Annotated in this window: 55 protein-coding genes, 1 rRNA gene and 1 pseudogene (1 of these 57 cut by a window edge); 37 read left to right on the top strand and 20 right to left on the bottom strand. The window is 69.0% G+C overall.

What is annotated here, in order from left to right; all coding sequences use genetic code 11:
• Positions 1 to 49: the 5' end (the start) of a cold-shock protein gene (locus tag WBA97_RS26220; protein ID WP_184816361.1), read on the bottom strand. The gene continues 155 nt to the left of window position 1, outside the view; 49 of the gene's 204 nt are visible here — the first part of the coding sequence; the start codon lies at positions 47 to 49; the stop codon falls past the left edge of the window.
• 154 nt (positions 50 to 203) lie between these two features.
• A complete protein-coding gene (locus tag WBA97_RS26215) occupies positions 204 to 1,085 on the bottom strand; it encodes a hypothetical protein (protein WP_424233584.1) in 882 nt (293 codons plus the stop codon).
• A 295-nt stretch (positions 1,086 to 1,380) separates the two neighbouring features.
• Here WBA97_RS26215 and WBA97_RS26210 point away from each other — a divergent pair, with 295 nt between their 5' ends.
• The 4 genes from WBA97_RS26210 to WBA97_RS26195 are packed head-to-tail and all read left to right on the top strand — an operon-like array spanning position 1,381 to position 9,543.
• On the top strand, positions 1,381 to 2,994 hold the full coding sequence (locus tag WBA97_RS26210; RefSeq protein WP_424233583.1) for a TIGR02677 family protein: 1,614 nt from the start codon (positions 1,381 to 1,383) through the stop codon (positions 2,992 to 2,994).
• Positions 2,991 to 4,217, top strand: coding sequence for a TIGR02678 family protein (locus WBA97_RS26205; protein WP_424233582.1), 1,227 nt, complete (start codon positions 2,991 to 2,993; stop codon positions 4,215 to 4,217). Before WBA97_RS26210 ends, WBA97_RS26205 begins: the two co-directional genes overlap by 4 nt.
• On the top strand, positions 4,214 to 8,299 hold the full coding sequence (locus WBA97_RS26200) for a TIGR02680 family protein (RefSeq protein WP_424233581.1): 4,086 nt from the start codon (positions 4,214 to 4,216) through the stop codon (positions 8,297 to 8,299). The genes WBA97_RS26205 and WBA97_RS26200 overlap by 4 nt, the downstream gene beginning before the upstream one ends.
• Positions 8,296 to 9,543, top strand: a complete 1,248-nt coding sequence (locus tag WBA97_RS26195) for a TIGR02679 family protein (RefSeq protein WP_424233580.1) — start codon at positions 8,296 to 8,298, stop codon at positions 9,541 to 9,543. The genes WBA97_RS26200 and WBA97_RS26195 overlap by 4 nt, the downstream gene beginning before the upstream one ends.
• A 58-nt stretch (positions 9,544 to 9,601) precedes the next feature.
• Here the strand turns inward: WBA97_RS26195 and WBA97_RS26190 are convergent, their stop codons facing one another.
• On the bottom strand, positions 9,602 to 10,666 hold the full coding sequence (locus WBA97_RS26190) for a beta family protein (RefSeq protein WP_424233579.1): 1,065 nt from the start codon (positions 10,664 to 10,666) through the stop codon (positions 9,602 to 9,604).
• 286 nt (positions 10,667 to 10,952) lie between these two features.
• On the opposite strand from WBA97_RS26190, the gene WBA97_RS26185 reads away from it, so the two are divergent.
• Positions 10,953 to 12,809, top strand: coding sequence for a plasmid pRiA4b ORF-3 family protein (locus WBA97_RS26185; RefSeq protein WP_424233578.1), 1,857 nt, complete (start codon positions 10,953 to 10,955; stop codon positions 12,807 to 12,809).
• A gap of 125 nt (positions 12,810 to 12,934) precedes the next feature.
• The gene (locus tag WBA97_RS26180; protein WP_424233577.1) at positions 12,935 to 13,591 is read left to right on the top strand and encodes a Uma2 family endonuclease; all 657 of its coding nucleotides are present in this window, start codon (positions 12,935 to 12,937) and stop codon (positions 13,589 to 13,591) included.
• Here WBA97_RS26180 and WBA97_RS26175 read toward each other — a convergent pair.
• From WBA97_RS26175 to WBA97_RS26165, 3 genes and pseudogenes are all read right to left on the bottom strand, one after another.
• A complete protein-coding gene (locus WBA97_RS26175) occupies positions 13,559 to 13,819 on the bottom strand; it encodes a hypothetical protein (protein ID WP_424233576.1) in 261 nt (86 codons plus the stop codon). The genes WBA97_RS26180 and WBA97_RS26175 overlap by 33 nt on opposite strands.
• 144 nt (positions 13,820 to 13,963) lie before the next feature.
• A pseudogene (locus tag WBA97_RS26170) lies at positions 13,964 to 14,155 on the bottom strand (MBL fold metallo-hydrolase); the annotation flags it as partial.
• A 37-nt stretch (positions 14,156 to 14,192) separates the two neighbouring features.
• Positions 14,193 to 15,443, bottom strand: a complete 1,251-nt coding sequence (locus tag WBA97_RS26165; protein WP_424233575.1) for an ATP-binding protein — start codon at positions 15,441 to 15,443, stop codon at positions 14,193 to 14,195.
• A 167-nt stretch (positions 15,444 to 15,610) separates the two neighbouring features.
• On the opposite strand from WBA97_RS26165, the gene WBA97_RS26160 reads away from it, so the two are divergent.
• Positions 15,611 to 15,832: a hypothetical protein gene (locus WBA97_RS26160; RefSeq protein ID WP_424233574.1), complete on the top strand. Its 222-nt coding sequence runs from the start codon at positions 15,611 to 15,613 to the stop codon at positions 15,830 to 15,832.
• Positions 15,796 to 16,029, top strand: coding sequence for a hypothetical protein (locus WBA97_RS26155; protein WP_424233573.1), 234 nt, complete (start codon positions 15,796 to 15,798; stop codon positions 16,027 to 16,029). Before WBA97_RS26160 ends, WBA97_RS26155 begins: the two co-directional genes overlap by 37 nt.
• Before the next feature lie 136 nt (positions 16,030 to 16,165).
• Here WBA97_RS26155 and WBA97_RS26150 read toward each other — a convergent pair whose 3' ends face one another.
• Complete coding sequence (locus WBA97_RS26150) at positions 16,166 to 16,546, bottom strand: hypothetical protein (RefSeq protein WP_424233572.1); 381 nt, start codon at positions 16,544 to 16,546, stop codon at positions 16,166 to 16,168.
• 22 nt (positions 16,547 to 16,568) lie between these two features.
• On the opposite strand from WBA97_RS26150, the gene mobC reads away from it, so the two are divergent.
• Positions 16,569 to 16,970, top strand: coding sequence for a plasmid mobilization relaxosome protein MobC (gene mobC, locus WBA97_RS26145; protein ID WP_424233571.1), 402 nt, complete (start codon positions 16,569 to 16,571; stop codon positions 16,968 to 16,970).
• On the top strand, positions 16,967 to 17,203 hold the full coding sequence (locus WBA97_RS26140; protein ID WP_424233570.1) for a hypothetical protein: 237 nt from the start codon (positions 16,967 to 16,969) through the stop codon (positions 17,201 to 17,203). The genes mobC and WBA97_RS26140 overlap by 4 nt, the downstream gene beginning before the upstream one ends.
• Before the next feature lie 326 nt (positions 17,204 to 17,529).
• Here WBA97_RS26140 and WBA97_RS26135 read toward each other — a convergent pair whose 3' ends face one another.
• The 6 genes from WBA97_RS26135 to WBA97_RS26110 form a co-directional block, all read right to left on the bottom strand.
• A complete protein-coding gene (locus tag WBA97_RS26135; protein WP_424233569.1) occupies positions 17,530 to 18,471 on the bottom strand; it encodes a hypothetical protein in 942 nt (313 codons plus the stop codon).
• A 77-nt stretch (positions 18,472 to 18,548) separates the two neighbouring features.
• On the bottom strand, positions 18,549 to 19,397 hold the full coding sequence (locus tag WBA97_RS26130) for a hypothetical protein (protein WP_424233568.1): 849 nt from the start codon (positions 19,395 to 19,397) through the stop codon (positions 18,549 to 18,551).
• Entirely contained in the window at positions 19,394 to 20,281 is an 888-nt protein-coding gene (locus tag WBA97_RS26125) for a GNAT family N-acetyltransferase (protein WP_424233567.1), read from the bottom strand. Before WBA97_RS26125 ends, WBA97_RS26130 begins: the two co-directional genes overlap by 4 nt.
• Before the next feature lie 65 nt (positions 20,282 to 20,346).
• Positions 20,347 to 20,484 carry a hypothetical protein gene (locus tag WBA97_RS26120; RefSeq protein WP_424233566.1) on the bottom strand — a complete coding sequence of 46 codons (138 nt, stop codon included), beginning with the start codon at positions 20,482 to 20,484 and terminating at the stop codon, positions 20,347 to 20,349.
• Between the two features lie 25 nt (positions 20,485 to 20,509).
• Positions 20,510 to 21,613, bottom strand: a complete 1,104-nt coding sequence (locus WBA97_RS26115; RefSeq protein WP_424233565.1) for a radical SAM protein — start codon at positions 21,611 to 21,613, stop codon at positions 20,510 to 20,512.
• Positions 21,614 to 21,676: 63 nt separating this feature from the next.
• Entirely contained in the window at positions 21,677 to 22,021 is a 345-nt protein-coding gene (locus WBA97_RS26110; protein WP_424233564.1) for a hypothetical protein, read from the bottom strand.
• A gap of 853 nt (positions 22,022 to 22,874) precedes the next feature.
• On the opposite strand from WBA97_RS26110, the gene WBA97_RS26105 reads away from it, so the two are divergent.
• Positions 22,875 to 24,122, top strand: coding sequence for an XRE family transcriptional regulator (locus tag WBA97_RS26105; RefSeq protein ID WP_424233563.1), 1,248 nt, complete (start codon positions 22,875 to 22,877; stop codon positions 24,120 to 24,122).
• On the top strand, positions 24,119 to 25,021 hold the full coding sequence (locus WBA97_RS26100) for a phosphotransferase family protein (protein WP_424233562.1): 903 nt from the start codon (positions 24,119 to 24,121) through the stop codon (positions 25,019 to 25,021). The genes WBA97_RS26105 and WBA97_RS26100 overlap by 4 nt, the downstream gene beginning before the upstream one ends.
• A gap of 34 nt (positions 25,022 to 25,055) precedes the next feature.
• Here WBA97_RS26100 and WBA97_RS26095 read toward each other — a convergent pair whose 3' ends face one another.
• The gene (locus WBA97_RS26095) at positions 25,056 to 26,417 is read right to left on the bottom strand and encodes a CBS domain-containing protein (protein ID WP_424233561.1); all 1,362 of its coding nucleotides are present in this window, start codon (positions 26,415 to 26,417) and stop codon (positions 25,056 to 25,058) included.
• The gene (locus WBA97_RS26090; RefSeq protein WP_424233560.1) at positions 26,396 to 27,073 is read right to left on the bottom strand and encodes an MBL fold metallo-hydrolase; all 678 of its coding nucleotides are present in this window, start codon (positions 27,071 to 27,073) and stop codon (positions 26,396 to 26,398) included. The genes WBA97_RS26095 and WBA97_RS26090 overlap by 22 nt, the downstream gene beginning before the upstream one ends.
• A gap of 47 nt (positions 27,074 to 27,120) precedes the next feature.
• Between WBA97_RS26090 and WBA97_RS26085 the strand changes: the two genes are divergently transcribed.
• Complete coding sequence (locus WBA97_RS26085) at positions 27,121 to 27,663, top strand: DUF1349 domain-containing protein (protein ID WP_424233559.1); 543 nt, start codon at positions 27,121 to 27,123, stop codon at positions 27,661 to 27,663.
• A 171-nt stretch (positions 27,664 to 27,834) separates the two neighbouring features.
• Here WBA97_RS26085 and WBA97_RS26080 read toward each other — a convergent pair whose 3' ends face one another.
• On the bottom strand, positions 27,835 to 28,629 hold the full coding sequence (locus WBA97_RS26080) for a maleylpyruvate isomerase N-terminal domain-containing protein (RefSeq protein ID WP_424233558.1): 795 nt from the start codon (positions 28,627 to 28,629) through the stop codon (positions 27,835 to 27,837).
• 187 nt (positions 28,630 to 28,816) lie between these two features.
• On the opposite strand from WBA97_RS26080, the gene uvrA reads away from it, so the two are divergent.
• The gene (gene uvrA / locus WBA97_RS26075) at positions 28,817 to 31,669 is read left to right on the top strand and encodes an excinuclease ABC subunit UvrA (RefSeq protein ID WP_424233557.1); all 2,853 of its coding nucleotides are present in this window, start codon (positions 28,817 to 28,819) and stop codon (positions 31,667 to 31,669) included.
• Here uvrA and WBA97_RS26070 read toward each other — a convergent pair whose 3' ends face one another.
• On the bottom strand, positions 31,670 to 32,545 hold the full coding sequence (locus WBA97_RS26070) for an oxidoreductase (protein ID WP_424233556.1): 876 nt from the start codon (positions 32,543 to 32,545) through the stop codon (positions 31,670 to 31,672). It lies immediately after the preceding gene.
• 195 nt (positions 32,546 to 32,740) lie between these two features.
• Here WBA97_RS26070 and WBA97_RS26065 point away from each other — a divergent pair, with 195 nt between their 5' ends.
• On the top strand, positions 32,741 to 33,187 hold the full coding sequence (locus tag WBA97_RS26065) for an SRPBCC family protein (protein ID WP_424233555.1): 447 nt from the start codon (positions 32,741 to 32,743) through the stop codon (positions 33,185 to 33,187).
• A 27-nt stretch (positions 33,188 to 33,214) separates the two neighbouring features.
• Here the strand turns inward: WBA97_RS26065 and WBA97_RS26060 are convergent, their stop codons facing one another.
• Positions 33,215 to 33,793 carry a TetR/AcrR family transcriptional regulator gene (locus WBA97_RS26060; RefSeq protein WP_424233554.1) on the bottom strand — a complete coding sequence of 193 codons (579 nt, stop codon included), beginning with the start codon at positions 33,791 to 33,793 and terminating at the stop codon, positions 33,215 to 33,217.
• Between the two features lie 44 nt (positions 33,794 to 33,837).
• On the opposite strand from WBA97_RS26060, the gene WBA97_RS26055 reads away from it, so the two are divergent.
• The 8 genes from WBA97_RS26055 to pheT all read left to right on the top strand — a co-directional run bounded on the left by WBA97_RS26055 (position 33,838) and on the right by pheT (position 41,294).
• Entirely contained in the window at positions 33,838 to 34,299 is a 462-nt protein-coding gene (locus tag WBA97_RS26055; protein ID WP_424233553.1) for a pyridoxamine 5'-phosphate oxidase family protein, read from the top strand.
• A 49-nt stretch (positions 34,300 to 34,348) separates the two neighbouring features.
• Positions 34,349 to 35,014, top strand: a complete 666-nt coding sequence (locus WBA97_RS26050) for a hypothetical protein (RefSeq protein ID WP_424233552.1) — start codon at positions 34,349 to 34,351, stop codon at positions 35,012 to 35,014.
• A gap of 289 nt (positions 35,015 to 35,303) precedes the next feature.
• On the top strand, positions 35,304 to 35,858 hold the full coding sequence (gene infC, locus WBA97_RS26045) for a translation initiation factor IF-3 (protein ID WP_424233588.1): 555 nt from the start codon (positions 35,304 to 35,306) through the stop codon (positions 35,856 to 35,858).
• Positions 35,859 to 35,934: 76 nt separating this feature from the next.
• A complete protein-coding gene (gene rpmI / locus WBA97_RS26040; protein ID WP_424233551.1) occupies positions 35,935 to 36,129 on the top strand; it encodes a 50S ribosomal protein L35 in 195 nt (64 codons plus the stop codon).
• Between the two features lie 71 nt (positions 36,130 to 36,200).
• Entirely contained in the window at positions 36,201 to 36,578 is a 378-nt protein-coding gene (gene rplT, locus WBA97_RS26035; RefSeq protein ID WP_424233550.1) for a 50S ribosomal protein L20, read from the top strand.
• On the top strand, positions 36,575 to 37,402 hold the full coding sequence (locus WBA97_RS26030) for a TrmH family RNA methyltransferase (protein ID WP_424233587.1): 828 nt from the start codon (positions 36,575 to 36,577) through the stop codon (positions 37,400 to 37,402). Before rplT ends, WBA97_RS26030 begins: the two co-directional genes overlap by 4 nt.
• Before the next feature lie 266 nt (positions 37,403 to 37,668).
• Entirely contained in the window at positions 37,669 to 38,736 is a 1,068-nt protein-coding gene (pheS, locus tag WBA97_RS26025; protein ID WP_424233549.1) for a phenylalanine--tRNA ligase subunit alpha, read from the top strand.
• 47 nt (positions 38,737 to 38,783) lie between these two features.
• Complete coding sequence (pheT, locus tag WBA97_RS26020) at positions 38,784 to 41,294, top strand: phenylalanine--tRNA ligase subunit beta (protein ID WP_424233548.1); 2,511 nt, start codon at positions 38,784 to 38,786, stop codon at positions 41,292 to 41,294.
• A gap of 13 nt (positions 41,295 to 41,307) precedes the next feature.
• Here pheT and WBA97_RS26015 read toward each other — a convergent pair whose 3' ends face one another.
• Both WBA97_RS26015 and WBA97_RS26010 read right to left on the bottom strand, forming a co-directional pair.
• On the bottom strand, positions 41,308 to 42,096 hold the full coding sequence (locus WBA97_RS26015) for an aminoglycoside N(3)-acetyltransferase (RefSeq protein WP_424233547.1): 789 nt from the start codon (positions 42,094 to 42,096) through the stop codon (positions 41,308 to 41,310).
• Positions 42,097 to 42,116: 20 nt separating this feature from the next.
• A complete protein-coding gene (locus tag WBA97_RS26010; RefSeq protein ID WP_424233546.1) occupies positions 42,117 to 42,803 on the bottom strand; it encodes a DNA alkylation repair protein in 687 nt (228 codons plus the stop codon).
• A gap of 135 nt (positions 42,804 to 42,938) precedes the next feature.
• Here WBA97_RS26010 and WBA97_RS26005 point away from each other — a divergent pair, with 135 nt between their 5' ends.
• The 14 genes from WBA97_RS26005 to WBA97_RS25940 form a co-directional block, all read left to right on the top strand.
• Complete coding sequence (locus WBA97_RS26005) at positions 42,939 to 44,537, top strand: alpha/beta hydrolase (protein WP_424233545.1); 1,599 nt, start codon at positions 42,939 to 42,941, stop codon at positions 44,535 to 44,537.
• A gap of 203 nt (positions 44,538 to 44,740) precedes the next feature.
• A complete protein-coding gene (argC, locus tag WBA97_RS26000; protein WP_424233544.1) occupies positions 44,741 to 45,766 on the top strand; it encodes an N-acetyl-gamma-glutamyl-phosphate reductase in 1,026 nt (341 codons plus the stop codon).
• Positions 45,763 to 46,920, top strand: coding sequence for a bifunctional glutamate N-acetyltransferase/amino-acid acetyltransferase ArgJ (gene argJ, locus WBA97_RS25995; RefSeq protein ID WP_424233543.1), 1,158 nt, complete (start codon positions 45,763 to 45,765; stop codon positions 46,918 to 46,920). Before argC ends, argJ begins: the two co-directional genes overlap by 4 nt.
• Positions 46,917 to 47,804 carry an acetylglutamate kinase gene (gene argB, locus WBA97_RS25990; protein ID WP_424233542.1) on the top strand — a complete coding sequence of 296 codons (888 nt, stop codon included), beginning with the start codon at positions 46,917 to 46,919 and terminating at the stop codon, positions 47,802 to 47,804. The genes argJ and argB overlap by 4 nt, the downstream gene beginning before the upstream one ends.
• Before the next feature lie 44 nt (positions 47,805 to 47,848).
• Positions 47,849 to 48,991: an acetylornithine transaminase gene (locus tag WBA97_RS25985; protein ID WP_424233586.1), complete on the top strand. Its 1,143-nt coding sequence runs from the start codon at positions 47,849 to 47,851 to the stop codon at positions 48,989 to 48,991.
• A 1-nt stretch (position 48,992) separates the two neighbouring features.
• Positions 48,993 to 49,910 (top strand): ornithine carbamoyltransferase, encoded by a 918-nt coding sequence (gene argF / locus WBA97_RS25980; protein WP_424233541.1) that lies wholly within the window; start codon positions 48,993 to 48,995, stop codon positions 49,908 to 49,910.
• A gap of 130 nt (positions 49,911 to 50,040) precedes the next feature.
• Complete coding sequence (locus WBA97_RS25975) at positions 50,041 to 50,556, top strand: arginine repressor (protein WP_424233540.1); 516 nt, start codon at positions 50,041 to 50,043, stop codon at positions 50,554 to 50,556.
• A complete protein-coding gene (locus WBA97_RS25970; RefSeq protein WP_424233539.1) occupies positions 50,549 to 51,745 on the top strand; it encodes an argininosuccinate synthase in 1,197 nt (398 codons plus the stop codon). The genes WBA97_RS25975 and WBA97_RS25970 overlap by 8 nt, the downstream gene beginning before the upstream one ends.
• Complete coding sequence (argH, locus tag WBA97_RS25965; protein WP_424233538.1) at positions 51,738 to 53,147, top strand: argininosuccinate lyase; 1,410 nt, start codon at positions 51,738 to 51,740, stop codon at positions 53,145 to 53,147. The genes WBA97_RS25970 and argH overlap by 8 nt, the downstream gene beginning before the upstream one ends.
• A 36-nt stretch (positions 53,148 to 53,183) precedes the next feature.
• Entirely contained in the window at positions 53,184 to 53,753 is a 570-nt protein-coding gene (locus WBA97_RS25960) for a winged helix-turn-helix domain-containing protein (protein WP_424233537.1), read from the top strand.
• On the top strand, positions 53,750 to 54,991 hold the full coding sequence (locus tag WBA97_RS25955) for an MFS transporter (RefSeq protein ID WP_424233536.1): 1,242 nt from the start codon (positions 53,750 to 53,752) through the stop codon (positions 54,989 to 54,991). The genes WBA97_RS25960 and WBA97_RS25955 overlap by 4 nt, the downstream gene beginning before the upstream one ends.
• 10 nt (positions 54,992 to 55,001) lie before the next feature.
• A complete protein-coding gene (locus WBA97_RS25950; RefSeq protein ID WP_424233535.1) occupies positions 55,002 to 55,634 on the top strand; it encodes a DNA-3-methyladenine glycosylase in 633 nt (210 codons plus the stop codon).
• 118 nt (positions 55,635 to 55,752) lie between these two features.
• Positions 55,753 to 57,027: a tyrosine--tRNA ligase gene (tyrS, locus tag WBA97_RS25945; protein ID WP_424233585.1), complete on the top strand. Its 1,275-nt coding sequence runs from the start codon at positions 55,753 to 55,755 to the stop codon at positions 57,025 to 57,027.
• Between the two features lie 372 nt (positions 57,028 to 57,399).
• Positions 57,400 to 57,475: ribosomal RNA gene (locus tag WBA97_RS25940) — 16S ribosomal RNA — on the top strand; the annotation flags it as partial.

Raw genomic sequence — 57,475 nt, 5'->3', positions numbered from 1 at the left:
AGCCGAAGCCCTTTTCGGAGTTGAACCACTTCACGGTGCCCTGAGCCATGTTACTTCCTCAACTGTGTGGCGATATCGTACGCCGCTGCTTGCGGCGGGGGGTTCGACCACGCGAAGAGGTGCGAACGCCCGCAACAATGTTTCGCGAGCGCGCAATGACACGAACACAAAACCAACGACCGGTGTAACACTACACGACTTGCTCAGATCACGCTGTCCGCGCGTAGTCCCGACAGCGCGGCCACGGTGGCGTACCCCCGCCACTCGAGCTCCGCGGCCGGGGAGTAGCTGTCGAAGTCGACGCGCCACCCACCGTCATCCTGCTGTCCGTCGGCGAGTCGGCGCAGGTCAGCGGCGACAACGTCGGCGTCGAACAGCCGGCGGCTCGGCCGGCCGGGCAACGGCGCGAAGTCGAGCGGCCGCATCGTCTCCCCGTCCTTCCCGCCCGCGACCGGCACCAGACCGTCCGCCGGGATGAACCGCCGGAGCTTCTCGAACAGCGGCCCGGCCTCGTCGTGCGAAGCGGACACCTCGTCAAGGAAACCGACCGCGAACCGGAGCTCGATGGCGTGCGGCGCGTCGTCGAGCGCGGCGATGGCGTCGAAGCAGTACCGGGTGGCCGCCGCCAGCCACGGATGCGCGGCGACCCGCTCGTCCCTGGCCGCCGCCCGCCACGCCACCCCGGCGACGAAGGCCGTGCTCTGCAGCGACGAGCTCTCCGGGTCGGCCCGCACCCAGAACGGCGCACACCCGGCCGTGTCGGCGACCGGCACCGCGAACGGCACGCCCCCGTCGGGCAGGGACACCCGTCCGAGCCAGTCACACACCTCGACGGCCCGGTCGGACGGCCCGGCCTCGGCGAACACCTCGAGCGCGTGCAGCGCCCCGCCGGGCTGACTCTCAGTAGCCCGCAGATCGGGCTCGAGCCCCCACCCGTACCCGCCGTCGGCGTTCCGGTACCCGTCAACGGCGGCGAGCACCGCCCCGGCATCCCCCTGCCCGAACAGGTACTCGAACCGGCGCCGGTCCAGCACGCGGGCGTGGGTGGCCATGAAGGAAGCGGCAGCAGCGAGATCAACAGTCACGTCATCGATTGTCGCCAACGCGCAACCCGACGTCTTGAAGGTTTCGGACGCTCCGTGAGCCAGATCTATGGTCATCCAGACGGTCGTCTCGTGGTCATCTGGACGGTATCCGCGTGGTCGTTTGGACGGGTCGTTGCTGGTTTTTCTGGACATCTCGAAAGGGCTGTCTCATCGGCGTCGGCGACGAGTGCTGCGGCACGCCGGCCACCAGCGCGCTCGCCAGTCATCGAGCTTGAGGCGTTGATGGACCCTGACCGGTGCGGGGACGGTCGGTGCGGTTCGCCACAATGGAGTAGTGACCACGCAGCAGCGCCGCGAGGACGCCACCGTCGAGACCGTGCCCCGGCAGCCGTTCGCGCACCTCAGCGCGCCGAACGCACCCCTTTACCGTGACGCGCTGATGACGTTCGCGCGAGCGAGGGACCGGTTCATCGTGCACATGCGGCCGGAGGACGTCATCGCCGATCTCGGCCGTCCCGGCGAGACCGACGAGGTGGTCGCCGCACTCGACAAGCTCGTCGAGTGGGGGAACCTCCGTGCCGACCCGGACACCAGCCGGGTGACGAGCGTCGAGGACTTCCACCGCGCCAGGTACCTCTACCAGCTCACCGCGGCCGGGCAGGCGGCGGAGCAGGCCATCGCGGTCTACGAGGAGGCCATCGGGCGCCGCGGCTCGTTGCAGTCGGTCGCACTGGCCGACATCGCCGCGCAACTGCGTTCGCTGGCGGACATGGCCGACCGGCAGGCCGATCCGGATCCCGCCAAGGTGCATCTGCTGCTGCTCGGGTTGGCGGAGCGGTTCGCCGGCCTCGCCGACAACGCCCAGGCGTTCATGGCTTCGCTGCGCCGGGTGATCGACTTCGCGGATGGCGACGTCGACGCGTTCGTCGCCTACAAGCAGCGGCTCATCGACTACATCAACCGGTTCATCGCCGATCTGGCCAACCGGGGTGCGGAGATCGCCACGGTGCTCTCGCGCATCGAGTCGGCCGGCGTCGAACGGCTGCTGCTCGTGGCGGCCCGTCGCGAGGCCGCCGACGCGGTGCCCGACCTGCCAGAGGACGGACCGGGCAACGACGAGCCCGCCGAGGTGTACGACGCGGCTGTCACCGAATCGCTCAACTCCTGGCGCAACAGGTGGCGCGGCCTGCGCGACTGGTTCGTCTCGGCCGATTCGCGCCACCCGTCGCAGGCGCGGTTGCTGCGCGGCGCGGCGGTCACCGCCATCACGCAGCTCATCGACACGGTTGCCGCGTTCAACGAGCGCCGGTCCGGCCGCTCGGACCGGTCGGCGGACTTCCGCACACTGGCCAGGTGGTTCGCAGAGGCTCCCGACGACGTGGCAGCACACGCACTGTGGCGGGCGGCGTTCGGCCTCACCCCGTCGCGGCACATGACCGTCACCGCGGACACCGTCGCCGAGTGGGAGCAGGAGCGGCCCCTGCCGAACACCCCGTGGCGGGAGGCGGCGCCGGTGCGGATCAGTCCGCAGCTGCGCAAGACCGGCTCCTACGAACGGCGAGGTCGGCCCAACCGGGTGGCCGACCGCGCCGGGCAGCGGCAGCTGCTGGCCGCACAGGCCGCCCGCGAGGCCGCCGAGACCGGCGCTGCCCGCGCACGGCTCTGCACCGACGGCCCTGCCCTGCTCTCCGAGCTGGGAGTGCTGGACACCCGGGCTTTCCGGTTGTTCCTCGGCCTGCTCGGGGACGCGCTGTCCGCCCGGCTGCCCGGTGACACGGAGGTGCGCACCACGACCGGCGACGGCACCATGGAGATTCGCCTGTCACTGGTATCCGACGGCGGCATCGTGGTGATTCCGACCGAGGACGGTGAGCTGCGTGGCCCACAACACGTCGTCGACATCGTCGACCTGACCGCCACCCGCCGTCGCGCCGGTGCGGTGGCATGACCACCGCTGTCACCGACGAGAACCTCGCACAGCGATGCGCGGCGTTGCGTGCTCTCCTGGCGAAACCGCTGCTCACGGCGGGGGCGGACGACGAGGTGCTGCGGCTGGTTCGCCGGCACGCGACCGACCTGCGTGACTGGCTGGCCGCCGAGACCGGTTGGCGGCTGGTGGTGGACGCGGAATCCGCGCGGCTGTTCAAGACGACCGGGCACGAGGACGGCACGCATCCGGCGCGGGAGGGCAGGGGCCGGCCGGCATTCGGTCGCCGCCGTTACGTGCTGGCCTGCCTCGCGATGGCGGTGCTGGAGCGTGCCGACGCACAGATCACCCTCGGTCGGCTGGCGGAGGGTGTGCTGGTCGCGGCGGCAGAGCCGGAACTGGCCGACGCCGGCGTCGTGTTCACCCTCAACCGCCGTGACCAGCGATCGGACCTGGTCGCCGTCGTCCGGCTGCTCCTCGGTCTCGGGGTGCTGGAGCGGGTCGCCGGGGACGAGGACGCCTACCTGACCGCCACCGGCGACGTGCTCTACGACGTGCGTCGCCGGGTGCTCGCCGCGCTGCTCACCGGTGCGCGCGGCCCGTCCACGATCGAGGCGGCCGGGCACGCCGCGCGACTGGCCGAGCTGACCAGCGAGCCGGTGCCCGACACCGACGACCTGCGCAACCGGGCGCTCCGGCACCGGCTGACCAGACGCCTGCTCGACGACCCGGTGGTCTACTACGACGAGCTGACCGAGGACGAGCGCGGCTACCTGGTCAGCCAGCGGCATGCGATCACCCGGCGAATCGAGCAGGCCACCGGCCTGGTCGCGGAGATGCGGGCCGAGGGCGTCGCGATGGTCGACCCGGACGACGAGCTGACCGACGTGCGCATGCCCGAGCAGCGCACCGACGGCCATGTGACACTGCTGGTCGCCGAGTACCTGGCCCGCCGCGCGCACGACGGCGAGCCGGTCACGCTGCCCCGGCTGCGGACCTATGTCCGGGCGAAGGCCGCCGAGCACGAAACCTACTGGCGGCGCGGTGTCACCGAGCCGGGCGCCGACGCGGAGTTGCTCGCCATCGCGCTGGACAAGCTGCGTGCTCTGCGACTCGTGGCCGACGTGCCAGGTGAGCCGCCGATGGTGATCGCCCGCCCGGCGATCGCTCGTTATGCCGTGCAGGCACCGACCATCCGCACCGGACCGGCGAACCGTTCGACAAGGAAGGCGAACCGCACGTGAGCCCGACTCCCCATCGCGAGCGCTGGCAACCGTTGCGTGCCGGGCTGGTCGACCTCTTCTACTACGACGTCGAGGAGTTCCACTTCCACGACGGGCGGCTGCTCCTGCGCGGCAACAACGGCACCGGGAAGTCGAAGGTGCTCGCGCTGACACTGCCGTTCCTGCTGGACGGCGAGCTCGCCGCGCACCGGGTCGAGCCGGACGGCGACCGCAACAAGCGGATGGAGTGGAACCTGCTGCTTGGCGGGAAGCACCCCCATCCGGAGCGGCTGGGCTACGCGTGGCTGGAGTTCGGCCGGTTACTGGCCGACGGCACGGCCGAGTACCGCACGATCGGCGCCGGTCTCAAGGCCGTCGCGGGGCGCGGCATCGCCCGGCACTGGTTCTTCGTCACGAGCCAGCGCGTCGGCGGTGACCTGTCCCTGGTCAGTCCGACGCGGGTCGCCCTGACCAGGGAGAAGCTGCGGGACGCCGTGGACGGGCACGGCACGGTGTACGACACCGCGTCGGACTACCGCAGGGCGGTGGACGAGGGCCTGTTCGGGTTGGGCACGCACCGGTACGAGGCGCTGGTCAACCTGCTGATCCAGCTGCGCCAGCCACAGCTGTCGAAGAAGCCGGACGAGAAGCTGCTGTCTCGCGCGCTGACCGAGGCGCTGCCGCCGCTCGACCCCGCGCTGGTGACCACGGTCGCCGAGGCGTTCCGGGGTCTGGACGAGGAACGGGAGGCACTGCGTGGGCTGGCCGAGGCCAGGACCGCGGCGGAGGCGTTCCTCACCCACTACCGCCGCTACGCGGGCATCGCGGCCAAGCGGTGCGCCACTCCCGTGCGGCAGGCGCACAGCCGCTACGAGCAACTCGGCCGCGAGCTCGGCGAGGCCGAGGCCGCGCACGCGGCGGCGGCCGAGGCTCTCATGGCTGCCGAGCAACGGCTCGAAGAACTGGCCGCGACCGAGAACACCCTGGAAGCGCGGCGGTCCGCGCTCCAGCAGAGCCCGGAGATGCGGGACGCCGAGGCGTTGAAGACGGCCGGTCAGGACGCCGAGCGGCTGGATCGGTTCGCCACGACCCGCGAAGCCGATCGGGAGACCGCGACCGCCACCGCCATGCGAAGGTCGGAGCAACTTGCCAGGGCCAGGACGGACGCCGAAGCCGACGAGGCGTCCTTCCGCATCGCGCGAGAGGCGGCGCGGCACTCCGCCGACGCGGCTCTGCTGGCCGAGGGACACGAAGCGGTGCTCGCCGAACTGGCCGCCGACGCGCCGCCGTTCACGAACGCAGGTCGGTCGGGCGACGCGTTGATCGACCGGCAGTCCGTCGCGCTGTCCCGGCTGGAGGTTCTGCTTGGCGAGGTGCGTGCCGCCGAGGCGGCCCTGCGTGCCGCCCGCGACGAGGTGGACCGGGTCACCGGCGAGCAGCAGGCCGCGGCCGACCGGATCTCCTCGTCAGACGAGGTGGTGGCCGAACGAGCCGAGGCGCTGGTCGCCGCCTACAACCGGTACCTCGCCGAGGCCGTGCACTTCCGGGTGGACGGGACCGAGGACGTGCTCGCCGCGCTGGAGGCGTGGACCGAGACGCCGATCGGACCGAACCCGGCCGAGTCGGCGGTGGACGACGCGGTCCGGCGGGCCACCGCCGACCTGAGCAGGCGGCAGGCCGACGTGGACACCCGACGGGCCATGGCGGAGGCCGAGCGGGTCGTCGTCGCCGAGGAGATCGACCGGTTGACCGAAGGCGGTCACGATGTTCCGCCCGCGCCGCATACCCGCGACGGGAGCGGCCGGACCGGGCGGCCCGGCGCGCCGCTGTGGAAGGTGGTGGATTTCGCCGAGGGCGTGCCAGAAGATCATCGGGCCGGCGTCGAGGCGGCCCTGGAAGCCGCCGGCATCCTCGACGCGTGGGTCACACCCGACGGCGAACTGCGTGACGTGCATGACGACGTCGTTGTCCTGCCAGGCCCTCCGGCGCCCGCCGGAGGTTTGACCACTGTGCTGGTCCCGGCCGTCGACCGGGACGACCCGCACGCGGCCGCGCTCACCGACGTCGCGGTCGGCTCCGTGCTGGCGACGATCGGGCTCGGCCCCGGGGCGCCCACCTGGGTCGGTGTGGACGGCCGGTTCGCCAACGGGCCCCTCACCGGTTCCTGGCACAAACCCGCCGCAGGCTACATCGGTGAGGGAGCGCGAGAGACCGCGCGCCGGGCGAGGCTCGCCGAACTCGAGGCCGAACTGGCCGGCCTCCAGCGCCGGCTCGACGAGCTGGCCGAGCTTGCCGCCGATCTGGCGGAGCAGGCCGACGCACTCGTGGCCGAGCAGCGGGCGCGGCCGTCCGACGCCGACCTCTTGCAGGCACACGTCAAGCTCGCGGCCGAGCACGAGACCAAACGCCGTGTCGACGTGCAACTGGCCGAGGCAGCGGAGATCGCGGCGCGGCGACAGGTCGCGGAGCGAACCGCACGGGACGGGATGACCGAGTTCGCCGGTGATGTCGGGCTGCCACCGGACGACCGGGTGCTGGCCGCGGTGCGTGCCGCGCTCGGGGACTACCGGGTGGCGCTGGCCGGCTTGTGGCCGGCGGCGCGGGCGGCTGACCGGGCACGGAGCGCCGTCGCGCAGGCCGAACAGGAACATGGTGGCGCGGCGGCAGCACTCGAACAGAGCATCGTCGCGGCCGACCGGGCGCGCGGCGAGGCGGACACCGCGGCCGAACGCCACCGGGTGCTGGTCGAGACGGCCGGTGCCGGGGTCGACGAGCTGTACCGCAAGCTGGAGGCGGTCGCGACCGAGATGGCGGTGCGCGACGAGCACGAGCGGGAGGCTCGCCGAACCGCTGACCGGGCGCGGGACGAGCGCGGAAAGGCCGACGGCCGCCAGGAGACCCTGCGGGCATCGATCGACACCGCGGCTGGGGAACGGGACCACGCCATCGCCGCGTTGCGTGCCTTCGTGGCGACCGGGTTGCTGCACGCCGTGCTGCCCGAGCTACCGACGCCGGACGCCGCCGAGGAATGGGCGCCGACCCCGGCCGTCGGGGTGGCCAGGGCCGTCAACGCGGCGCTGGAGACCGTCGACGACGCCGACCGGCCGTGGGAACTGGTGCAGCAGCGCGTCTCGGCCGAACACAAGCTGCTCACGGACGCGCTGTCCCGGCACGGGCACTCGGTCGGCATGACCGTCCGCGACGGCATCATCGTGGTGGACGTGCTCTTCCAGGGACGCAACCAGGACATCCCCACCCTCGTCGGGGGGCTCGCGGAAGAGACCGAGCACCGGGCGACGCTGCTGTCCGCGAAGGAACGGGAGATCCTGGAGAACCACCTGGTGAACGAGGTGGCCGGCATGCTGCAGGAGTTGATCACCGGCGCGGAGAGTCAGGTGACGGCGATCAACGCCGACCTGGCGGACCGCCCGACGTCGACCGGCATGCGGCTGCGGCTGCAGTGGCGAGCCGCGCGTACCGCGCCAGAGGGACTCGGCAGGGTGCGTGACCGGCTGCTGCGCCAGACCGCGGACGCCTGGAGCGCAGAGGACCGCGCCGCGGTTGGTGCCTTCCTGCAGGCACAGATCAACCGGGAGCACGCCGAGGACGCCTCTGGCGGCTGGGTGGAGCAGCTGACCAGGGCACTGGACTACCGCGGCTGGCACGAGTTCACCATCCAGCGCTACCAGGACGGTCAGTGGCGTCCGGCGACGGGACCGGCCTCTGGTGGCGAGCGGGTGCTGGCCGCGTCGGTGCCGCTGTTCGCGGCCGCGTCGTCGTTCTACACCTCGGCAGGCAACCCGCACGCGCCGCGCCTGATCGCCCTGGACGAGGCGTTCGCCGGGGTGGACGACGACTCCCGGGCGAAGTGCCTCGGCCTGCTGGCCGCCTTCGACCTCGACGTGGTGATGACCAGCGAGCGTGAGTGGGGTTGCTACCCGCAGGTGCCAGGCCTGGCCATCGCCCAGCTCACCCGCCGCGACGGCATCGACGCGGTGCTGGTCACCCCCTGGCGGTGGGACGGTCGTGAACGGGTCCGCATCGACCAGCCCGCGTCCTACCTGCCGGTCGGCGAACTCGCCGACACACTCTTCGAGCGATGACGGACGAGACCCGGTTGCGCAGGCTGCTCGGCGGTGAGCACATGGCCTGGCTGCTTGCCCGGGTTCGTCGTCGGCTGGAACTCGGCAGGCCGGTGACGGGAACGGTCACGCTCGCCGGCGCCAGCCAGGAACAGCGGCGCGCGCTGGAGCGGCTGCTAGGCCGGCGCGCGGGAACCGGCGCGTCGCTGACCGTGTCGCTGGACGAGGTGGACGCGGTTGTGCGCGCCAGCGGCACCGCACCGGACGGGCTCGCCGCGGCGGTCGGGGTGCTTCTCGGACCGGTGGTCGACCGGGCGGCGGCGGAGGCCAGGGAGGCCGCGGCGTGGTCGACGGCATGCGCACCACTGGACGAACTCCTGGACCGACGTCCCGAACTGACCGCGTGGCGCACCTGGCTCGATGCCACCGGCATGCTCCGCAGAGTGGCATCGACCCCGGCCGATGCCACGCCGCTCGTCGAAGCGCTCGCGCGGGTGCTGGACGCGTTGCCGTCGACGGGACTCGCACTGGGCCGCCTCGCCGCGGCGGCCACCGGCGACGCGCACGCACTGGATGACGGCAGGCCACTGTCCACATTGTCCCTTGCCGCGGTCCGTGTACTGGCCGGAGCCGCTCCGGGCGGAGACGGTTCGGCATTCGAACGCCGCGCGGCCTGGGCGGCGGTGGGGGTGCACCGTGATGAGCTGTCATCCTCGGTGCTGTGCGCGGGGTTGCCCGGCGGCACCGCGACCACCGTCGGCAGGATGGTCGCCCTGGCTCGCGAGGCGGGGGAGCCATGCGTCCTGACCCTGCGCCAACTCGGTCGGGACCGGCCGGATCTCGGTGCCGGCGGCCTGGTGCGCCTCTGCGAGAACCCGATCGTGGTGGCGTGCGCCGCCGACGAACTCGGCCCCGGGTGCCCACCCCTGGTCTGCCTGAGCGGCCACCCGTCCTCCGCGGGGCTTCGCCTGCTCAGCGTGCTGGTCTCCGACGGCGCCCGCCTTGCCTACCACGGTGACTTCGACTGGGGCGGCATCCGCATCGCCAACGCACTGCGCGAACGTTTCGCCTGGACCCCGTGGCGGTTCGACGCATCGGCCTACCGGTCGGCACTCGGCTCGGTGACCGGGGGACCGCTCACCGGCCGCCCGGTCGATGCGACATGGGACCCGGACCTGCGTGCCGCCCTCGAAGAGCACCGTGTCCATCTCCAGGAAGAACTGGTGCTCCCTGACCTCATCGCCGATCTCGAGCCCACTTCCTGAACCAGCCCCGAGCACGCCATTCGTCAGGGTGAGCCAAGTGTGTGCGCACGCAGCCGGCTCAGAGGTCCGCGGGAATCCTGCGTGACACGTGTTCGAGGTGATGAGACGTCGCCATGGACACCCATCGGGACACGGAGCCAGCGGCACGCCCGCCGCTGGGCCGGCAGAGCGCCAACTCGCGATCGCCCCACGAGAAGTCAGGGCCGGCGAAGTCCTCCCGCTCGACGAGTTCCTCGGCGAGGTCGGCGAACCTCTCGGCAGGGAGGTCGCCCTTCTCGATCCTTCTACGCAATACCACCGTTCTCCGCGGCACGGTGTAGCAGAGATATGGGTAAGGGGACCGTGCGTTCTCCCCCGACTTGGGAACGGGGTGCGTCACGCCGTAGTCGCCGTAGCCGATCATGCCAACGCGTCGCCGCACCTCACGCCACAGGAAGACCTCGGGACGATCCCGCGTAGTCGTCGCGTAGGTGGTTCGAGCGGCCGGAATCGACCCGGCCAGGACCGTGGCAGAGCCGGGACCGAGCACGTCGTGCACAGCTGCTGCGACTTCCGCCACGGTAGCTACCTGCGGTTTGCGCACTTCCTCGACGAATCCGACGTCCAATACCACGTGCACTCGTCCGACCCGCGTGCCGGTCAACCGCATGATGGACCGGATTCTGCTGACGAGTTCGCTGGCCGGCGGCGGCCGCCCGAACCGGATCACCAGGTCGCGCTCCTTGTGTTCGACGAGCAACCGAACACGACGCAGTACGTCGTCAGGCGCGTCGTCGGCGATCACGGGTACGAGGCCGGGGAGGCCATCGGCCATGAACCCCAGTTCTTCCAGCAACGCGGACTCGATCATGTCGTCCAGGTACTCGAACACGCCGCCGGGTTGTCCGGCGAGCGGGCTCGCGGCGGTGAGCCAGGTGGTGTCCAGCCACAATGTCTGCCCCGAGCTCGCGAGGCTCACCGCTGCGCGAACAAGAGCGGGGAGGAGCCTCCCACCGGGCTTCACCGAATCAAGCAGTTCGATCATCAACCTCACATGCGCATCGCCCGTGGGGCGGAGATGGCAGAGACTGTCGAGTTCGCCGAGCTTGCATTTGAGCGTTACAAGTGGGCGAGCGGGGTGCATCCGCCTTCCTCCCGATGGACGACGCATAACTCGAACTCCCAGTGTGGGCATGATCGAGTCACGCATCTGTCCTCCGGACAGGTGGCGGCTACTGGCGTAGGCGTGATAGCGAGATCACGGACAGTATCCGAGCGCCGAGCGTGGTGATGTCGTCTTGCCGACGCCGCCAGGGAACAGAGTTTCGTACTGGCAGTGAAGATGGCGGCTCCGAAGGCGTGCCGGGACTCGGGACTTGGTACTGGTGTGGTCTCGTGGGGCCTAGCTATGCGTTCCGTAGGCTGCGCGCATGTCATACCGCGATGCCATGCGCGTACCGGACCTCTCGCACGAACAGTTGGCTCTGGCCGCCCGGACCTGCCCGGTACTCGCCACTGCCCAAACGCTTGCCGAGTGGGTTGGTGCTGGCAGGGAGGTCACCACGCGGGGAGTGCTGAAGCCAGCCGCCGCCGTCGAGGCATGTGATCTGCTCGGCATCGAGGTGCCGTCTCGCAAGCCGCGTAGCGCTCTGGATATTTCCGAGCTGATGATGGTGTGGACGGCGGCGTCTGCGGCCGGGTTCATCGAGGTGTCCGGCCGCTGGGTGACGCCGGGGCCGGCCCTTCAGCCGTGGCTGGCCGGTGCGCCGGACATCGTGCTCGCCGCTTGGTGCAGGTGCGTGCTGGAGTCTCTCGGGTTGGTGGGCGAGACCGACGAGGACGATCTCGTGTACCTGGCCGCGCTGGCCACCTTCGAGGATCGCGGCGGCGCGGTGCCGCTCGGCGATCTGAGCGCGGGCATCGCGCAACTGTCCGGCAACGTTTCGCCCGGCTGCTCGTGCCCGGACTGCGACCCCGACGAGATATCCGGGCTCGTCACCGACCTCGGCGTGGACGAGGTAGAGGATGCGGTACGGGCTTTGGGCGAGTTCGGTATCGGCGTCCTGAGGGGCGACGTCGCCGAGTTGACACCGCTCGGCCACTGGCTCACCGATTTCATGTTCCGCGAGAACGCCCCGCCTGCGGATGTCGAGGCCGACGTGCTGGTCCGTGAGCTGACTCAACTTCCCCCCAAGGTGGCCGTGCTGATGGCCCGTCCGTGGCTGGCGCCCCGCACCGCCGCTGCGGCCGCCCGGGAGTTGCTCGCGGTCGGCGAAGCCACGTCCGGGCAGGAACGTCTTACCGCGCTCGACCTTGCCCGCGGGTGTGGCCAGGAAGCGGCACCCGCATGGCGCGAGTGGGCGACCAGGGACGGGTTCGGTGCCTATGCGCGGGTCTGGCTGGCCGAGCAGGACGACACCGAGCCGGCCGATGCCGATTCGGCGTGGATCACCGTGGACGCGCTGGTCACCATGCTGGACGCCCTGCCGCCCGGGCTACCCGAGGATCTGCTGCCCGCCCTCCTACAGGCCCAGGCCGGTGCCGAGATGGCCGAGGCTCTGCCGCTGTTGGAGAGTTGTGGCCATCCGGCCGCACCCCGGCTCGTCAAGCTGTTGAGCGGCCCGGTGAACCCGGCCGGGCTGCTGGCCGGCATGCTGCCAGGGATAGGCGCGTTCCCGGAGGCCCCAGTGCTTCGTCGGGGCCCTGCCGGTCCGGTCACACTCCCATCCGGCACCGGGTACCAGATCAAGGTTCAGCTGTGCGGCATGACCAAACCGCCCGTGTGGCGGCGCCTTCAGGTACCCGCTGATCTCAGCCTCGACCAGCTCCACGAGGTGATCCAGACTGCGATGGGCTGGCACAACTGCCACATGCACGTGTTCTCCGACGGCTGGAGCGAGTACGGGCGCCCCGACCGTGAGCTCGGCCATCAGGACGAGCGAGGAGTACACCTGTTCCAGATGCTCACCGGTGTCGGTGACAAGATCGGCTACACCTACGACTTCGGCGACGACTGGCAGCACGACATCACCCTGGAGAAGATCCTCCCCGCCGGCGCCGGGGTGACCAGCGCGGTGTGCACGGCGGGCAAGGGCGCATGCCCACCCGAAGACTGCGGCGGTGTGTGGGGGTACGAGAACCTGAAGGCCACGCTGGCTGATTCAAACGCCGAGGAACACGACGACATGCTCGAATGGCTTGGCCTGACCTCTGGCGAGGACTTCGATCCCAAGGAGTTCTCTGCCGAAGAGGTCAATCGCAGGCTCGGCAGCACAGCGTGGCGGTAGAGGTGCCGACGGCTCCACACCACCCGACTAGGTCCGGCGCGATGGGCGGACACCTCGGGCGGAGGATGCTGGGCGGTAGAGTCGGCACAGTCTGACCTGCGCGTCACGCGAGAGGAGTGCTGCTCATGAGTGTTGCGGCAGTGGCGCATTTCATGCTGCCAGACTCGCCCTACGTCATGTGGGTGCGTGACGAGTTGGCCAGCTACCTGCACCTGCCGAAGGACGGCACATGTGTTGAGGTCATCGGAGGAGAGATAGTCGTGTCGCCTGGCCCCTCCGTCGACCACAACGGCATGGTCAGGGACATCGAGCGTGGACTGTTTGCCGCCGAACTGACCGACCCCACCTTCGTCTGGCGCTCGGTGCAGACCACAGATCTCAACATGTTCGAGATAGGTGACGGCTATGTCCCGGACCTGATTGTCATGGATGCCGAGGTTCTCACAGAGGCTCGCGCGACAAAAGCCAGGCATTTGCTGCCATATCAAGTAGATCTCGTCGTCGAGGTCACTTCGCGATCGAACGCTGTCAGCGACCGACGACCAGACCAAAAGCGCAAAGCCGGCACCAAGTGGAGCGGATACGCGCACGCGGGTATCCCCAACTATCTACTTGTTGACCGTGATCCGAAGGTATGTAACATCACGTTGTACGCGAATCCGGACACGCGCGCTGGTACTTACGTTGCGCTGCAAACCTGGGGCTTTGGCGAAACCGTCCGCCTGCCGCATCCGTTCGGCTTCGAGATTTCAACGCAGCACTGGGACCATTGGGGCGATTAGGTCGCTGACCGCACGATCGTACAACTCACGATGAACCCAATGATCCAGCGCCGACACCGCCTGTACCCAGGCCGCGCGGTACAGGTCTGCCACATCGAACGTCCGGACCTGTAGCCTATCGAGGTGTCGTCCGCCGCGGACGAGATAGCGCGCGTACTCCAGGTTGCCGCTCAAGTCCTGGAACGCGGTGGTCGACGACTCGTGCTGGGTCTCGGTGGAAGCCGGCATGCGCAGAGTATCGTCGTCCCCAATTGCCATGTTTCGTGTCCGTCGACGAAGAGTGATCGGCGACGGACAAGCTGACGTCGGCCGAGGCGATGGCGGCCAGCGAACAGGCGCGTCCTGGTGAAGACAGCCTCGTCCGACGTCAGCTCACCAGCCTCGGTCGCGCCATTCGTCGAGTTTCGGCCGCTCCGCGCCCAGCGTGGAGTCGTCGCCGTGTCCCGGGTAGAAACACGTGTCGTCAGGCAGCTCGTCGAAGATCCGCGACTTCACGTCGTTGATCAACGATGTGAAGTTCTCCGGCGACGTGGTCCTGCCAACACCGCCTGGGAAGAGTGAGTCGCGTCAGCGGTGAACACCGGTTGTGCCGCGACCGGACTCACGGTGTGAGGCGCCACAGTGCGTCCACCGGCAGCGCCCTGATCTTCTCGCCGAAAGGCAAGGTTTGCTGGCCGGTGTAGAGCACATAGCCGGCGACAAACCGATCACCGAGATGGCCTGCCAGATTCCGCAAGCCGGCTAGGTCTTCGGTGCGTACTGTCGCGCCCGCCTTGACCTCCACGCCGATCACCCTGCCATCGGGTGTCTCGATGACCGCGTCAACTTCGTGCTTGTCCTTGGTGCGGTAGTGATACAGCCGTCCACGCTCCTCGGACCAGGTGAGCTGGCGGGCGAGTTCCATGACGACGAAGTTCTCCATCATCGCCCCGGCGGCTCCGTCCGGCTCGCCGAGTCGCACTGGATCTTGGCCGATGAGATGACATGCGATGCCGGTGTCCACAAACGCGAGTTTCGGTGTGCCCACCGCCCGGCGTGTCTGTCCGGATGACCAGGCCGGAATGCTCTTGATGAGAAAGACCGATGCCAGCAACTCCAGGTAGCGCACCAGTGTGGTCCGCGGGATGCCGGACTGGGCCGCCACCGCGGTTGGCTCCAACAGGCCGCCTGCGCGCCCGGCAAGCAGTGCGATCAGTTTGAGCAAGTCTCCCCGGCGCTCGATGCTGGCCAGTTCGAGAACGTCGCGTTCGATCAAGGTTGACACGTAGGAGTCGAAGAACGCGGTTCGACGGCGGGAAGTGCGGCGCGTTGCTTCGGGGAAGCCACCTATGACAAGACGCTCCAGGTAGTCGCGGCGGCGTAGTTCCGATGAGTGGTCGATCCGGGGACCGTGCCTGAAAGCGGTGTCAACGAACCGGTCTGGAGCTCCGAGAAGTTCCCCCTGGGAGAACGGCCATAGCTCGATCACCTCCATGCGGCCCGGCAGTGCGTCGGGGAGAGTTCGCATGGCCAGGATCCGTGACGAGCCGGTCAGGAGGTAGCGCCCGGGCGTCGGGTCCAGATCCACGGACACCTTGATCGGCGCAAGAAGCTCCGGAACCAGCTGTATCTCGTCGATGACCATGAGGCTGTCGTGCTCTACGAAGCCAGTTGGATCGTCCTTGGCGGCCCGTAACGTGGCTGGGTCGTCGAGGAGGCGGAGCACCGTCGGCTGACGTTCGGTGGCGAGCCTGGTTAGCGTGCTCTTGCCGGCCTGGCGAGCTCCGTTGACGAGGACGACACGGGTGTCCTCAAGCGACTCGTGAACCAGGGATTCGGCGTGGCGAGGGATCAGACCGGAAGGTTCGGGCACGGTGACAGTGTGCCGTACGGGCAAGATCAACGGTCATCTGGACGGCCAACTCGTGGTCGTCTGGACGGTACCCGCGTGGTCGTCTGGACGGGCCGGGATGGCCCCTGGACGACTACCAGCCGCGGGCGCGCCATTCGTCGAGGGTGGATGACCTGGTGGAACGAGTCGTGCTCAAGCGGCTCGCCCAGCCCGACGCCCGCGACCTCTTCCGCCGGGACGACACCGCCGCGCAGCAGGTGCGGGACGAGATCCGCACTATCGAGAGCAAGCTCCTTGAGCTGACCGACGACCACGACGCCGACCTGATCACGCGCGATCAGTACCTCCGATCAACGGCCCGCCATCGGGCAAGTTGGCTGAGCTGGAGAAACAGGTCGAGAAGCCGGTGACCGGCATACCGGCGTCGCTGGTAGCTGAGATGGTGGGGCCGAAGGCCAAGGAACGCTGGACGAGTCTCCAGCCAGCCCAGCAGCGGTCGCTGCTGGCGGCGATGGGATTCGAGTTGGAACTCGTGGCGGGTATGCGTGGTGGTCCAGGCTTCAAGCCCGAGTCCGTCAAGATCCGATTCGTGCGAGACGAAGCCTGACCCGCTTACCCTGGAGCAGGCGCCACGCGGCTTGCTCGACGGCTTCAAGGCATTCGTCGAACGCGACGGAATAGCGCGAACGCATCTGGCGGGTAACCACCCGAAGCGGCACCGTCTACTGGACTACCCCGACGGCCTACCGTTCACGGTGCATCAGGACCTGATGCACCTCGGCCCGGATAGCTTGTTCACCTCCGAAGCCCGAGATTCGCTGGTCCACCCGTGGCACCTGGAAGCCCCGGATCGGGCGAGGACGGCCGGTGAGGCCGAGACGGCCTTGCTGCTGATCCGGTTCCTTACGGTGCTCCTCATTGCGGCCGGTCGGGCGCACCCGTTCGTGGTGCTCCTGGTACTGAGTCAGCTCCTCGATCAGGACCGTAAGGCGCTGATCACAGCGACGTGCCACACCCCAAAGCAGCGTCCTGCTCGCACCGTAAAGCCGCCCGGTCAGCTGGTGCTTGCCGCAACTGGAGTCGGGCAGCAAGTTAGAGATCAGGCCACCCGATCGGGTGGCCACTCACGACGCCAGGGGGAGCGTCATGAGTGAGGACAAGAGGGAGGCGCGGCGGCAACGGCGAGTGCCGGGAGGCTCGCCGCACCGGATCAACATACGGACGACGACCGAGACCTACGCCCGCCTGGTCGCAGGTGCCGCCGTCGCGCGGCTGTCGCTGCCGCGGTACCTGATCGAGTCGGCGTTGCGCCGATCGTCCGGTGGCTGGAGCCTTCGCGAACAGCGTTGGTGGGCCGAGCGCCTCGACGTCATCGAGACACGGTTGATCAGGATCGGTACGAACCTGAACCAGATGGCGGCCGCGACCAATGCCACCGGCGAGATGCCGGAGGCGCTGACACGCGCACTGCACCACCTCCAGGCGACACTCGATCGGCACCGAGAGATCCTCGGCGCGATCGACCCGGCCGACCGCTCGCGCCGGTGATCGCCAAAGCGCCGGAGAACGGGAAGCGCGGCAGGGACACCCATGGCCTACTGCGCTACCTGTTCGGCAAAGGCAAGGCGAACGAGCACACCAGCCCACACCTGGTAGCCGCCTGGGACCCGGAGTGGCTCGAAAGCGGGGCGTTCGCCCACCTGGTCGGCCAACGCGGATGGCTGCCACGCCTGGCCCGCGATATCGACGCGGCCATGACCGGCCACGAGGTCCCTCCCTGAGGGCCACGTCTACCACGTCGTCCTGTCGTACCCCGAGCCGACGGCCAACTCGGCGACGAGGTGTGGCGAGCACTCGTCGACGAGGCAATCGAGCGCATGGGCTTCGGCCCAGACGCGAGTATCGCCTGCCCCGTTGCCTTCGAGAATCATTGTCATGTTGACCTATACGCAGTAGTAGGGGCGACTCCGTGTGAGAATCAGCTTTGATTGGCGCCGCTATAGACCAGTCGGTCTGCGTGGCCGACAATGACTCCAAGTCGTCGGGTATGCCGACACGGCCTTCGTACGGAGGAGGCAAAGGTTGGACCGGTTCCCTGCGGACTGGCTCATCCAAGGCGTTTCTGCTGGTGCCAGTGGGTCGGCAACTTGACCCGCAACACATGAGCGAACTGTTTGCGCAGCTCAGCGATGGCGACCCGTCGGCCAGCCATTTGCATTGCTAGTTCGTCCAGGGGCCAGGTAGCAAGGTGCCCGAAGCGGATGCTGTAGATGGCCACGGTGTGGATGGCGAACTTGTCGGAGTAGTCCATCAGTGCGTAGCCAAGTAACTGGTCTAGTTCGGTGCGTTCCAGTGAGGCGGCGTGGGTTCCGTCCTTACGAGCCCTGCCCTGACTGGCTTTGAAATCGACGAGTACGCCACCGGCGATCAGGTCGGCGTCAGCGTTGAGGTCCTGGCTGCCATCGAAGGTCATGCCAGTGGCGACCGGGCCGGCAGGTAGCTTAGGCAATAGGTGTTCGCGGGCCAGGTTGCGCAGGCCGATCAGGTCAGCGACCTCGTCGTCGTTGGCCAACGCGAGCAGATCCTCGACCTTGCTGTCCGCGGTCAGGCGCATGAGCCGGGAACGATCGACCGTGGCGGCCCGATAAAGCTCTGTGAGCAACGCCAGCGCGTAGCACGCCCTGGCCCACCACTCGTCCGATGCACCCGCCAGCCGTGCGGGCTGGACCGGACGGGGAGCACGGGCGTCGTCCAGCCCGCCGAGAGCGACCAGCAACTCTAATCCAGCACGGACGCACGAGGCTCGACCTGAGCGCAAACCGGTGTAAGCCAAGTCGACTGACACGGCCGGATCGATGAGCATCCGCAGCCACCAGTCGATTGCCGCGCCTTGGGTGCCGAACGCGACAGCCCGCGATGGCACGACACGCGCCACGCCAGCCTCTACCCGGTATGCAGTCTGGATCTCCTTGTACTGCGGAAAGGTCGCGCGCAGCCATCTGGACACCGGGCTGGCCGCGTCTTTGATCTCATAAGTGAGAGCGGGCATGCACCGGACATTACGTGCCGCCACCGACAAACGGACTGAGTTGTCGCGACCACCGGGCGAATGCTTCTCCTCGAAATCTATTGAACAGCGGTGGTGCGATACTCCGCCCAGTCTGCCGCCGCTTCGTGTAGCCGTTGTTTCCATGATCGCGGCTCGGTTGCGGCTATCTGCCTCCACAGGGCGACATTGACCTTGGTGAACACGTCGAGTGCTTTGGGGATCGCTGCCGCCCACACTTCCACTCGGGACGACCACGCCTCAGCATCAGCTGGAGTGTGGCCTTCGGCGATGAGCCAGAGAGCCGCGCAGGCGGTGTCGATCCAAGCCGCTCCCAGGGTTGGCCAGGACCAGTCGACGATCCGAGTCCCGGTGTCGGTGACCAGAACGTTGTGCGGGTTGAGGTCCGTGTGGAGCAGGTGGTCCCCGGTCAGCAGCTCGGTGTCGACTCCTGCCCGTTGGGCGGCGTCTGCCCAGCGGTCTTCGATCCGCTTGCACGCGTTGCTCGGCGTTGCCAGCTTGGCGAGCAGGCTGAGCACCTCGGCGAGATCTGCGAGGTCGGCTGAGCCGGGGCTGAGATCGGCCGCCCGGCCGTCGAGGTGTTCGAACCCGAGGATGTGCCAGCCCAGGGTGTCCACCTGCCAGAGCAGGTGTGGCGCAAACGGCTGCACGTGTGGGTTGATCTCCGCCTCTCGACGCTGCGCGGCTGCTCGGTCGCTGGGCACTCCCTTGGCAAACGTAACGCCCGTGGTTGTGTGGAGGCGGGCGGTGAACGAGGCATTGAGGCCGCTGCTGATCGTGTCGACCCGGTGAACCGTGCCAGCGTGTACTTCGACGGCAGCGCGTACTTGTTCGGGTAGGTCTCTCCAGTTTGTTCGGGTCGCGACTGGCGTCATGGCCCGCGCGGCTGACTTGGTTGTGTCGTTCATGCGGCCACCGTGGCGGTGAAGCCGAGCGAGCGCAGTCCCTCGGAGAGAAACAGATTGTCGGAGGCGGCGCCGACGCGGGCTTGGAGAAGTTGGTAGTCGGCGTGGTGGCGGGCGCCCCAGCGCTGGGCGGCGTGCCACAGGGCGCGACCGTGCCCGCCGCCGCGGTGCTCGGGCAGGACGCCGAAGTATTGCGGCAGCAGCATCCGGCCGCCAGTTCGGTCGGGCATGATCGTCAGCGGGCCGATCGCGCCGACGATGACACCGTTGTCCTGGCTGACCAGCACCGGTCCGTCATGGTGGCCGGCGTTGCGGCGCTGGTGGAGGTAGGCGAATCCGTGGTCGGCCATGGCGTGAGCGAAGTCGCTGAAGGTAGCCGCGGTCTCGGGTTCGTAGTCGTCCAGCTCGCCCACGGTTGGGCTGCCGGACGGCTCGTCGGGCTGGTCGTCGTGGGTGAACTCCTTGAGCAGAACTCGTGTGCGATCCACGTCCGTGGCCTCGGCGGTGTCGAACCAGACGACGCGCCCGTTGGCGGCGCCGTAGGTTGCGCAGCAGTGTCGGGTGGCGGCACGGAGGTCGTTCAGGTTGGGCGCGTGGCCGTAGTAGAAGGTCTTGATGGTCCCGCCGCCTCGCCGGGACAGGGTGGGGATGATCGTGTGGTCGGGTCGGTGCACGATCTCGTCGACGAGCACGGTATCGGTCTTGCGCGGTGACCAGCGACGGTCCTTGTCGAACGGGAGCGCGGTGCTGGTGCGGCTGGCGGTCACGATGTCGGCGAACACGTCGGTGAACATCTCCGCGGTGAACTGGTCGGGGTGTGCCGGCCCGAGGATCGGTACATAGGGAACGTTCAGTACGCGGTTCAACCAGTCGGCCCGCAGTCGCATGCGGCGAGGCTAGAACCGAGCGGTGGGCGCCGACGTGCGGACACGCCGCCACCCACCGCATCAGGTCAGTACGGGTTGTCGTCACCCGCGTTGCAACTGCACTTCGACGACTCGACCAGCACGTCGAGGTCTTCGACGAACTCCAACTCGCCGCTCTCCGTCGTCGACGGCGGTTTGAGTTCCACCAGGACAGCGGTCACCACGATCACCTCCTCTCGAATTCGACGGTCAGGACCCGTGTTGGCAGTAGGCGGACAGCGGCGCCTTGGCCTTCCGGTACAGCGTGACCAGCGGCATGCACGTGCCGCAGGTGCCTTGCAGCTGGCAGCCGGTGCAGCCGCCCTGGCGCAGCAGGAGCCCGTCGGCGATGCCACCCAGTCGGGTCAGCCCGTCGACGCCTTCGTCCATGAGCGGGATCTGCGGGTCGCGGCCGATCTTGCAGATGCTGGCCATGCCATGCGGGTCGACGTGGAAGAACGTGTGTCCGGCGGAGCAGCCGGTGAAAGGCTTGCGCTTGCGCAGGTACTCCTGCGACTGCGCGGGCAGCGACTCGGCGCCGCCGTAGATCGTCGGCGACATGTTCGAGAACACGTGGTAGGGCAGGTCGAACTGCTCGGCCAGCGCCTTCATCGCGTCCAGGTCATGGGCGTTGGTGTTGGTGACGATCAGGTTCAGGTTCATCGGCAGGTTGGCCTCGGTCGCGGCCCTCATGCCCTTCATGAACTTGTCGAACGAGCCCCGGCGGCGGGTCAGCCCGTCGTAGCTGTCGGCGGTCGCGCCGTAGACGCTGATAGTCAGCCGGTACGGACGCAGCGTGGTCAGCAACTCGAGGATCGCGGGGTTGTGCAGCCGGGAGCCGTTCGAGGAGATCGAGAGCATCATGCCCAGTTCAAACGCCAGCCGGTACACATCGAGGAACAGCTTGTCGATCAGCGGTTCGCCGCCCGTGAGCTGCAACCACAGCACCCCGGCATCGCGCATGATGTGCAGCAGCCGTTCGCGGTTCTCCCAGGACAGGCCCTCGAACTTCTTCAACCCCAGGTAGCAGTGCTCACAGTCGTAGTTGCAGCCCAGGTTCAGCTCGTAGGACGCCCGGCCGTACCCGAACGGCGAGACCGAGCGCACAAGCACGGCCTGGTCGACTCGCCGGTCGGTCAGGTCCAGGTCGGGCCAGCGCCGCTGTACCGCGTCTACCAGCCATGTCGGGCACGACTCGCTGGCGGCCCGTTCCAACTCGCGATGCCTGTGTGAGCCGATCTTGATCCCACTTGAGCTGCCGGGTCGCAGCAGAAGGTAGTCATCAAGGAACTGGCTGGCGATCAGGTCATGCACGGCACACTCCTTTCACCGCGTGGCTTGGGTTGCCAGGCGTACGCGTTGCCATCCAGGGCGGCATCAGATATCCCGCTCAGGCCCGGGTATCTCGGGAAGCTCGTCGACAGGCGCGTCAGGAGTGCCCGGCGCAGGGAGGCGCTGCATCAGCCGCGCCATGTCGACAGCCGATCCCCGCACCCGATGAACAGCCCGGCCGCGGTGGTTGTCGCGCTGGCCGTAGGCAAGTTCGTCGGTCAGGACGACAAGTGTGTCGATGGAGCCGTCATCCCAGGCGCGTACCGCTGTGTCCATGATCGGCGTGCTGGTGCGCTTCCACTGCCTCGGATCGAGCTCGTGTAGATACGGCGGCAGCTCTGCAACTGGAGAACCATCCGAACTGTTCATCTCGGGCGTGGCGTGGTCCATGATCAGATGTCTCCGTAGTTATGGAGTTGGAGCCCGTGAGTTCCGTTGCCTCTGCCGGTTCGCCGGGACGGAGGTCGTGCCAGAGCTCGGTGAAGATCGGGTTCGGATCTGGAGCGTTCACGCTGCATGTCTCCCTCCGAGCGGAGGCAGGCTGCGGTAGCGCATGTGTGCGGTTGGGGCCGACAACCGGGCGTGACGACTCGCCAGCTCACGCTCTACAGCGGCGATCGCCTTCCGCCGATTGGCTCGTTCAGACAACCAGTCCCGGATGAGCGCCACAGCTCCGATCATGAGCAGTACGGCCCAACAGATGAGACCGATCCCGATCAGCGCTTGCTCTACGAACGCCATCACAGCGACCTCCTAGCCATCGTCGGTGGGAAGCCGGACCGGCGTGGGAGCCGCGGGAGGTCGTGCGGAGGAGGCGGCTCGGAACCGCGCCGGCCCGGCCGGCTTGACGCGGCAGAGCGCACGAAGTCGCATGGTCGCTTCCGCGGGTCGATGTGATCGGTGCGAACGCCGTTCGGATACACCTTGATGTGGTGGGCCGGAAGCCCGCACATCCCGCACGGAACGCCGTGCTGCGCGAACACAAGGACGGCTGGTCTTCCTGCGACGGTGATCATGCTTCAACCCTGCGCTGCCGGGCTTGTCCACGGAATGGTCGGTAGCGGGGTTGTCAAGGGGAGGAATGAGGGAAGTTTGTCGGGATGCGAGAGGTAACCAATTCGACTACTCAGTGTGCGACGATGCCTGGGATGGACCGCTGAGGGAGTCAGTCGTGGCCGAACCTAACGAGCTGTTGCGGAGTGCTCGCGAGCGCACGGAGTCACCTCGCTCGCCGGGACAACCGATGTCTCGTACTGAGCTTGCTGAGCAGGTCAACGCCTGGATCTACGCCAACACCGAGCGGCGCCGTGTCGTCGTGCTGGACGCGAACTACGTCGGCAAGCTGGAGCGCGGCATCGTCAAGTGGCCGCAGGATGACTACCGCGCGGCGCTACGCGCCGTGTTGGGAGCCCGGACGGACACCGATCTCGGTTTCCGACGCCCGACGCGCTCGCTCGCTACCGTCGCGAACGTGGATCGAAAGGACTTCCTGCGCGCAGCTCTCGGCGTAACCGTCGGGGCCGCGGCGCGCCCTCTCGTCGACCTGCTCAAGACGCACGAGCCGGTGCCCGTGCCCTCGTTTGTCGGCCCGACAGAGATCCAGGGGATTCGCCAGACAGCCCTGGTGTTCGGCACGTGGGACCACACCTACGGCGGCGGACTTGTCCGAGAGGCCGTCGCGGCCCAGCTGCGGTACTCCGCGCAGCTACTGAATGCGCGATGCGCCGAGCGTCATCGCAACAACCTTTACAGCGCAGTCGGCTACCTCGGACACACCGCCGGATTCATGGCATTCGACGCCTACGCGCACGATGACGCCCGGAGCATGTTCCAGTTCGCGCTCGCCTGTGCGGAAGAAGCTACCGATTGGCATCTTCGCGCAAAGATCCTGTCGTCGATGGCGCGGCAAGCGATTTGGTGTGGCGATCCGGATGATGGCCTAACGTTGGTGGAGTTGGCGATGGTGCGCGCCGATCGCCTCACGCCAACCGAGCGGGCGATGGTGCTGTCCGCCCGTGCTCGCGCTCTGGCCAAGCTCAGGAGAACACAGGAAACCCTCACGACCATCGGAATGGCGGACGAGGAGTTCAGCCACGCCGAGCCGGCGAATGACCCGGATTGGATGCGGTACTACGACGCCGCCCAACACCGCGGCGACACGGGTCACGCTTTGTGGGACATCGCGATGACCGGCAAGTTCGTCTCGGAAGCGACTGAGCGTCTTGCTCAGGCCGTGGCTGGCCACACCGATGCTTATGCCCGATCACGGGCCATCTCCGGAATCAAGCTCGCTTCGCTGACGATGGCGGCCGGCGATCCCGACGAGGCGGGGGTCATCGGACAGCGCGCGCTCACCTCGGCGGGCAAGATCCGATCCCGGCGAGCTGCCGACGACCTGCGCCAACTGCGCTCCCTCGCAGCACCCCATGACCGGATCGACGAGGTGGCGGCGTTGTGCCACGCGATCGGTCAGCGAGTGGCAAACGCATGAAGAGCACGAGCGCTGCGGATGTTGAATCTCGCCACGTAATGCAAGTTGCCTGCCAAATGGTCGGTCTTGACTCTCGCCAGGCGGAGCTGATCCGGTTGGGTGAGAACGCGATCTACCGACTGCCGGGCCAAGTCGTGATCCGTGTTGGACGCCGAGGCCAGCTCGCCTCGGCAGTCAAGGAGGTCAACGTCGCACGATGGCTGGAGTCGGTTGGCGTACCGGCTGTTCAGGTGGTCCCCGACGTCGATCAACCTGTCGATGTCGACGACCGCCCCGTGACCTTCTGGCGCGAGCTACCACCACACGAGCACGGCACACCATCTCAGGTCGCTCAGGCGCTAAGGCGCCTGCACGCCGTCCCTCGGCCAGCCGCATTCGACCTCCCGCCGATCGCGCCCTTCGTGCGGCTCGAAGAACGTATCGGCAGCGCAACTGCCCTGTCTGACGAGGATCGCGCGTGGATGCGGACGCATCTTGAGGAACTTCAAGAACGTTATGCACGCATTCCCGCCGGGTTACCGCACTGCGTCGTGCACGGTGACGCATGGGTGGGGAACGTCGTGTCCACATCTGACGACCGAACCGTATTCCTGGATCTCGAACGTGCTGCGATCGGGCCGCCGGAATGGGACCTGATCCATACGGCAATCAAGCGAAGCTCGTTCGCGTGGATCACCGCAGAGCAGTACGGCCAGTTCTGTAAGATTTACGGGAACGATGTGGCCGACTGGAGCGGATTCGGGCTATTGCGGGACATCCGCGAGTTCCGCATGACATGCATGGCCGTCCAAGTCGCCTCTGCGGATGCGGTATACCGCGAACAAGCCGCTCACCGACTGGCCTGCATCCGCGGTCGGAAGGGTCCTAGGCCCTGGGGTGGCTGGCATGCGGTTCCGTAGAGAATACGTGAAGTGGGTGTGTCGTGGCTCTGAGCTAGCAGCCCGGTACGTTCAGCCGGATCATGCGCAGGAAATTGCGAAGCATGTCAACAGTGTTCGCGGGGATGTCTTCGGGGTTGAAGTGCATGATGTCGTTGCGGACTTCGCGGATCATCCCCAACCTTTGGCAGAACGAAACGCGGTCCAGCTTGGTGCCGATCTGCGCCCACGCGTCTGGGTTCTGCAGGGCGCGCTCGTAGTCGCCCATCGTCAACTGGTCGAAGGACTTGATTTCGCGAGACCCTGACTCGTCGCACAGCTTGACCACATCTGCGAGGTCGATGTGCTTGCTTACGATGTGCCTCAGTAGTTGGTCCAGTTCGCCGATCAGGAAGAACGGCGTCGCCATGTCACCGTATGCGTGCGCCAGATCTGCGGCGGTCACGATGCCATTGACTTCGTTGCGTTCGTTGCGAACAAAGACGAATCCGACGCTTTGTAGGACGCCCAGTACATCAACCAGTTCTTGGTCATAGGGGATCTCTGGTGCGTCGATCAGGCAATCCTGCAATGTGGCGTCGGCGCTATTGTGCCTCGCTATGGCGATCGACTTCCAGGTCACCGCCCCGATCAACTTGCGCTTGTTGGCTGCCATCACGGCCAGTTGGGAGAAGTCGTCGATCTGCATCTGAGTGATCGCCTGCTCGACGGAGCCCTCCGGTGGCACGAAGACCACGCCGTTCAGCGCTGACAGCAGGTTGCCGACCTTGAGTCCGATCTGTGGTGGGTCACCGTCGTCCAGCTCGGGACTGGATGCCGTGTGCATCTTGAGTACTTGTTCGTCCGACGACTTCGGTGGCTGTTCTTCGTCTAGCGCGAAAAATCGCACCGTCGTGTCGAGGGTGACGTCGCGAAAATGTGGAAAGGTGGTCAGGCCGTGGCTCGTCAGATCTTTTTCGATTCGACGAGTTATTCGGGTTCCGCGAGTGTGTGCATTCCAGTGGCGTAGTAGTTCGCGGACCGTGATCGAGACCGTGTCGCCTGCTCGTACCTGGTCTTTGGTCTCCTGTAGAAACTCTGATGTCGTGGTCAATTCGCTAACGCCTGCTTCGACGTCCCGTAGTTCATTCCGAAGGGAGGCCAGTGTGCGATTTGAGTCAGTTCGCCACACGATCCAGCCATTGATCCGGATGTTGGCTACGGCCCTGGCTGCGTCTGACGGCGTGTCGTATTCACTGCCATCCGGTAGCACGATGGTGCCGGCTGACGACACCGTAGCGACGTGTTCTTCCCTAGACCTGGGTCGGATGAACCGCAGACGGTCTCCTGCGCTGACCAGGTTCGCTGTCAGCAGATCTCGGACACTCACGCGCCGATTAGTCGGGTCGTGCGGGCTCACCACCCGCGGGCCCGCCATTCACCCAGCTTCGGGCGCTCCTCGCCGAGCGTGGAGTCGTCTCCGTGACCGGGGTAGAACCACGTGTCATCAGGCAGTTTGCCGAAGACGCGCGACTCAAGGTCGTTCATCAGGCTGGTGAAGTCCTCGGGATGCGTTGTCCGCCCAGGACCGCCGGGGAACAGCGAGTCGCCGGTGAACAGGTGGCCGTGGCCTGCCGGGTCGCGGTACAGGAGGGCCACGGAGCCCGGGGTGTGGCCGCGGAGGTGGATGACCTCGAGCACGCAGTCGCCGACCGGCACGGTGTCGCCCTGGGTGACGTACTGGTCGGGCGGCACGGGCAGCACGCCCGCGTCGTCCTCGTGCGCGACGGTGTTGGCGCCGTAGGCACCCGCGACGGCACCCAGCGCGCCCCAGTGGTCCTGGTGCTGGTGGGTGGTGACGATCGTGCGGAGGGTGGGGCGGTCGGCGCCGTGGCCGATCAGGTCCGACAGGCGTTCCGGGTCGTTCGCGGCGTCGACCAGCAGCGCCTCGCGTGTGTTGCGGCACACGAGCAGGTAGGCGTTGTTGTCCATCGGGCCGACGGAGATCTTGGTGATCGTCAGCGCGTCCAGCGTGCGCCGTGCGGCTGCGCCGCCTGGCTCGACATGACCCGTGTACTCCTCGACAACGTCCACGCCACGGACACTAGCGGCTGGCGCGGACGGACTGACAGCATGGCTTCGTGGCGGACCTGATCAAGAGCGGCTGGCGCTGGTTCAACGAGTCGGGGGCGTGGGAAGGGAACACGGTCACGACCGACCCGGACACGGACTTCTGGCGCACCACCCACTACGGCTTCGTCCGGGACACCGGGCACATCCTCGGCGTCGACAAGGCCGGGGACTTCGAGCTGACCGCCACCTTCGCCGGTGACTACACAGAGCAGTACGACCAGGCGGGCATCGCGATCCGGCTCGACGAGAGGAACTGGATCAAGAGCGGCATCGAACTGGTCGACGGGCAGCAGCAGCTGTCGGCGGTGGTGACGCGTGACGTCTCCGACTGGTCGGTCGTCGCGCTCGGTGAGCACGCGGAAACCGTCACGATCAAGGCCGCGCGGGCCGGGGACACGGTCACGATCTCCTACGGCCTGAACGGTGCCCCACCTGCGACGATGCTGCGTCTGGCGTACTTCCCCCCGGAATTGTCGGTGCTCGCTGGTGTGATGTGCGCATCGCCGACCGGGAAGGGGTTCACCACACGTTTCGACAACATCATGATCTAGTGCCCCGTCAAGGCGAAGAGGGCACGTTTCTCCTCGGCCCAGGCGGCCGCTGGCGGCGTTGCGGGAAAGCCCAAGTACAACCCGGTACGAGCGGCTTTCCCGCGCCTTGCCAGCGACCACCTGGATCCACGGATAAACGACCCCCTTCACCTTGACGGGGCACCAGGCGGGCTATCCCCAGGCGGGGAGTTCCGGCACGTCACCGCGGAGTCCCTCGCCTGTCGATCGGCCGGTCAGCCACGCGACGGCTGCCGCCGCGCTGCCCGCCACCTCGTGGCGGGGATCGTCGCGGCCGTTCACGAGGTCCCACACGCGCTCGCGGTCGCCGGGCAGCTCGACGGTGAGCCGCACGCGCTTGCCGTCGGGCCGGTTGATGTGCCTGGTGACGGCCTCGGCGACGAGGTGCTCAAGGTGGTCGTGGGGAACCTCGGCGAACGAGAACCCGGCGTCGAGGTCCACCAGGTGCACCCACACCTCGTGCAGGCGCATCGACGGGACGTTCGCCGCGGGAAACGGCGTCGGGAGGCGCCCGGTGACCGGCGCGGACCACGCCGGGTCGGGCAGCCCGGTCGCGGCGACCATGAGCCGGTCGCCCGCGGCGCGGAGGTCCTCGACCAGGATCTGGGCGAGGCGGCCCGCACCCTCCTCGATGTCCGCGTCGCGGTCCGCGGCGCTGGCGTACATTGGGTGCTCGACGCCGGTGCGTGCCCAGGTCAGGAGATTGACCAGCGCATCGGCGTTGCGGGCGAGGTGGGTCACGACGTGGGCCCTCGACCAGCCGGGCAGTCCGCTCGGCCGGTGGATGGCATCCTCGTCGAGACCAGCGACAACGGTGTCGAGTCTCTCCGTGGCCTGTCGCACCAAGGGGAGCAGGCGCACCGCGCGCTCCGCCGCCGACCTTTCGTCGGCGCGTCGCTGCGCTGGTACGTCGTTCTGTCCGATGGATGCCTCAGGTGAGATGCTCATACCGCCCAATCCCCGCGTGTTCGGTGGCAAACCTGGTTACTCCAGCGTAGGTGAGCGCGGCAGTTGACCGGTAGTCACTGGGCGAACCGGAAATTGTCGGTGCCCCGTCCTAGCATGGCCCCGGTCATGGTCCTCGGCCCGAAACCGGCCCGTGACCAGTAAGAACGGATACTTCGAAGGGACTTCAGTGGCTGACCGCCTCGTCGTCCGCGGCGCCAGGGAGCACAACCTGCGCGGCGTTGACATCGACCTGCCCAGGGACAGCATGATCGTGTTCACCGGGCTGTCCGGCTCGGGCAAGTCGAGCCTGGCGTTCGACACGATCTTCGCGGAGGGCCAGCGCCGGTACGTGGAGTCGCTGTCCGCGTATGCCCGGCAGTTCCTCGGCCAGATGGACAAACCGGACGTCGACTTCATCGAGGGCCTCTCGCCCGCGGTGTCGATCGACCAGAAGTCGACCAACCGCAACCCCAGGTCGACCGTCGGCACGATCACCGAGGTCTACGACTACCTGCGCCTGCTGTACGCGCGTGCGGGCAAGGCGCACTGCCCGCAGTGCGGCGAGCCGATCAGCAAGCAGACGCCGCAGCAGATCGTCGACCAGGTCATGGCCATGGAGGAGGGCCTGCGGTTCCAGGTGCTCGCGCCGGTCATCCGCGGCCGCAAGGGCGAGTACGTCGACCTGTTCTCCTCGCTGCAGTCACAGGGCTACTCCCGCGCGCGCGTCGACGGCGTCGTGCACCAGCTGACCGACCCGCCGAAGCTGAAGAAGCAGGAGAAGCACGACATCCAGGTCGTGATCGACCGGCTATCGGTGAAGGCGAGCTCCAAGCGGCGGCTCACCGACTCGGTCGAGACCGCGCTGCGCCTCGCCGACGGGCTCGTCGAGCTGGAGTTCGTCGATCTGCCGGAGAACGACCCGAAGCGCATCCGCGGCTTCTCCGAGAACCTGGCCTGCCCGAACGGCCACCCGCTCGCCATCGAGGACCTCGAGCCCCGCTCGTTCTCGTTCAACTCGCCCTACGGCGCGTGCCAGGTCTGCACCGGCATCGGTGTCCGGCAGGAGGTCGACCCGGAGCTGGTCGTGCCGGACGACGAGCTGAGCCTCGCCGACGGCGCCATCGCGCCGTGGGCGGGCGGGCAGACCGCCGAGTACTTCCACCGCCTGCTGACCTCGCTCGCCGAGGCCGTCGGGTTCCGCATGGACACCCCGTGGCGCAGGCTGCCCGCCAAGGCGCAGAAGGCGGTGCTGCACGGCACGGCCGACCAGGTGCACGTCCGGTACCGCAACAGGTACGGCCGCGAGCGCTCCTACTACGCCAACTACGAGGGCGTGATCCCGTTCCTGGAGCGGCGCCAGGAGCAGACCGAGTCCGACTACATGCGGGAGAAGTACGAGGGCTACATGCGGGAGGTGCCGTGCCCAGCGTGTGAGGGCACCCGCCTCAAGCCGGAGATCCTCGCCGTCACGCTGATGCACAAGAAGCAGGGCGAGCGGTCGATCGCCGAGGTGACGTCGCTGTCGATCAACGAGTGCGCCGAGTTCCTGGCCGGGTTGCAGCTCGGTCGTCGCGAGACGGCGATCGCGGGCGCCGTGCTGAAGGAGATCCAGGCCCGGCTGCGGTTCCTGCTCGACGTCGGCCTCGACTACCTGTCGCTCGACCGGGCCGCTGGCACGCTGTCCGGCGGCGAGGCGCAGCGTATCCGGCTCGCGACGCAGATCGGTTCGGGGCTGGTCGGCGTGCTGTACGTGCTGGACGAGCCGTCGATCGGCCTGCACCAGCGCGACAACCACCGGCTGATCGAGACGCTGACGCGGCTGCGCAACCTGGGCAACACGCTGATCGTCGTCGAACACGACGAGGACACCATCCGCTCGTCAGACTGGGTGGTCGACATCGGCCCCGGCGCGGGCGAGCACGGCGGCGAGATCGTCCACAGCGGACCGTACGAGAAGCTGCTGAAGAACAAGAAGTCGCTGACCGGTGCGTACCTGTCCGGGCGGCAGCGGATCGATGTGCCCGCCATCCGCAGGCCCGTCGACAAGAAGCGGCAGCTGACCGTGGTCGGCGCGCGGGAGCACAACCTGCGCAACATCGACGTGTCGTTCCCGCTCGGCTGCCTGGTGGCGATCACCGGCGTGTCCGGCTCCGGCAAGTCGACGCTCGTCAACGACATCCTGGCGACCGTGCTCGCGAACAAGCTGAACGGCGCGCGGCAGGTCCCCGGCAGGCACACCCGTATCAACGGGCTGACGCTGGTCGACAAGCTGGTGCGCGTGGACCAGTCGCCGATCGGTCGCACCCCGAGGTCCAACCCGGCGACGTACACGGGCGTGTTCGACCACGTCCGCAAGCTGTTCGCGGCCACGACCGAGGCGAAGGTGCGCGGCTACCAGCCGGGCCGGTTCTCCTTCAACGTCAAGGGCGGCCGCTGCGAGGCGTGCGCCGGCGACGGCACCATCAAGATCGAGATGAACTTCCTGCCGGACGTGTACGTGCCGTGCGAGGTCTGCAAGGGCGCCCGGTACAACCGCGAGACCCTCGAGGTGCACTACAAGGGGAAGACGATCTCCGAGGTCCTCGACATGCCGATCGAGGAGGCGGAGAAGTTCTTCGAGCCCATCCGGGCGATCCACCGCCACCTCAAGACACTGGTGGACGTCGGCCTAGGGTACGTCCGGCTCGGCCAGCCCGCGCCGACGCTCTCCGGCGGCGAGGCGCAGCGCGTGAAGCTGGCCTCCGAGTTGCAGAAGCGGTCCACCGGAAAGACCGTGTACGTGCTCGACGAGCCGACGACCGGTCTGCACTTCGAGGACATCCGCAAGCTGATCGGCGTCATCAACGGCTTGGTGGACAAGGGCAACACCGTGGTCGTGATCGAGCACAACCTCGACGTGATCAAGACGTCGGACTGGATCGTGGACATGGGGCCCGAGGGTGGGTCCGGCGGCGGGACGGTCATCGGTGAGGGCACGCCAGAGGACATCGCCGCGCTGAAGTCCTCGTATACCGGGGAGTTCCTGAAGACGGTGCTGTGATCAGAACGTGAAGGTGACGTCCGTCAGCTTCTCCGACAGGGTCCACAGGTTCGCGGCCTTCTCCTCGTCACGGGCGGACCGGCTCGAGCCGACCAGCTTCGGGTAGCCGTGCTGGGTGGTGATGCCGCCCGGGCCCGCGTACGAGCCGTTCGGCAGGTCCATCGTCGCCGCGTACAGGGTGGGCAGGGCGCCCATCTTCGCGCTCTGGGCCACCAGGCGGTTGCCCAGCGACATGATCGCGTCCAGCAGGGATTCCGTGTGGGACTGGAGGTTCGTCGACGCGTAGCCAGGGTGTGCCGCGTGCGCCTTCAGCGGTGAGCCCGCCGCGGCCAGCCGCCTCGCCAGTTCGTAGGTGAACAGCAGGTTCGCGAGCTTCGCCTGGCCGTACGCGGGCCACCGCTGGTAGCGGCGCCGTTCCCAGTTCAGGTCCGTCAGGTCGATCCTGCCCATCCAGTGCGCCGTGCTGGCCACGGTCACCACCCGGTCGCGGATGCGATCGAGCAGCAGGCCGGTCAGTGCGAAGTGGCCAAGGTGGTTGGTGCCGATCTGCATCTCGAAGCCGTCGGCGGTGCGGCGGTACGGGATCGCCATCACGCCCGCGTTGTTCACCAGCACGTCGACCGGCTCGTCCACCGACTTCGCGAACTCGCGCACCGACGTCAGGTTCGCCAGGTCCAGCGCCCGCACCTCGACCGTGTCCGCCATGGTGGCCGCCGCAGCGTTGCCCTTGTCGACGTTGCGGCACGCCAGGATCACCCTGGCACCCGCCGTCGCGAAGGCCGCTGCCGCCGCCTGACCGATGCCGCTGTTCGCCCCCGTCACGATCACCGTGCGGTCGTGCAGCGACGGCATGTCGGCCGGTGTCCACTTCGCCATGGCAGCACCCTAGTGTCCCGAACCGGGAATGCGGTGCGTGAGTCGGTGGATCCAGGTTTCTGCTGGCAAGGCACCGATCCTTCCTCGTACCGGGTTGTACTTGGGTGGATCGGCAACGCCGCCAGAGGGAGGCTGGGCCGCCGAATCGGGTGCCAGATTTCCGGTTCGGGACACTGGTCCCGGCATACTCGAGCCGTGCCGTTGAACGACTACCGCTTCCGCAGCCTCTGGTCCGTGCCCGCCCCCACCGGTCGCGTCTTCGCCACCCTCGTCGACCTCGCCGGCTACCCCGACTGGTGGCCCGACATCCGGGACGTGACCCGGGTCGACGACGACACCGCCGAGGTCACCTGCCGCTCCGTGCTGCCCTACGCGCTCACCTTCCGGCTGCACCGGGCGGTCGAGGACAAACCCGCCGGCCGCATGCGGGTCGACATGACCGGCGACCTCGAGGGTTTCGTCCAGGGGCAGGTCGCCGCCCACCGGAGCGCGGGTGCGGTCCTCGCGATCACGCAGCGGGTCGTGGTCAGAAAACCGTTGCTCCGCGCCTTCGCCCCGGTCGGACGGCCCGTCTTCCGCGCCAACCACGCCCTCATGATGTGGCGTGGCCAGCGCGGTTTCCGCACCTACCTCACCGGTTGAACGGCGCGGGCGACGACCGGCCCGACGTCATGCCGGCCGGCTGACCGACCACGCGCCAAGCACCGCGGCGAGGTCGGCGCGCAGCACGTCCGCGATCGCGCCCGCCGGGTCCAGCGCCCAGTCCATGAGCGCGCCGTGGGCCATCGCCGCGACGATGCGCGCCGCCTGTGCGGGTGGGGGAGCGCCGGGCAGGCCCGCCGCCGCGAACAGCTCGGTCAGCACCTCCCGCACCCCGGCCCGCAGTCGCGCGAAACCGGCGCGCAGCGCGGGATCCGCGAGGTCCACACCGAGTTGGCCGAGGTGGTTGGACGTCGTCGCGGGGTCGGCGACGCCCTCGGTCGTCGCCAGTACCGTCGTCGTGATCGCGTCGAGCGGCGCCAGGCCTGCCGCGGCGGCACGCATCAGGGGGGCCGCGCCCTCCGCGCCCATGGTCATCATCGCCAGCAGCAGGTTCCGCTTCGAGCCGAACCGGCCGGCGACCGTGCCCACCGAGACGCCCGCTTCCCCGGCGACCTGCGCCAGCGTGAAACCCGGGCCGTGCAGCCCGATCGCCCGGCCGCATGCCGCCACCAGTTCCTCGTCGGACACCTTGCGTGGTCGGGCCATGGCAGTTATTGAACCATGGTTCAGAAACGGAGTAGCATCGGCGCATGGCAACCTGGCAGGAGATCGAGAAGGACGCGCCCGAGTTCGCCGAGCGGGTGCGGAGCCGGTTCGCGGCGGGCACCAACAAGACCATCGCGACGCTGCGCGGGGACGGGTCGCCGCGGATCAGCGGCTCCGAGCTGCAGATCAAGGACGGCGAGGTCACCCTCGGCATGATGGACGGCTCGCTGAAGCTGCGTGACGTGCGCCGCGACCCGCGCGTTGCCGTGCACAGCCCGACGATCGAGCCGCCGTCGGATCCGACGGAATGGCTCGGTGAGGCCAAGTTCGCCGGCCGGGTGGCCGAGATCCCGCCGCCCGGCGAGGGCGCCGAGGAGGGTGCGGGCTACTTCCGCATCGACATCACCGAGGTGGCACTGACCCACGTCGGTGGCAACCCGCCCGACCACCTCGTGATCGAGTCGTGGCACGAGGGCACCGGCTACCGGAAGCGCACCAGGAAGTAGCCGTTCCCCGGGCTGTCAAGATCATTTCGAGCGGGCCACACTGTCGCCTGTGAAACGGGCTGGCCGGCGACCACGATGGCGCCTCGCGCGGCGGCCGCTGGTGCTCCAGGTGGTCATCGCCGGGGTGCTCGTGTCGGCCGGTGGCGTGTTCGCGTACCTCGACGTGGCCGACCGGGCGGAGGACTCCGCGCGGGAGGAGGCCGTGTCGGTCGCGCTGACGATCGCGGACTCACCCGCGATCGTCGACGCCGTGGCGGCGTACGAGCCGAGCGTGGTGCTGCAGCCGTTCGCCGAGCGCGTCCGCCGCGACACCGGCGCGGACCTCGTCACGATCATGGACACCGACGGTCGCCGCCACACGCACCCGAACCCGGCCCGCATCGGCGAGGAGTTCCACGGGCACCTCGAAGAAGCGCGCGCGGGGAGGGTGTTCACCGAGACCTACACCGGCACGCTCGGCCCGTCGGTCCGCGCGGTCGTCCCGGTCCGCGACGGCGACCGGGTCGTGGCGCTGGTCGGCGTCGGCATCACACTCGACGCGATCGCCGGGCAGGTCCGCGACCGGCTGGTGCCGCTCGCGCTGGTGACACTGGCGGTCGGTTTGACCGGCACGTACCTTGGCAGACGCCTTGCGTACCACGAGGCGATCCTGCGCACCGCCCGCGAGGACCTGCCGCTGGCCGACCAGGCAGGCGCCGGTACCCGGCGTACCTGACCGGGGGAATACCGGCTGGGCGAGGGTGTTATCCTGAACGACGCGACCAGCCTCGCTTGCGAGGCTGTACAAGTGGAGCCCCGCTCCCACCCGAGTCACACAGTGGCCGGGTTCCGGTCGCCGCGACCTGTGCCGGACAGCTCCGGCATGTGGGCGCGGTCAAGCTCGTCGGGTGCGACGGGCGATCGGAAGCGGGCCCCGTTCGTCGATCGACGACCGGGGCTTCGTGCTTGATGGGGATCCGTGAGGGTCGCGGAGTAGCCAGACGAACCCGGCCCGAGGAGGCCCCATCAGCTCCGAGACACGTATCAACGACCGCATCCGAGTTCCGGAAGTCCGACTGGTCGGACCGAACGGCGAGCAGGTGGGGATAGTGCGCATCGAAGACGCACTCCGCCTCGCTCAGGAAGCGGACCTGGACCTCGTGGAGGTTGCCCCGCAGGCTCGTCCGCCGGTCTGCAAGCTCATGGACTTCGGCAAGTTCAAGTACGAGAGCGCGCAGAAGGCACGCGAGTCGCGTCGAAACCAGCAGCTCACCGTGATCAAGGAGCAGAAGCTCCGCCCGAAGATCGACAAGCACGACTACGAGACCAAGCGTGGTCACGTGATCCGCTTCCTCGAACACGGGAACAAGGTCAAGGTGACGATCATGTTCCGCGGGCGTGAGCAGTCCCGACCCGAACTTGGCTTCCGGCTGCTGCAGCGGCTGTCCGAGGACGTGGCCGAACTTGGCTTCGTCGAGGCCGCGCCGAAGCAGGACGGCCGAAACATGATCATGGTGTTGGCGCCGCACAAGACCCAGAAGACCCGTCCGAAGGCCAGCGCGGAACCCGAAACGAACTGACCGAGGCTGATCGAGAGGCCGAGTGCGTCTCGCCGAGGCGTGACGCACCCGGTCGTACAACTGCGCGAGGAACACAATGCCCAAGAACAAGACCCACTCCGGTACCTCGAAGCGTGTTCGGGTGACCGGCAAGGGAAAGCTCCGTCGTCAGCAGGCCGGCCTGCGCCACAAGCTGGAGAAGAAGTCCAGCCGCGTGACCCGTCGTCTCTCCGGCACCGAAGAGATCGCCAAGGTCGACGTGAAGCGCGTCAAGAAGCTGCTCGGTCGCTGACCAGCACTCGTTTTCCCTGACCACCCTGGGCGTGCGGGACCGCCGCCCTCGAGATCGATCGGATTTGCACAGTGGCACGCGTCAAGCGGGCAGTAAACGCCCACAAGAAGCGCCGCACCACCCTTGAGCTGGCCAGCGGCTACCGTGGTCAGCGCTCGCGGCTGTACCGCAAGGCGAAGGAGCAGATGCTCCACTCGCTCAACTACGCCTACCGGGACCGCCGTGCCCGCAAGGGTGACTTCCGCCAGCTGTGGATCACCCGTATCAACGCCGCGGCGCGCCAGAACGGCCTGACCTACAACCGCTTCATCCAGGGTCTGAAGAACGCGGGCATCGAGGTCGACCGCAAGATCCTCGCCGAGCTTGCCGTCAACGACGCTGGCGCCTTCGCCGCGCTCGTCGAGGTCGCGCGGGCGAACGCAGACCAGCAGGGCAAGGCCGCTTCCTGAGCACCGCACCACGACCCGGGGCAGCTCCGTTCACCGAACGGACACCCCGGGTCGCTGCTGCCCGGGCTCTGTCGCGCCGAGTGGGGCGGCAGCGCGCCGGGCGTTTTCTCGTGGAGGGCACCCAGGCCGTCCGCGAGGCACTCACGTGGCCGGGCGAGGTGCACGAGCTGTTCGTGACCGAGGCGTTCGCCGGGCGCGACACGGAACTGCACGCACTCGCCGACGGCCGAGGCGTCACCGTCTCGATGGTGAGCGACCGCGCGATGGCGGGCCTCGCCGACACGGTCACGCCGCAGGGCGTGGTCGCCGTCTGCTCGTTCGTGGACGTGCCGCTCGCCACCGCGCTCGCGGGCACGCCGGCACTGGTCGCCGTGCTGGTGGAGGTCGCCGATCCCGGCAACGCGGGCACGGTCATCCGGGTCGCCGACGCGGCGGGCGCCGACGCGGTGGTCCTGGCAGGGGACGCGGTCGACCCGCACAACGGCAAATGCGTGCGCGCGTCGACCGGCAGCATCTTCCACCTGCCGATCGCCCGCGCCCCGGTCGACGAGACCCTCGCCGCCTGTCGCGCGGCCGGCCTGCGGCTCGTTGCCACCGACGGTTACGCCACCACGGAACTGACCCCGGCCACCGCGCCGGCCCCGGCCGCCTGGCTTTTCGGCAGCGAGGCGCACGGTCTACCCGATGTGGTGAAATCGGCGGCCGACGAGTCACTCCGTGTGCCGCTCTACGGCAAGGCGGAAAGCCTCAACCTGGCCACTGCCGCGACGGTCTGTCTGTACGCGAGCGCGTGGCGCGCACACGGCTCACCCGATCAGGTTTAGAGGCCGCGAGTCCGTGTGACGGGACGTAGCCACCCCCGCGTGTTCGCGCCGGGCTTCCGGCGCTGTCCTGCCGGTGATCGTCTTCCTACCGTGCGTGCAGCTTGGCGTTGCGGGAGTTCGCGGCGCGGACCCTTCGGCGCGTTCCCGCCGAAGCGCCGAAAGGGGAAACTGGGTTCGGGCCGGATCGGCCGATCGCCTAGGATCACGGTGCTCGCCACCCGCGGGCACGTCGATCCGGTCAGCCATCCCCGGGAGCCCGCACCCATATGTCCGCAGCCAACGACTCCTACGATCCGAAGCAGGTCGCGGCACTCGCGCCCGAGACGCTGCAGGCCGCCGTGGAGCAGGCGCGCAAGGAGTTCGCGGCGGTGGGCGACCTGGCGGCACTGGCCGCGGTCAAGCCCGCCCATCTGGGGGACAAGGCACCGCTGATGGTGGCCCGCCGTGAGATCGGCGCGCTGCCCCCGAACGCGAAGGCCGACGCGGGCAAGCGGGTCAACGAGGTGCAGAAGGCGGTGCGCGCGGCGTTCGAGGAGCGCCGTGCCCAGCTGGAGGCCGACCGCGACGAGCGTGTGCTCCGGGAGGAGTCCGTCGACGTCACCCTGCCGTGGGACCGCGTCCCGCGCGGCGCCCGGCACCCGCTGACCACGCTCTCGGAGCGCATCGCGGACGTGTTCGTCGGCATGGGCTGGGAGATCGCGGAAGGTCCCGAGGTCGAGACCGAGTGGTTCAACTTCGACGCGCTGAACTTCAAGAAGGACCACCCGGCGCGCTCCATGCAGGACACGTTCTGGGTGGCGCCCGCCGACTCCGGCCTGGTCCTGCGTACCCACACCTCGCCGGTGCAGATCCGCTCGCTGCTCGAGCGCGACCTGCCGGTCTACGTGGTGTGCCCCGGCCGCACGTTCCGCACCGACGAGCTCGACGCCACCCACACCCCGGTGTTCCACCAGGTCGAGGGCCTTGCCATCGACAAGGGCCTGACGATGGCCCACCTGAAGGGCACCCTGGACGCGTTCGCCAAGGCCATGTTCGGCGAGAGCTCCAAGATCCGGCTGCGCCCGTCGTACTTCCCGTTCACCGAGCCGTCCGCCGAGCCCGACGTGTGGTTCCCGGAGAAGAAGGGCGGTGCGGGCTGGGTCGAGTGGGGCGGCTGCGGCATGGTCAACCCCAACGTGCTGCGTGCCTGCGGCATCGACCCGGAGGTCTACTCCGGCTTCGCGTTCGGCATGGGCATCGAGCGGACCCTCCAGTTCCGCAACGGCATCCCGGACATGCGCGACATGGTGGAAGGGGATGTCCGGTTCACGGCCCCCTTCGGCACCGAGGCCTAGACGCGACTCCCGAGCGCGTCAACACCCGTCAGTAGGAGAGGAACACCGTGCGGGTACCCGTCAGCTGGCTCACCGAGCACCTCGAGTCCGACGAGAACTACTCGGCGGAACAGATCGCCGAGGCGTTCGTCCGTGTCGGCCTCGAGGTCGAGGAGGTCACGCCACTCGGCCCGGTGACCGGTCCCGTCGTGGTCGGGAGGGTCGCCGAGATCGAGGAGCTCTCCGAGTTCAAGAAGCCGATCCGGTACTGCATGGTCGAGGTCGCGGAGGCCGACGACCACGACGACGTCATCGAGGGCGAGCCCCGCGTGCGCGGGATCGTCTGCGGTGCGACGAACTTCGCCGAGGGCGACCTCGTGGTGGTCGCGCTGCCCGGCGCGGTGCTGCCCGGCGGTTTCTCGATCGCCGCGCGCAAGACGTACGGCCGGATCAGCAACGGCATGATCTGCTCGGCACGGGAGCTGGGCCTCGGCGACGAGCACTCGGGCATCCTCGTGTTGCCCAGTGGCGAGGCGGGCGCCGGTGACGACGCCGTCGAGCTGCTCGGCCTCGACGAGAGCGTGATCGAGCTGTCGATCACGCCCGACCGCGGCTACGCGTTCTCCATCCGCGGCCTGGCCCGCGAGCTGGCCTGCGCGTTCGACATCGACTACCGCGACCCGGCCGCCATCGACGTGCCGGAGGCGGAGGGCGACGCGTTCTCGGTGACCGTCGAGAGCGAGGACGACTGCCCTCGGTTCGTCGCGCGCCGCGTCACCGGGGTCGACCCGACCGCGCCGACCCCGTTCTGGGTGCGGCGCAGGCTGATGCTGGCCGGGATCCGGTCGATCTCGCTGGCCGTCGACGTCACGAACTACGTGATGCTCGAGATGGGCCAGCCCATGCACGCCTTCGACACCCCGTCGATCAAGGGCGGCCTTGTCGTGCGCCACGCGAAGCCGGGAGAGAAGCTCACCACGCTCGACGACACCGTGCGCGATCTGGACCCGGACGACATCGTGATCTCCGACGAGACCGGCGTGGTCTCGCTGGCCGGTGTGATGGGTGGGGCACGCACCGAGGTCCGCGACGACAGCACGGACATCCTGCTGGAGGCCGCGGTCTGGGACCCGGCGTCGATCGCGCGGACCGTGCGCAGGCACAAGCTGCCGTCGGAGGCCTCGAAGCGGTTCGAGCGCCACGTCGACGCGAACATCCCGCCGATGGCGCTGGAGCGGGCGGCCCGCCTGCTGCGTGACCACGCGGACGGCAGCATCCAGCCCGGCCGCACCGACGAGGGCGGCGTGCACGCGCTGCCGACCGTGACCATGGCGCTCGGCATGCCGGACCGGGTCGCGGGCACGCGGTACCCGGGCGGCGCGACCGTGCGGAGGCTCCAGCAGATCGGCTGCGGCACCGAGGTGTTCACCGGCGACGACGGCAAGCCGTACGTGGTCGCGCAGCCGCCGACCTGGCGGCCCGACCTCGCCGAGCCCGCCGACCTGGTGGAGGAGGTGCTGCGACTGGAGGGGTACGACACGATCCCGACGGTGCTGCCCTCCGCCCGGCCCGGTACCGGCACCACGGCGAGCCAGCGCCGCAGGCGGTCGGTCGGCCGCGCACTCGCGGAGGCGGGCTACGTCGAGGTGATCCCGTTCCCGTTCGTGTCGCCGACCGTGTGGGACTCGCTCGGCCTCGACCAGGAGGACAGCCGCCGCCGCACCATCACGATCCTCAACCCGCTCGAGGCCGAACGCAGCGAGCTGGCCACGACCCTGCTGCCCGGTCTCCTGGACGCGTTGGTGCGCAACGTGTCCCGCGGCACGCGGGACGTCGCGCTGTTCCACATCGGACAGGTGACGCTGCCGAAGGCGCAGCAGGTGCCGGTGCCCGAGGTCGGGGTGGCGGACCGCCCGAGCGACGCCGAGATCGCGAGCCTGCACGCCGCGCTGCCGCAGCAGCCGGTGCACACCGCGGTGGTACTGGCGGGCAACCGCGAGCGGACGGGCTGGTGGGGTCCTGGCGCGCAGGCGAGCTGGGCGGACGCCGTGCGCGCCGCGGAGATCGTCGCGGAGGCCGCCGGCGTCGAGCTGACCGTGAAGGCCGGTGAGCTGGCGCCGTGGCACCCCGGCCGGTGCGCGCAGCTGCTGGTCGGTGACCTCGCCGTCGGCTACGCGGGTGAGCTGCACCCGAAGGTGATCGACAAGCTCGGGCTGCCCAAGCGCACGTGCGCGATGGAGCTGAAGCTCGACGGTCTCCCGTTGTCCGACCGCAGGCCCGCGCCGTCGCCGTCGCCGTACCCGCCGGTGCTGCTGGACGTGGCGCTGGTGGTCGACGAGGCCGTGCCGGTCGCCGAGGTCGCGGACACGCTGCGTGGTGGCGGCGGTGACCTGCTCGAAGAGCTGCACCTGTTCGACGTGTTCACCGGCGAGCAGGTCGGCGAGGGCAAGCGGTCGCTGGCCTACTCGCTGCGGTTCCGGGCAGCCGACCGGACACTGACGGTGGAGGAGGCGACCGCGGCCAGGGATGCCGCCGTGGCCGCCACCGCGTCGAGGTTCGGCGCCGCGCTCCGCGCCTGAGCGGGTCTCGGCCCTACTGGTGGTGGCGGTTCGCGCCTAACCACTCCGTCGCGAAGGCCACCGCCTCTGGAAGCGGGAACAGGCGGGTGTCCGCCGAGCCGACCTGCGCCCTGGCCGAGGTGGCCGTCGGTTCGTAGGCGGCGCCCAGCTTGCCGAAGTCGTCGCTGTCGGTGTCGGTATCCGTGTACGTGATCCACTCGCGGCCGTTGCCGGTGAGCACGGCCGCGCTGTGTTGGGTCGTCGTCGGGGACGGGACCCGGTACTCCGCGAGGTGGAAGGCCGTGCACACGTCGAAGCCGACGCCGAGCAGGAGCACCCGCGCGTTCGCCTCTTCCAGCGCCCGCAGCGGGGAACCCTCACCCAGCTGGCTCTCCAGGTCGTGCCTCGCCATCAGCGCGGCCGCCCTGGCGCCGACCGCCGCGAACGACGTGTGCGGGTGGTTGCTCCGCACCGCGCCCGGCCACGTCCGCACCAACTCCGCCACCGCGCCGAGGCCACGGCTCGGGGTGATCGCCGGGTCGAACGCGGGCATGTGCTCGCGGACGGCCGGCCACCACGCCTCCGGCACGGGTGGCCGGGACCAGTGCTTCGGGTCCGAGTTGCCCACCGTCTGCGCGGGCACCACGAGCGTGCCGTCCGGCCCCAGCACGTCCAGCAGTGCCTGCACCACGGCCACCGGGCCGCCCGGCACCCAGCCGATCGCGCGCATCGACGAGTGCACGAGCACGGTGTCGCCCGAGGACAGGCCGAGTTCCGCGAGGTCGGCGGCGAGCGACGCCCGTGTCGCGGGGAGTGAAGTCACACAGACCATCCTGCCAACGGCTACAAGTGCTTAACGGCCTCCCGCACGGACAGGGGTGACAGGCCGGGGTGCGCGTCGACGAACGCCAGCACCCAGCCCGGTTCGGTGCGGGCGAACTGGCGCAGCGCCCAGCCGATGCCCTTGCGGATGAAGAAGTCCCGGTCGTGCAGGTTCGCCTCGATCGCCGCCGTCAGCAGCGCGGTGTCGGTGGCCTCCTTGAAGCTCAGCTGACAGATGATCGACGTGCGCCGCTTCCACCTGTCCTCTTCGGTCGCCCACGCGTGCATGACCGGCGTCAGCTCGGCCGGGAACCCACGTAACAGCGGGCCGATCCTGCGGTTCGCGAGCTCGTCGACGTAGTCCCACCACGCGCCGGTGACGATCATCTCCTCGTACAGCGGCAGCAGCGCGGGGGTCTGCCACGCCCGGTACGCGCGGTGCCCGGTCATGGCGATCGCCAGGTACCGCTCCTCGCGGTAGGCGGCCTCCCGCCACAGCGTCAGCGCCGCCGTCCGCAGCGCGGTCTCGTCTGGCAGCGGGTGCGCGGCGAACAGTTCCTTCGCCAGCGCCGTGCGTTCCGGCGATGCGACCCCGCGAAACGGCAGCTCCGAGCGCATGTAGCGCTGCATCTCCGGTGCCTTGCGCTGGTCGCCAGCGGCGGCGAGGCCCGACCGCACCGCGACGACGAGAGCACGGGATTCGTCCATGGGGCGCAAACTACGCGAGGGCACCGACAATCCTCAGTGGAGTGTGTTCGAGTGGTCGCGCTGTGTGCCGTCACAATACGGTAAATCGACTTTCGGGGTGTTCCGCGCTCGCTATTTCGGAGGCAGGCTCGTCCGGTGATCAAAGTCAAGAGATTCGCTGCTCTGGCAGCGATCGCGGGAGTCGTGTTCAGCGGGCTCACCGCAACGTCGGTTGCTTCCGCCGCGCCGACAAAAACACCTGAATTCACGCCAAAAGCCATCCAATGGGGTGAATGCGACAATCCCCGGCTCGTGGACGCGGGGGCCAAGTGCGGCTTCCTCGAGGTCCCCCTCGACTACGCGAAGCCGGACGGCGAGAAGATCAAGCTCGCCGTGTCGCGGGTGACGCACAAGAGTCCGGACGCGGAGTACCAGGGCCCGATGCTGGTCAACCCGGGTGGTCCGGGCGGTTCCGGCCTCATCTACTCGATCTTCGGCGACTTCGTTCCGGACGGTGGCGGCGACGGGTACGACTGGATCGGCTTCGACCCGAGGGGTGTCGGTGCCAGCCAGCCTTCACTGTCGTGCATTCCGGACTACGACGGTTACAACCGGCCGTTCTTCGTGCCGATCACGCCGGGTCTCGAACGGACGTGGCTGAAGCGTTCGAAGGATTACGCGGACGCGTGCGGTGAGAACGGCGGGAAACTGCTCGAACACATGACGACCGTCGACTCGGCGAACGACATGGAGAGCATTCGCAAGGCGCTCGGCGCGGAGCAGGTCAACTACTACGGGTTCTCGTACGGCACCTATCTGGGTCAGGTGTACGGCACGCTGTTCCCGGACCGGCTGCGTCGCGTCGTGTTCGACGGCAACGTGAACCCGAAGAAGGTCTGGTACGAGTCGAACCTCGACCAGGATGTCGCCTTCGACCGCAACATCAAGGTCTACTTCGACTGGGTCGCCACGTACGACAGCGTCTACCATCTCGGCACCACGGGCCGTCAGGTCGAGGCGCTGTTCTACCAGAAGCAGGCCGAACTGCTGCGTGCCCCGGCAGGCGGCGTGATCGGTCCTGACGAGTGGACCGACATCTTCCTGCAGGCCGCGTACTACGTGTACGGCTGGGAGGACGTCGCCAACGCGTTCTCCGGTTACGTCCACGACGGTGACTGGCAGACGCTCCAGGACCTGTACGGCACGCCGCCGTTCGACGACAACGGGCACGCCGTGTACCTCGCGGTGTCGTGCACCGACAAGCAGTGGCCGACGAACTGGCACAAGTGGCGCGTCGACAACTGGATCACCTTCGCCCGCGCGCCGTTCGAGACGTGGGGCAACGTGTGGTTCAACGCGCCGTGCGTCTACTGGCCCTCGGCGGCGGACAAGCCGGTGAAGGTCGACGGCCGGGGGGTCGACAGCGCGCTGCTGATCAACGAGACGCTGGACTCGGCCACGCCGTACTCCGGCGCCATCGAGGTGCGCAAGCTGTTCCCGAACTCGGTTCTCGTCGAGGGTGTCGGGGGCACCACCCACTCGGGGTCGCTCTCCGGCGTGGCGTGCACCGACGACATCATCACGGAGTACCTGAAGACGGGTGCGCTGCCTGCACGCAAGCCGGGCAACGGCTCCGACGTCCAGTGCGAACCGGTGCCCGCGCCGGTGCCCTCGGGTGCCGAGGCCGACAAGCGGGCCGCGTCGGACCCGTCGGCGGAGCTCCGCGCCGAGCTGGCGGTCGCCGTTCCCCGGTAACGCGTCCCGCCCACAACCCCGCGAGTCCACCGTCCGGAACCCGCGAGTCCACCGTTCGGGACCCGCGAGTCTGCGATTCGGGACCCCCGAGTTTGTGATTCGAGCACGCGGCGGGCGCTCCTGGGTCACCCCGGGGGCGCCCGTTGCTCGTGCCCACCCAATCTCGGTTGAGTGGGTTTGCATGAGCATGCATAATCATCCACGTGACGATCCGAATCGCGGTGGGCGGTGCCAGTGGGTACGCCGGGGGTGAGCTGCTGCGGCTGCTGCTCGGCCACCCGGACGTGGAGATCGGCGCGCTGACCGCGGGCGGCAACGCGGGCACCCAGCTCGGCACGCACCAGCCCCACCTCCTCCCACTCGCGGACCGCGTCCTCGCCGAGACCACGGCAGAGCAGCTCGCGGGCCACGACGTGGTCTTCCTCGCGCTGCCGCACGGCCACTCAGCCGAGATCGCCGCGCGCCTTGGCCAGGACACGCTCGTGGTCGACTGCGGTGCCGACCACCGGCTGGCAAGCGCCGACGACTGGGCCCGCTGGTACGGCGGCGAGCACGCGGGCACCTGGCCGTACGGCCTGCCCGAGCTGCCCGGCCACCGCGAGAAACTCCGGAACGCCACGCGGATCGCCGTCCCCGGCTGCTACCCGACAGGCGCGTCCCTCGCGCTCGCCCCCGCGCTGGCGGCGGGCGTGATCGAGCCGGACGTGGTGGTCGTCTCGGTCAGCGGCACGTCCGGCGCGGGCAAGTCCCTCAAGCCGCACCTGCTCGGCTCCGAGGTCATGGGCTCGGCCAGCGCGTACGGCGTCGGCGGCACGCACCGCCACACCCCGGAGATCGCGCAGAATCTCGGGCGGATCGCGGGCGAGCGGGTCGCCGTGTCGTTCACGCCGGTCCTCGCGCCCATGCCCCGCGGCATCCTGACCACCGCGTCGGCGCCGCTGAAGCCACCGCCGAACGACGTCGATCCGGACGAGGTCTACCGCAAGGCCTACGCCGACGAGCCGTTCGTCCACGTCCTCGAGAACTCGTGGCCCGCGACCGCCGCCACGCTCGGCTCCAACGCCGTGCAACTGCGCGCGACCGTCGACCGCGACGCGGGCCGCCTCGTGGTGGTCGCCGCGCTCGACAACCTGACCAAGGGCACGGCGGGCGCGGCCGTCCAGTCGATGAACATCGCGCTCGGCCTGCCGGAGACCACCGGACTGAGCACAGTGGGGGTAGCGCCGTGACGATCAACGCGCCCAAGGGTTTCCGCGCCGCGGGAGTCGCCGCCGGGATCAAGGAGAACGGCAACAAGGACCTGACCATCGTGGTCAACGACGGCCCGCTCGACGTGGCCGCGGGCGTCTTCACCCGCAACAAGGTGAAGGCCGCGCCCGTCCTGTGGTCACAGCAGGTGCTGGCGACCGGCCGGGTGAAGGCGGTCGTGCTGAACTCGGGTGGTGCCAACGCGTGCACCGGGCCGGAGGGCTTCCAGGACACGCACGCGACCGCCGAGCACGTCGCGGAGACGCTGGGGATCGGCGCGATCGACGTGGCCGTCTGCTCCACCGGGCTGATCGGCGCCCGCCTGCCGATGGACAAGCTCAAGGCAGGCGTCACCGCGGCCGCCGCGCGGCTCGCCGGCACGGAGGAGGCGGGGATCGACGCGGCAACGGCCGTCATGACCACCGACTCCGTGCCCAAGCACGCCGCGTCCGTCCAGGACGGCTGGGCACTGGGTGGTTTCGCCAAGGGGGCGGGCATGTGCGCGCCGAACATGGCGACGATGCTGTCGGTCATCACCACCGACGCGGTGCTCGACCAGTCCGATGTGGACGCCGCGCTCCGGGCCGCGGTGAACGTGACCTTCAACGCACTCGACATCGACGCTGGCACCTCCACCAACGACACCGTGCTGCTGCTGTGCTCTGGCGCGTCCGACCGGGAGGTCCCGGTCGAGGAGTTCACCGCCGCGCTCACCGGGCTGTGCCGCGACCTCGTCGCCCAGCTCCAGGCCGACGCGGAAGGCGTCACCAAGCACGTGACCGTCACCGTGCGGGGCGCTGTCAGCGACGCGGACGCGGCCGTCGCCGCGCGGACCGTCGCGCGCGACAACCTCTGCAAGACGGCGTTCTTCGGCTCCGACCCGAACTGGGGCCGTGTCGCGATGGCGGTCGGCAACGCACCGGTCGAGTTCGACCCCACGAGGCTGGACATCACGATCAACGGCGTCGTGGTCTGCGCGGCGGGCGCGGCGGGCGAGGACCGGTCGAAGGCGGACCTGTCCGGCCGGGACATCACGGTGGAGATCGACCTGCGTGCCGGGCCTGGCAGCGCGACCGTGCTGACCACCGACCTGTCGCACGGCTACGTCGAAGAGAACAGCGCGTACTCGTCATGACGATCCCGCTGGCAGCGGGGAAGGCCGCCGTCCTGATCGAGGCGTTGCCGTGGCTGCAACGGTTCCACGGCGCCACGGTGGTCGTGAAGTACGGCGGCAACGCGATGGTCGACGAGGAGCTGAAGGCCGCGTTCGCGCAGGACATGGTGTTCCTCAAGCTGTGCGGTCTGCACCCGGTCGTGGTGCACGGCGGCGGCCCGCAGATCACCGCGATGCTCAACCGGCTCGGCATCCCCGGCGAGTTCAAGGCCGGGCTGCGCGTCACCACACCGGAGACCATGGACGTGGTCCGCATGGTGCTCACCGGTCAGGTGTCCCGCGAGCTGGTCGCGTTGATCAACGCGCACGGCCCGTACGCGGTCGCGATCTCCGGCGAGGACGCGCACCTGCTCACCGCGCGGCGCCGCACGGCCACCGTGGCCGGTGAGGAGGTCGATATCGGGCTCGTCGGCGAGGTCATCGCGGTGAAGCCGGAGGCGGTCCTCGACATCGTCCGCGCAGGCCGCATCCCGGTCGTGTCCACGGTCGCCCCGGACATCGACGGCCTGGCGCACAACGTGAACGCCGACACGGCGGCCGCCGCGATCGCGGTCGCGCTCGGCGCCGAGAAGCTCGTCATGCTGACCGACGTCGAGGGCCTGTACGCGGACTGGCCGAACAAGGACTCGCTGCTCAACCAGGTGCGTGCCGACGAGCTGGAGCGGCTGCTGCCGGGCCTCGCCAGCGGGATGATCCCGAAGATGGAGGCGTGCCTCGCGGCCGTGCGCGGCGGCGTGCCGCGTGCCCACGTGATCGACGGCAGGCTCGCCCACTCGGTGCTGCTCGAGGTGTTCACCGGCACCGGGGTCGGCACGATGGTCCTGCCCGAGGAGGGAAACCAGTGATCAGCTCCAACGCGGACGGCCAGGCCAGGTGGCGGGCGTCCCTCATGGACAACTACGGCACACCCGCGCTCACGCTGGTGCGCGGGGAGGGCGCGTACGTCTGGGACGCCGACGGCAGCCGGTATCTCGACCTGGTGGCCGGCATCGCGGTCAACGCGCTCGGCCACGCGCACCCGGCGATCGTGGCCGCGGTGACCGAGCAGATCGAGACGCTGGGCCACACCTCGAACCTGTACGTCAACCAGGTCACCGTCGAGCTGGCCGAGGAGCTGCTCGACGTGGCGGGGCTCGCGGGCCAGGCGAAGGTCTTATTCTGCAACTCGGGCGCGGAGGCCGTCGAGGCGGCGGTCAAGCTGTCCCGCCTCACCGGCCGCACCAAGCTCGTGGCCTGCGACGGCGCGTTCCACGGCCGCACCATGGGCGCGCTCACCGTCACCGGCCAGCCAGCCAAACGGACCCCGTTCGAGCCGCTGCTGCACAGCGTCACGCACATCCCGTTCGGCGACGTCGAGGCGCTGCGTGCCGCCGTGGACGACGAGACCGCCGCGGTGTTCATCGAGCCGGTGCTGGGCGAGGGCGGCGTGTACCCCGCGCCCGAGGGCTTCCTGCAGGCGGCCAGGGAGATCACGACCTCGGCCGGCGCGCTGCTCGTGGTGGACGAGGTGCAGACCGGGCTCGGCCGCCTCGGCACCTGGTTCGCCTTCCAGCAGGCAGGCATCACCCCGGACGTCATCACCCTGGCCAAGGGCCTTGGTGGCGGGCTGCCGCTTGGCGCCTGCATCGGCGTCGGCGCGGCGGGCGACCTGCTGAACCCGGGGCAGCACGGCACCACCTTCGGCGGCAACCCCGTCTGCTGCGCGGCCGGTCTCGCGGTCCTGCGCACCATCGCCGCCGACGGCCTGTGCGAGCGGGCCGCCGCGCTGGGCAAGGAGATCGCCGCCGGGGTCGAGGCACTGGACCACCCGCTGGTCACCGAGGTGCGGGGGAGTGGCCTGCTGCTCGGCATCGGCCTCTCGGGGCCGGTGTCCGGCGCCGTCGCGGCCGCCGCGCGGCAGGCCGGTTACCTGGTCAACAACGTGCAGCCCGACGCGGTCCGGCTCGCGCCACCGCTGATCCTCGACGCAGAGCAGGTGCGCGGTTTCCTCGACGCCCTGCCGGGAGTCCTCGACGCGGCACGGGAGGCATGACGTGGTCCGGCACTTCCTGCGCGACGACGACCTGACCCCGGACGACCAGCTCTCCATCCTCGACCTCGCCGACCGGATGAAGGCCGACCCGCACGGGTTCACCTCGCTCGGTGGGTTGTCGGTCGCGGCGATCTTCGAGAAGAACTCCACGCGCACCCGCCTGTCGTTCGAGGTCGGCATCGGCCAGCTCGGCGGTCAACCCATCGTCATAGACGGCCGCGCCATGCAGCTCGGTCGTGAGGAGACCATCGAGGACACCTCGCGCGTGCTGTCCCGGTACGTCGACGCGATCGTGTGGCGGACCTACGCACAGGACAGGATGACCGCGATGGCCTCGGTCTCGAGCGTCCCGGTGATCAACGCGCTCACCGACGAGTTCCACCCGTGCCAGGTGCTCGCCGACCTGCAGACCATCCGCGAGCGGCACGGCAGGCTCAGCGGCGTCACGCTGACCTACCTCGGCGACGGCGCCAACAACATGGCCCACTCGCTGCTTCTGGGCGGCGCCACCGCGGGCCTGCACGTGCGCATCGCTCACCCGGAGGGCTTCGCACCGCACCAGGACGTGCTGCTCGACGCCACGAGGCGCGCGACCGGCACGGGCGGCTCGGTGACCGCGCTGTCCGACCCGCACGCCGCGGTCGACGGCGCGGACGTGCTGGTCACCGACGCGTGGACCTCCATGGGCCAGGAGAACGACGGCAGGGACCGGGTCGCGCCGTTCCGCCCGTTCCAGGTCAACGCGGACCTGCTGGCGCGGGCCGCCGACGGTGCGATCGTGCTGCACTGCCTGCCCGCGCACCGCGGCCGGGAGATCACCGACGAGGTGCTCGACGGCCCGGCGGGCGCGGTGTGGGACGAGGCGGAGAACCGGTTGCACGCACAGAAGGCGCTGCTGGCGTGGGCGGTGGGGGCATGAGCGCAGCTTGCGGAGCGAATCGTCGATGTGGCGCAGCTTGCGGAGCGAATCGTCGATATGGCGCAGCTTGCGGAGCGAATCACCGATGTGGCGGAGCTTTCCGGCGTCACGCGACGGGCGAGGTGGTGGCATGACGGCGGTATCCGGCGCGACCCGCGTCGCCAGGCAGGCGCGGATCGTCGAACTGGTCTCGGCGATGGGTATCCGCAGCCAGACCGAACTCGCGAAACTCCTCGCGGGCGAGGGCATCGACGTCACTCAGGCGACCCTGTCCCGGGATCTCGACGAGCTGGGCGCGGTCAAGCTGCGCGGTGTCGACGGTGGCGCCGCGGTCTACGTGATCCCCGAGGACGGCGCGCCGGTGCGTGGTGTCCAGGGCGGCACGTCGAGGCTGTCCCGCCTGCTGACCGAGCTGATGGTCTCGGCCGACTACTCGGCGAACCTGACGGTCTTACGAACCCCGCCCGGTGCCGCGCAGTTCCTAGCCAGCGCGATCGACCGGGCCGCCCTGCACGAGGTCGTCGGCACCATCGCCGGTGACGACACCGTGATGGTCATCGCCAGGGAACCGTTGTCGGGTAAGGACCTGGCCGAACGCTTCACCGCCCTCGCGGCGGGCACGCAAGAGGGAGACAACGATGAGTGAGCGGATAGTCCTCGCCTACTCGGGCGGTCTGGACACGTCCGTGGCGATCGGCTGGATCGCGGAGGAGACCGGCGCCGAGGTCGTTGCGGTGGCCGTCGACGTCGGACAGGGCGGCGAGGACCTCGACACGATCCGTAAGCGGGCGCTGGAGTGCGGCGCCGTGGAGGCCGTCGTCACCGACGCGCGCGACGAGTTCGCCGAGCAGTACTGCCTGCCCGCGCTGCAGGCCAACGCGCTCTACATGGACCGCTACCCGCTGGTCTCCGCCCTGTCCCGCCCGGTGATCGTCAAGCACCTGGTCGAGGCGGCCAGGTACCACGGCGCGTCGACGGTGAGCCACGGCTGCACCGGCAAGGGCAACGACCAGGTCCGCTTCGAGGTCGGCATCGGTGCGCTCGCCCCCGACCTCTCGGTGATCGCCCCGGTCCGCGACTTCGCGTGGACCCGCGAGAAGGCCATCGCCTGGGCGCACGACCGCGACCTGCCGATCGACCAGAGCACGTCCTCGCCGTACTCGGTCGACCAGAACGTGTGGGGTCGCGCGGTCGAGACCGGCTTCCTCGAGGACATCTGGCACGCGCCGATCGAGGACGTGTACTCCTACACCGACGACCCAGCGGAGCAGAGGGACGCCGACGAGCTGGTCATCACGTTCGACAAGGGCGTCCCGGTCGCCATCGACGGCGAGACCGTCACGGTCCTGCAGGCGATCCAGCAGCTCAACCGGCGCGCGGGCGCACAGGGCGTCGGCAGGCTGGACATGGTCGAGGACCGGCTCGTCGGCATCAAGAGCCGCGAGGTCTACGAGGCGCCGGGCGCGCTCGCACTGATCACCGCGCACCAGGAGCTGGAGAGCGTCACCGTCGAACGCGACCTCGCCCGGTTCAAACGGCAGGTCGAGCAGCGCTGGGGTGAGCTGGTCTACGACGGCCTGTGGTTCTCCCCGCTCAAGGACGCACTCGACACGTTCGTCGGGGAGTCGCAGCGGCACGTGTCCGGCGAGATCCGCATGGTGCTGCACGGTGGCCGCGCGGTCGTGAACGGCAGGCGCAGCGAACAGTCCCTGTACGACTTCAACCTCGCCACCTACGACGAGGGCGACGTGTTCGACCAGTCGCTCGCCAAGGGCTTCGTGCAGTTGTGGGGCCTGCCATCCAAGATCGCCGCGAAGAGGGACCAGAATGTCTGAGCCAACTGCCCTGTGGGGCGGCCGTTTCTCGTCGGGACCGGCCGAGGCGATGGCGCGGCTGTCGCTGTCCACCCACTTCGACTGGCGGCTCGCGCCGTACGACATCGCCGGTTCGCGGGCCCACGCCAGGGTGCTGCACAAGGCGAAGCTGCTGACCGACGACGAGCTGACGGGCATGCTCGCCGCGCTCGACTCACTCGCCGCCGACGTGGCGTCCGGCGAGTTCACTCCGGTGCTCGCCGACGAGGACGTGCACACCGCACTCGAACGCGGCCTCATCGAACGCGCGGGCGCCGAGCTGGGCGGCAAGCTGCGCGCGGGCCGGTCCCGCAACGACCAGGTCGCGACGCTGTTCCGGATGTGGCTGCGGGACGCGGCCCGCCGGGTCGCGACCGGGGTCGGTCACGTCGTGGACGCGCTGCTGCACCAGGTGGACCAGCACCCGACCGCGGTCATGCCGGGCCGGACCCACCTCCAGCACGCCCAGCCGGTGCTGCTCGCCCACCACCTGCTGGCCCACGTCCAACCGCTGCTGCGTGACCTGGACCGCCTGCGGGACTGGGACAAGCGCGCGGCGATCTCGCCGTACGGGTCTGGTGCGCTCGCCGGTTCGTCGCTGGGCCTTGACCCCGAGGCCGTCGCGAAGGAGCTGGGCTTCGACGCGTCGGCGGAGAACTCGATCGACGGCACCGCCACCCGCGACTTCGCCGCCGAGCTGGCGTTCGTGCTGGCCATGCTGGGCGTGAACCTGTCGCGGATCGCGGAGGAGACGATCATCTGGACGACCGCCGAGTTCGGCTACGCGACGCTCGACGACGCGTGGGCCACCGGCTCGTCGATCATGCCGCAGAAGAAGAACCCGGACGTGGCGGAGCTGACCCGCGGCAAGTCGGGGCGGCTGATCGGCAACCTGACCGGGCTGCTCGCGGTGCTGAAGGCCCAGCCGCTCGCGTACAACCGCGACCTGCAGGAGGACAAGGAACCGCTGTTCGACTCGGTCGAACAGCTGGACCTGCTGCTGCCCGCCATCGCGGGCATGGTCGGCACACTCACGTTCCACACCGACCGCATGGCAGCCCTGGCGCCCGCCGGGTTCACCCTGGCCACCGACATCGCGGAGTGGCTGGTGCGGCAGGGAGTGCCGTTCCGGGTCGCACACGAGGCGGCGGGGGACTGCGTCCGGGTCGCCGAGTCCCGCGGCGTCGGCCTCGAGGACCTGACCGACGAGGAACTGGCAGGCGTGCATTCCGCGCTCTCACCCGAGGTGCGGGACGTGCTGACGGTCGACGGCTCGATCGCGTCCCGCGACGCGTACGGCGGCACGGCCCCCGCGCGGGTCGCCGAGCAGCGCGCCCGGGTCACCAATGTCCTCGCCGACCTGCGAACCTGGTATGCACAATAATTGTGCATAACTAGTGTGCACAGTTATTGTGCACGCATGGACAACCTCCACCTGGACAGCCGTGCCCTGCGGGTGCTCGCGCACCCGCTCCGGGCGCGGCTGCTCAGCGAACTGCGCCTGAACGGGGCCGCCACCGCGACGCAGCTCGCCGAGCGCCTCGTCACGAACACCGGTGCCACGAGCTACCACCTGCGCAAACTCGCCGAGGTCAACCTGGTCACCGAGACCGGTGAAGGCACCGGCAAACAGCGGTTCTGGCAGCCCGCGCAGGAGTCGCACAGCTGGTCGGACACCGAGCACGCCGACGACCCGGACGCGGCCGCCGCCGCGCAGTGGCTGCAACGGCACTACGCGAACCACTTCGCCGAGCTGCACGCCCGGTGGGAGGACGAACGCCAGTACTGGCCGGACGCGTGGCGTGACGCCGCGCGCACGTCCGACGGCCTCGTCACCGCCACCCCCGAGGAGCTCGACGAGCTGATGACCGAGCTGGAAGGGGTCATCGTCCGGTACAAGGAGAACCTCGGCGACGAACCCCGGCCCGGCGCCCGCCGCGTGTCGGTCCAGCTCTACTCGATGCCGACCGACCTGGGTGACAGACCATGACCGGCGTCCAGGCCCGCAACCGCTACCTGTTCCTGCTGGCCCTGCGCTGGTTCCCGACCGGTATGTGGGTGCCGCTGCTGGTCCTCCTGCCGCTCGAACGCGGCCTGACCATCGTCGAAGTCGGCCTGACGGTGTCACTCCAGGGCTTCGTCGTCCTCGCGCTGGAGCTGCCGACCGGCGGCCTGTCCGACTCGTGGGGCCGCAGGCCGGTCCTGCTGCTCTCGTCCTCGGTCTGCCTGACCTCGGTGGTCGTCCTGTTCTTCGCCGACACCGTCGCGATGTTCGCGGTGGTCTACGCGCTGCAGGGCGTCCACCGCGCGCTGGACAGCGGCCCGCTCGAGTCCTGGTACGTCGACGCGACCCTGGCCGAGGACCCGGACGCGAAACTGGAACGCGGCCTGTCCGCGGGCGGCACCGTGGCGGGCGCCGCCATCGGCACCGGTGCACTGGTCACCGGCGGCATCGTCGCGTGGGTCGAGCTGCCGGGCATGCCCGCGCTCGTACAGCCCGTCCTGCTCATGGCCGCCGTGCACGTGGCCGGTCTCGTGGCCATCGCGCTGCTGGTCCGCGAGAACCCGCACCCCGATGGCAAACGCGCGCTGCTCGCGTCGGTCCGCGAGGTGCCCAGGGTGATCCGCGAGGGCGTTGGCATCGCCGCGCGGTCCCGCGTCCTGCTCTGCCTGCTCGCGGTGGACGTGTGCTGGTCCGTCGGCATGGTCACCTTCGAGAAGCTCATGCCGATCCGCCTGTCCGAGATGGTCGGCGGCGCGGAACGGGCGACGGAGCTGGTCAGCCCGGTCAGCGCGGGCGCGTGGTTCGTGAACGCGCTCGGCGCGGCGGCGATCATGCTGGTGGCCAACCGGATCGGGGTCGGGCGCACGGCTGTCCTGCTGCCGTTGCTGCATGCCGCCACGATCGTGACCATGGGACTGGTCGCCGGCCCCGTCGGACTCGTCGCGGCCTTCCTGGCCTGCTACACCGTGCATGGCGCGAGCGGCCCGGTCCACATGACGCTGCTGCACCGCGAGGTCACCGGCGAACACCGGTCGACCGTGATGTCGATGAGTTCGATGGTCGCCCAGCCCGCCTTCGCGATCGGCTCGATCCTGCTCACCATGCTCGCGTCCGGGGTGTCGACGGGCGTCGCGATCGTCGTTGGTGGCCTGGTACTGGCCCTGTCGTCGCCGCTGTACCTGCCCGCGATGCGTGCCGAGCACCGGATTCCGGCGCCCGTATAGGGTCGAACACATGTCCGTTACCGGTGCCGCATCGCTGGGCAGGCAGCTCACCAGGGAGGAGTTGGCGATCGACCCGGTCGACGCCGCGAAGCTCCTGCTGGGGTGCGTGCTCGACTCCGGCGACGTGCGGGTGCGCCTCGTCGAGGTGGAGGCCTACCGCGGCGGGGACGACCCGGCGTCGCACTGCTACCGCGGCAGAACCCCGCGCAACGAGGTCATGTTCGGACCCGCCGGCCACCTGTACGTGTACTTCGTCTACGGCATGCACTTCTGCGCGAACGTGGTCTCGCTGACCGACGGCGTGCCCGGCGCGGTGCTGCTGCGCGCGGGCGAGGTGATCGGCGGACTGGACGTGGCGCGGTCCCGGCGCCCCGCGTCCCGCAGCGACGCCGAGCTGGCGAAGGGCCCGGCCCGGCTCACGTCCGTGCTCGGCCTGGAACGCGGCGACAACGGCCTCGACCTCACCGACCCGGCCTCGCGGGTCCGGCTGTACGCGGGGGAGCCGGTGGCGAACATCGTCGCTGGTCCACGCGTCGGCGTGGCCGTGGCGATGGATGTCCCGTGGCGGTTCTGGGTCGACGGCTCACCGGCCGTGAGCGTCTACCGGCGCGGCGGGAAACGCCGCGTCAGGACCGTTCGCTGACGTCCTGGCGGTGTGCGTCACGGGGTCGGGCGCGTAGATCGGCTTGGACAGCGTTCATCAGCCGTGTTCAGGATACTCGCGCGACTGGTCGCGGGACGGTAGGAGAGTATTGGTGACCGTGACGGAGCACATCCTCGACGAGCTGTCCTGGCGCGGGTTGATCGCGCAGTCCACCGACCTCGACGCGCTGCGGCGCGACCTCGATGCCGGCCCGCTGACCACCTATGTCGGGTTCGACCCGACCGCGCCGAGCCTGCACGCGGGGAACCTGGTGCCGTTGCTGATGCTCACCAGGCTCCAACGGGCCGGGCACCGGCCGATCGTCCTGGCAGGCGGCGCCACCGGCATGATTGGCGACCCGCGTGACCAGGGCGAACGCTCCCTGAACTCCCTCGACGTCGTGGCCGAGTGGGCGGACCGGATCCGCGGCCAGCTCGAACGGTTCGTCGACTTCGACGACTCGCCGACCGGCGCGGTCGTGGTCAACAACCTGGAATGGACCGGCGGCGTCTCCGTCCTGGAGTTCCTCCGTGACGTCGGCAAACACTTCTCGGTCAACGTGATGCTCGCGCGGGAGACCGTGAAGCGGCGCCTCGAGAGCGACGGCATGTCGTTCACCGAGTTCAGCTACCTGCTGTTGCAGTCCAACGACTACCTGGAGCTGTTCCGCAAGTACGGCTGCACGCTGCAGATGGGCGGCTCCGACCAGTGGGGCAACATCATCGGTGGGGTGGAGCTGGTGCGCAGGATCGAGGGCGCGTCGGTGCACGCGCTCACCGCGCCGCTGGTCACCGACGCCGAGGGACGCAAGTTCGGCAAGTCGACCGGCGGCGGCAACGTGTGGCTCGATCCCGAGCTGACCTCGCCGTACGCCTGGTACCAGTACTTCGTGAACGTCGGGGACGCCGACGTCACCCGCTACCTGCGGCTCTTCACCTTCCTGCCGCGCGAGGAGCTCGACGCGCTCGAGAAGGAGACCGTGGATCGCCCGCACCTGCGTGCCGCGCAGAAACGCCTGGCCGCCGAGTTCACGACGCTCGTGCACGGTGCGCACGCGACCGAGCAGGTGGTGGCCGCGAGCGGGGCGTTGTTCGGCAGGGGAGAGCTGCGCGAGCTCGACGAGTCGACGCTGGACGCCGCCATGGCCGAGGTGCCGACCGGGACCGCGCGCCTCGCGGACAAGCCGACGATCGTCGACCTGCTGGTGTCGTCCGGGCTCGTGGACAGCAGGGGCGCCGCGCGCCGTGCCGTGACGGAGGGTGGGGCGTACGTGAACAACCAGCGGACCGCCGACGAGGAGTGGACGCCGGCCCCCGGGGACCTCCTGCACGGGCGGTGGCTCGTGGTCCGTCGCGGCAAGCGCAGCGTCGCTGGGGTCGAAATCGCCCCTTGACCTGCGGGAACACCCGTTAAGGGGGGGTGGGTGAAACGGGGTTTTTCGACCCGTGTAACTTTCTCTCTGCCAGCGCGGAACGGGCCGGAAAGCCGAAAGGCCAGACCGGAACGGAGCGAAGGCAGGGGGTCGCGAACCAAGCTCTCACCGCGAGGTGATAGAGTGGGCGACCTGAGGCTGAGAGAGATCGAAGCCGATGATAAGCTTGAAACAAGCCCCCAGAAGATGCTCTTGCAGTGTCGGGCGGGTGTGCGTGTGTTGTTTGAGAACTCAACAGTGTGCCGATTCAATATGCTAGTGAGCTTGTGCCTGGCCTCTTGTTTTTGGAGCTAGGTATATATTGCTGGGATTTGTTTCTCTTCTAACAAAGCATTGTTGGAGAGTTTGATCCTGGCTCAGGACGAACGCTGGCGGCGTGCTTAACACATGCAAGTCGAACGATGAAGCC

The organism is Actinophytocola sp. (assembly GCF_049647105.1).
Taxonomy (GTDB): Bacteria; Actinomycetota; Actinomycetes; order Mycobacteriales; family Pseudonocardiaceae; genus Actinophytocola.
This window is presented reverse-complemented; position numbering and strand designations above follow the sequence as displayed.

Coding starts and splice junctions, on each gene's coding strand:
- WBA97_RS26130 (WP_424233568.1), bottom strand. CDS start 19,397: ATGAACGACACAACCAAGTCAGCCGCGCGGGCCATGACGCCAGTCGCG.
- WBA97_RS25955 (WP_424233536.1), top strand. CDS start 53,750: ATGACCGGCGTCCAGGCCCGCAACCGCTACCTGTTCCTGCTGGCCCTG.
- WBA97_RS25975 (WP_424233540.1), top strand. CDS start 50,041: ATGACGGCGGTATCCGGCGCGACCCGCGTCGCCAGGCAGGCGCGGATC.
- WBA97_RS26095 (WP_424233561.1), bottom strand. CDS start 26,417: ATGGCGGGCCCGCGGGTGGTGAGCCCGCACGACCCGACTAATCGGCGC.
- WBA97_RS26125 (WP_424233567.1), bottom strand. CDS start 20,281: ATGCGACTGCGGGCCGACTGGTTGAACCGCGTACTGAACGTTCCCTAT.
- pheS (WP_424233549.1), top strand. CDS start 37,669: ATGTCCGCAGCCAACGACTCCTACGATCCGAAGCAGGTCGCGGCACTC.
- WBA97_RS26180 (WP_424233577.1), top strand. CDS start 12,935: ATGAGTGTTGCGGCAGTGGCGCATTTCATGCTGCCAGACTCGCCCTAC.
- rpmI (WP_424233551.1), top strand. CDS start 35,935: ATGCCCAAGAACAAGACCCACTCCGGTACCTCGAAGCGTGTTCGGGTG.
- WBA97_RS25985 (WP_424233586.1), top strand. CDS start 47,849: ATGGACAACTACGGCACACCCGCGCTCACGCTGGTGCGCGGGGAGGGC.
- mobC (WP_424233571.1), top strand. CDS start 16,569: ATGAGTGAGGACAAGAGGGAGGCGCGGCGGCAACGGCGAGTGCCGGGA.
- WBA97_RS26010 (WP_424233546.1), bottom strand. CDS start 42,803: ATGGACGAATCCCGTGCTCTCGTCGTCGCGGTGCGGTCGGGCCTCGCC.
- WBA97_RS26195 (WP_424233580.1), top strand. CDS start 8,296: ATGACGGACGAGACCCGGTTGCGCAGGCTGCTCGGCGGTGAGCACATG.
- WBA97_RS26205 (WP_424233582.1), top strand. CDS start 2,991: ATGACCACCGCTGTCACCGACGAGAACCTCGCACAGCGATGCGCGGCG.
- WBA97_RS26190 (WP_424233579.1), bottom strand. CDS start 10,666: ATGCACCCCGCTCGCCCACTTGTAACGCTCAAATGCAAGCTCGGCGAA.
- WBA97_RS26055 (WP_424233553.1), top strand. CDS start 33,838: ATGGCAACCTGGCAGGAGATCGAGAAGGACGCGCCCGAGTTCGCCGAG.
- WBA97_RS26080 (WP_424233558.1), bottom strand. CDS start 28,629: ATGAGCATCTCACCTGAGGCATCCATCGGACAGAACGACGTACCAGCG.
- argB (WP_424233542.1), top strand. CDS start 46,917: ATGACGATCCCGCTGGCAGCGGGGAAGGCCGCCGTCCTGATCGAGGCG.
- WBA97_RS26105 (WP_424233563.1), top strand. CDS start 22,875: ATGTCTCGTACTGAGCTTGCTGAGCAGGTCAACGCCTGGATCTACGCC.
- WBA97_RS25950 (WP_424233535.1), top strand. CDS start 55,002: ATGTCCGTTACCGGTGCCGCATCGCTGGGCAGGCAGCTCACCAGGGAG.
- WBA97_RS26100 (WP_424233562.1), top strand. CDS start 24,119: ATGAAGAGCACGAGCGCTGCGGATGTTGAATCTCGCCACGTAATGCAA.
- WBA97_RS26110 (WP_424233564.1), bottom strand. CDS start 22,021: ATGGACCACGCCACGCCCGAGATGAACAGTTCGGATGGTTCTCCAGTT.
- WBA97_RS25970 (WP_424233539.1), top strand. CDS start 50,549: ATGAGTGAGCGGATAGTCCTCGCCTACTCGGGCGGTCTGGACACGTCC.
- WBA97_RS26175 (WP_424233576.1), bottom strand. CDS start 13,819: ATGCCGGCTTCCACCGAGACCCAGCACGAGTCGTCGACCACCGCGTTC.
- WBA97_RS26185 (WP_424233578.1), top strand. CDS start 10,953: ATGTCATACCGCGATGCCATGCGCGTACCGGACCTCTCGCACGAACAG.
- WBA97_RS26135 (WP_424233569.1), bottom strand. CDS start 18,471: ATGCCCGCTCTCACTTATGAGATCAAAGACGCGGCCAGCCCGGTGTCC.
- argH (WP_424233538.1), top strand. CDS start 51,738: ATGTCTGAGCCAACTGCCCTGTGGGGCGGCCGTTTCTCGTCGGGACCG.
- WBA97_RS26060 (WP_424233554.1), bottom strand. CDS start 33,793: ATGGCCCGACCACGCAAGGTGTCCGACGAGGAACTGGTGGCGGCATGC.
- WBA97_RS25960 (WP_424233537.1), top strand. CDS start 53,184: ATGGACAACCTCCACCTGGACAGCCGTGCCCTGCGGGTGCTCGCGCAC.
- WBA97_RS26070 (WP_424233556.1), bottom strand. CDS start 32,545: ATGGCGAAGTGGACACCGGCCGACATGCCGTCGCTGCACGACCGCACG.